The organism is Vibrio sp. OPT24, assembly GCF_015163545.1.
GTDB lineage: Bacteria > Pseudomonadota > Gammaproteobacteria > Enterobacterales > Vibrionaceae > Vibrio > Vibrio cyclitrophicus.
Genome location: NZ_JADDYI010000053.1, coordinates 428849 through 486519, shown reverse-complemented (window position 1 = coordinate 486519; position 57671 = coordinate 428849). Strand labels below are relative to the sequence as shown.

Sequence of the window (57671 nt, the reverse complement as noted above, 5' to 3'; positions counted from 1 at the left end):
TTTGATCGCACTTGCTCGCAAACAAGATAGCCAAGTTGATAACGCTGAAGAAGAACGTTATTTAATTGCCCCTTCTGTAGACTGGCAAGCAACAGACAGCACATTAATCAACTTCAACCTTTATTACCAAAACGATCCTTCAATGGGCATCAACTCTTCAATGCCATTAGATGTTCTGAAAGCAAGCGACCCATCTGTTTCTATGGGTGATAAGAGCTGGAGTAAATTTGAACGTGAAGTGTTGATGGTTGGTTATAAGATTAACCACGACTTCAATAATAATTGGACATTCTTACAGAATGCTCGTTATACCGATGCATCTCTTTACCAAGAGAACACTTACCATGTGAGCTACGATTCAAATACGCCGAATCAACTTAGTCGATACTTGTATTCTACAGATGAAAGCTTTAAAGGCTTTGTCATTGATAACCAACTGAGTGGTCTTATCAAAGCTGGTTCAATAGAACACAATGTGTTAGTTGGTATCGATTATCAAAATATGGATGGAGACGTAAATTACTCGTCTTATAGCGCTAACGGAAGTGGTTTCAATAGCTTCGACCCGTTGAACCCTAACAATGATCTCCTCGATCGTAGCGATGTAACAAAAACGGGTGAGTATCTTGATGACACCACATCAAGCCAACTTGGCTTATACCTTCAAGACCAAGTTCGTTTAGATGCTCTTGTCCTAATTGCAGGTGCTCGTTTTGATCACTACAAGTCAGAAAGCGATTACTATGCACATGAATCTGATCACAAGCAATTTACTTATCGTGTAGGTGGTTTATACGAACTTAATAATGGTCTATCTCCATTTGCGAGTTACGCGACCAGTTTCGAGCCAGCTCCGGGTGTTGATAAGAGTGGCAACGAATTTGATCCTGAAATGGCGCAGCAAGCTGAGATTGGTGTGAAATACCTGTCTGATGATATGTCGAAAGAAGCGACGGTTTCTTTATTCCATATTGTTAAGCAAGATATGTTGATGACAGATCCGACAAACGTCTATGGACCAAGAATTCAAGTGGGTGAAGTGGTATCGCAAGGTGCTGAACTATCAGGCCGTTGGTTTGCTACTGAGAACTTTGATATTGCGGCAGCTTACACTTACGTCGATATGGAAATAACAGAAGACACGAGTAATGGCCTAGAGGGCACTACGCCAATCTATGTACCTGAACATACTGCGAACTTGTGGGCTAACTACAACGTATTTAACGGCATGCTAGCGGGCTCCCGATTCAGTGCTGGTGCTCGTTATGTTGGCGAAATGCAAATGGATGCGAGTAATACTCAAGGTAAAGTACCTGCGTACACAGTGGTTGACCTGTCTGTAGGTTATGACTTAGGTGCAGCGAGTGATACTTTATCAGGCGCTACTGCTAACTTAGCCGTAAATAATATCTTCAATGAAGAATACTATGCCTGTTACGATCAATCGAACTGCTGGTTCGGTGCTGAGCAGTCTGTAGAACTCAGCGTGAACTACGAGTTCTAATTTATTTGAATACATAAATCTAAGCAGCCTGTGTGGGCTGCTTTTGTCGTTAAATAAACAATTAAAAAGTGACAGTGATTATATGAAAGCCAACTATTTTACTTCTCGTGTCCCTAAAGTGAGTTTGTTCATTGTCTCATTGAGCTTGTTGTTATCAGCTCAAGCGATGGCCAACTTTCAAGTTGAAGACAGTGAGGGTGTTAAAACCCTTGAAGCTCAGCCTGTTAGAGTTGCGGCGCTGAACTGGGACATAGCTGAACAAGTGATTGAGCTCGGTGTAATACCAGTAGCAGTACCTGATATTGCAGGTTATACCGATTGGGTTGTTCAACCTGCGATTCCAGAAGGCGTAGCGGACATTGGTACTCGAACTGAGCCCAATTTTTCTGCTTTGAAGAAGCTAAACCCTGATGTGATTCTTATCGCTTCGCCTCAGAAAGATCTTCAGCAACGACTTTCTGAAATTGCGCCCGTGCTTTACTACCAAACATACAGTGACCAGCACAGCAATGCAGCGGCGGCTATCGAGAACTTCAAGAAGATCGGACAGTTGCTTGGTAAAGAAGAACAAGCGAACCAAAAGCTGGCCGTAATGGATGAGCGTATCGCGGTTTTAAAAGCTGAGTTAGACAAAGCGTATCCGGGCGATAAACCGAAAGTCACTTCTTTCCGTTTTGCGAGCACGACTTCTGTATACATTTACGGTGATAACTCTATTCCACAATATGCACTTGAGCAGCTTGGCTTTGACAATGCGATGGATCTTCCTGCAAGTCAGTGGGGTATCAGTCAAAAGCGTATGACCGAGCTTAAGAACGTGAAGAAGGGGATTGCGCTTTACTTTGAACCTTTCCCATATCAAGACAAGCTAGACCGTTCTCCGGTTTGGAAGAGCATGCCCTTTGTTCGTAATGGTCAATTTAGTCCAGTAGCCGCAAGTTGGAGTTACGGCGGTGCAATGTCGATTTTGTATAACACAGAAGCCATGGCGCACTCGTTGTTGACGCTAGCGGAGCAGTAATGAAATCCAGTGGTTTTATGATGGGGGCTGCGCTGCTTTGTGCTGCCCTTATTCATTTGTGGTTAGGGCAGTCGGAATTTGGCCCTATTGGTGAGTTGCTTCAGCAAGCCTCACAGATCAGTGATATCGCAACATTCAACGTAATGGTCGATGATTCATTCGAGCTGATGGCGTTAACCTATGTCAATTTACCTCGCTTGGTGATGGCGATCTTGGTTGGTGGAACACTTGGCACCATAGGTAGTTTGTTCCAGCAGCTGACTCAGAATCGCATGATGTCGCCGTTAACTTTAGGTACATCATCAGGTGCATGGCTTGGTTTGGTTATTCTGAATGTGGTGGCGCCAATGTTAGTTGCTCAATATTCGGTTTGGTTTGCGCTAGTCGGGGCATTGCTTGCTATGGGGCTGATTGTTTCGATTGTCGGAATCAAAAATATGAGCGGCTTGCCAATTGTATTGGCGGGCATGGCGATCAACTTATTGCTAGGGGCATTTGCAACGGCGATTATTCTGCTTAACGACCAGTACGCTCAAAATCTGTTTGTATGGGGGGCGGGCGATCTAGGACAGAACGGTTGGGAACAAATAATTTGGCTGATGCCTAAGTTGCTGCCGATCTTCGCCATCTTCTTGTTGGCGCCAAGAATCCTGACTTTGCTTTCGATCGGGACTGAAGGGGCAGCAGCGCGCGGGCTCAATATTGGCGCAACATTCTTTGTATTGATGGCGGTTGGCGTTTGGTTGGCTTCAGTATCGATTACCTCGGTAGGCGTGATCAGCTTTATCGGCTTGATAGCTCCAAACATTGCTAGGCATTTAGGTTTTCTAAAGGCCAAATCTGAACTCGTCGCCAGCTGTGTATTAGGTGCGCTATTACTCTGTGTCACCGACAGCTTGGCGATATTCTTGGCGCAATGGTCTTTAGATATGATTCCAACAGGGACGGCAACCGCGGTGATTGGTGCTCCAGCGTTGATCATTATTGCTCGCAAGCAAATGTCTGCTCAAGATCAGCTATTTTTCTCGATGCCTAAAGGGCCGAAGTCTATTTCATCTTTGGCTTACTTCTTGTTGGGCTCGATGATCCTCGGGTTGCTGGCGTTGAGTACATTGTCTCAGCCTTCTTCAGATATGGGCTACTTCGTTATCCCCGATGTATTTGAATGGTCGATTCGTTGGCCGAGAATGTTAACGGCGATATTCGCTGGTGGCGGTTTGGCAGTGGCTGGTGTGATTTTACAAAGGTTGGTTTATAACCCACTTGCAAGCCCAGACATTCTTGGCGTATCGGCAGGTGCGGTGTTAGCGCTGATTTTCAGTAGTCTGTTTATGGGATACTCGATTCACTCACTAAGCCCGTGGGTTGCGTTTTTAGGCAGTGCGATTGCACTCTGTTTATTGCTACTCCTCGGTAAGAAGCATCAGTTTGCTCCATCCATTTTAATTCTTACAGGCATTTCTTTGACCGCGGTGCTGGAAGCTTTAGTGCAATTTTCTCTAACGCGAGTAGGTGAGGGGAAATACACCTTATTAGCTTGGTTAGCAGGGTCTACCTATCGTGTTGAACCTGAGTCTGCCACTATAATGGCTGTCGTGATTACGGCTTGCATAGGTGTTGCTCTACTGTTGAGTCGTTGGGTGACCTTAATTGCGACTGGACGTCAGTTCGCGAGTGCCAGAGGGTTGAATATCAACATCGCCTACGTCGTCTTGTTGTGTATTGTTGCGATCTTATGTTCGGTCGTGACAACCACCATGGGGCCTGTCGCGTTTGTCGGCTTGTTAGCTCCGCATATCGCTGCAATGGTAGGGGCTCGTTTGGTTCGAGAGCAGATTATCTTGGCGTTTTTGATTGGCGCAGCAATGATGCTATTTGCCGATTGGCTAGGTCAAGTGGTGGTGTTCCCCGCGCAGCTTGCGGCAGGAACCTTAGTTTCTATTATTGGCGGCAGTTATTTCATCTTCTTGTTACTGAAATCTCGAAGAACATAGGTTCTCCCAAAATTGAGAGTCCTTGATTATCAAAGCTACTGGTATTCAAAGCTACGAATAAAAAGCAGTGAATGGAGCGATCCATCACTGCTTTTTTATTTATGTCGTTTGTGTAAAGGGGCGGTGTTAAGCAACACAGGTCTCGCTTCTTAATGTGCAAGTTTGGCATATGTTAATAAAATGTATAACCTAAAGGTCTGACCACTTATAAGGTAGCCACCATGCCAAACCTCGATCGTATTACTTGTTCTATCGATGAAAACCAAATTGCGACGGTTGTGTTGAATCGACCCGATAAGCTCAATGCTATTGATATGGCGATGTTTGAAGCCGTTAATGACATGATAAGTGAGCTCAAGAAGAACAGAGATATTCGAGCTGTTATTGTTAAAGGCAGTGGTTCCGATTTTTGTTCTGGTTTAGATGTTAAATCGTTATTGAACAGTAAAGTAGGGGCGATGAAGCTTTTGTTCAAATGGTTACCGACATTACCTAATGCTGCGCAGCACTTTTCGCTTGGTTGGCGAGAGATCCCATGTCCTGTCATTTTTGCGATTCATGGTCGTTGTTGGGGAGGCGGCCTTCAATTAGCCAGTGGTGGTGATTTTAGGATGGCCAGTCCAGACGCGACTTTCTCGATACTGGAAGCCAAATGGGGTTTGATTCCTGACATGGGAGGCGCCATCGCATTTCGAGAGTTAATGCGTAAAGATCACACCTTAGAAATGGCGATGACCGCGAAGGTGATCGACTGTGAAACTGCGAAAGAATATGGATTGGTGACCAAGATTGCCGAAGATCCTTACGCTGAAGCTTATGCGTTAGCACTTGAGTGTGCTAATCGATCGCCAGATGTCCTTGCCGCCAATAAGAAGCTCTACAATAAAACGTGGTGGTCTAGCCCTGGTATTGCGCTGTTTTTAGAGACTTGGTATCAAATCAAAGTTGGAGCAAGGAAGAACAGAGCGATTGCCATCCAGCGTGAAACTCATAACGATAAACCACGAAAATATCTTCCCAGAACCTTTAAGTAGGGCTTGTACAGGAATAATCGTTATTACCTTTGTTTATGGGACTTTGCGGTAGCCTTAGAGCAATTTAATGTCTAAGGCTAAATGAGCAATCTGATGAACAAAACTTTTACTTACTCGCTAGCTGCCACCGCAATTTTTACAAGTTTAAATGCTTTCGCAAGTGGTCTGTTTTTACAAGAAGCTGTCGTCGCCAATGCTGGTACTACCGGCGCTGGGGACGGTGTTTATACTCGCTCTGCTGCTGCAATGTGGACGAACCCTGCCACCATGTCTCATATGGGCGAAAGCAAAACGACCATCAACACCATGGCGTTTGATCTTGAGATGCAATATCAAGACAACGATGGTAATCCAGATGGTAAAGCTCATTCCGTAATGCCGTCATTTGGTGCCTTTCACGCTCACCAAGTGACTGACAAATTACACCTTGGTATCGCGCTGGGTGCAGTAGGGGGCTCTAGCCTTGATTACGGCAGTGAGTGGGCGGGAGCTGAACTCTTAGAAGATATCACCCTCACTGCGATGCAAGTAAACCCATCACTAAGCTACCAACTGAATGACCAGTGGTCGGTTGGTGCCGGTATCCAGTTAAGTTGGGCTGCGTTACAACAGTCATCCTCTGTTTTTACAGCAAAGCAAGACACTGACTGGGCTTATGGTTATAACCTAGGTGTAATGTTTACGCCGTCGGATAAACTTAAGTTGGGTGCTAGCTATCGGTCAAAGCTTGAGCACGAGTTTAATAATGAGTTAAGAGGGGTAGAAGATTTTTCTAACTCTCTAGCTATGGATCTTGCTTTACCAGAGATCGTTGATATCAGCGCTAGTTACGCACTTAACCCAAAGCTCGACTTATTGGCTAGTGTGCAATTACATCGTTGGAGTGAGTGGGATACAACAGTTCTTGATTTTGGTGTTGCTGGAAGCCCAATTAGTGGTGTTCCACTTGAACGCGATTGGGACGACGTGTGGAAGTTTGCGGTTGGTGCTGATTATCAGCTTAACTCAGACTGGCGTCTAAAAGCCGGCTTCTCTTACGAAACCTCTCCGCAAGACGACCCAACAATGCAGTATGTTGACCTTCCTGTAGGCGAACAGTATCGCTATTCGGTAGGTGCTTCAACGTATTGGGATGATATCTTGATTGATATGTTCTACGAGTATGCGGATTTAGGTTCAGTTGATATGAATCGAAGTGGACCAAAAGGTAATACTTTGCTAAACGGCTCATTCGACGGTCGCATCCACTTTGTTGGCGTTAGTGCGACCTTCTAATGACAAAATATAATCTATTAATTGTTGCAGCAATGACACTGTGCTCGATGGGTGCTTTTTCTGAAGAGAAGCATCCGGATGATCCAACCAAGATCGTAACTAAAGCCGGCGTTGCATATAACGAAGAGCTTAAGTTTTCGGGTTCTATCGGGCTTGATGAAGCGCGAATGATCAACGCGCGCGTTAATGCAGACGGCGAAGAATGGCGAGTGGGCGGCTCATGGCTATTGCCTTTGGGGATCGTCAATTTCAACTTTAGTCGCTCTGAATACGACAACGATGCTTACAAGAATAACTACAGTATCGGAACATTTGTTCCATTGAGTTATTTCGATATCGAACCCTTTGGTTGGCAAATCTTCCCGATGGCTGGCTACAGCTATAACGATGGTGAAGTGGCGGTATTCGATGATGAGAATGTGGGTTCTGATTATGTATTGATGCCGAGTTCGACTCATGGCGGTTATATTGGTGCATTTGGTCTGAAAACGATAACTGAAGAGTGGTCTATCATGGGCTTTGGTGGTGGCTCTATGGGTTCTGATGATTATTCAGGCTATTGGGCAGGGGTCGGTGCTAGCTACAAATTGAGTGACGCCCAGTCGTTCAATTTCTTCACTATTTTTGCTGAGGATGACTTCGGTGAGAATAACAGTGTTGGTGCGTCTTACACCTATGAGTTTAAATAGCTGTTAGCAGGTAGCAATTCGCAGGTGGACACCTCTCGTAAGAACCATTGACTTAGTCCAGATTAAATTGAACAAAGTCGCTTATTAAAGTTGAGCGACTTTCTTTTATTACCATTTCTCCAATCTTTTTTATCTCTTTTTGATGCTTTCTATACCTCTCTCATATAAGAGTGCCGCTCTCTTAATCTAGATTAAGTTTTACCTGCCATATTCTCTGTACTATCCGCTTGAATCAGTGCCCATGCTTAATGGGTAACTTGCGTAATACGATTTTGAGAGGAAGACACTTGAGCACTTTGTTTACAGAAACCCACATTGGCAAGATGACACTAAAGAATCGCTTCATGAGAAGTGCAACGTGGGAAAATATGGCCACCGAGGATGGGCATATGACAGATAAACTGTACGCTATCTACGAAGAGTTGGCTCAAGGTGAAGTCGGCCTGATCGTGACGGGTTACGCGAACATCGTTGAAGAAGAAAAGCCTAATGCGGGCATGATGGGGATGTATAACGACTCATTCATTGCAGAGTATCAGAAACTGACTCAACTGGTGCACGACAACGACTCTAACATAGTAATGCAATTGGCTTATGGTGGCACCAAAACCACGCATGATCTTGGCGAACGAGTGATCTACGCACCAAGCGAGGTTCCGGAAAAAGGAACTCAAACACTAGGCAAAGCGATGACCAAAGACGAGATCGACTACATTGTTGATGCCTTTGCTCAAGCGTCTTTGAGAGCACAAAAATCAGGCTTTGATGGCGTTGAGATTCATGCTGCACACACCTACCTGATTAACCAGTTCTTAAGCCCTTATTACAACCAACGTGAAGATGAATACGGCGGTAGCTTAGAAAATCGTATGAGATTCTTGCTTGAGATCTACACATCGACTCGTAAGTTGGTAGGTGATGACTTTCCTATCTTAGTTAAGCTTACAGCTTCTGAGTTTTTCGAGGGCGGAGTGACGTTTGATGAAACTCGATCGGTGTGTAAGAAGCTTGAAGAAATTGGTGTTGATGGCATCGTGGTGTCAGGCAACATCCATGGTAAAGCCGACACCATGATTGGCGAATATCACGATGGATTCACTATTCAAGCTGAAGGTTATTTTCACGAATATGGTCATGCTATCAGCCAAGACGTTAATATTCCGGTGATCACTGTGGGTGGATTGACAGATTTCGATGCGATTGAAGCCATCGCTAATAACACGGGTATTGAATACTTCGCGCTTTCAAGACCTCTGCTATCAGAGCCTCATTTAGTTAAGCGTTGGAAGGAAGGGGATAGAAGTCCTGTTGAATGTGAGCGATGCTCTAAGTGTCGTACTAAGCGCGGCAACTTTTGCGTGGTGAATAAAGACAGAAAAGTACAGCTCGCTCGCATGTAATCGCTGATCCTAGACCCAAGCGTAAGCCTAAATTAATAAGCGAGTCTAAGTTTGAGTTTGTGTTAATTACAGGCTCAAACTTGTATTCTAAAAACGATATTTGAAACCTTATTAATCACATTCTTGTGTCAAATGAGTGTGCATTAACGGATACAATACACCTGTAAATTATCTAACCAAGTTATCGATAACCAACTGAGCAAACTTTGAAATTACTTCCTCTCTTAAAGCAACCTCGAATCCACTGACACCTTTTTAGTTTTAGCGGCATTACGATCATTTCAACTGTGACTACACTATTGATGTATCAGGGCACCCATTGCTACTACGTCAGCGAAGCTGTGCACGTTGAATCTGTATGGTCGAGTATATTGATATTTAACTAATAAAGATTAATCAGAGGTAAAAATGCAAAACAAGCATTGGTCCAAATTCGAGTTGCTGCATGAAATCGTAACCAACCCCAATATTCACGTAAAAGGTCAACACAGTTATTACAGTGATTGTTGGGATAATGGCTTCGAACAATCGGTAGTACGCTATTTACATGGTGACGAAGTCAGCCGCCAGTGGGAGCCTCGATGGGAAATCGACGAACTCTATATTGGTGACTATGTTTGCATTGGCGCAGAAGTTGTCATTCTCATGGGCGGAAATCATACTCACAGAGTGGATTGGTTTTCACTGTATCCGTTTATGGACGTGATTGAAGACGCGTATATCGGCAAGGGTGACACTCATATTGAAGATGGTGTTTGGCTAGGCATGCGAGCCATGATAATGCCAGGAGTAACGATTGGTGAAGGCGCTGTGGTTGCTGCAAATAGTGTTGTGACAAAAGACGTCGCTCCCTACTGCATTGTCGGTGGCTCTCCTGCGAAAGTGGTTAAATACCGTTTCGACGAGTCTGTTATTGAAGAACTGATTTCGATGAAAATATACGACTGGCCTGAAGATAAGTTTGAATTATTGAGGAAGCACTTAAGTGGTTCTGATCTACAGGCACTCAAAAATTCGCTAGTTGAGTATGATGCGCAAACCCCGGTAAACGATTAATTGAACTTAGTATTAGGAACACTCAGTTGCTTGTTGAGTGTTCTTTTTGTCCATCTATTCAGCAACTACCATCAATTTCATCACATCTGTGTACTTCATCATTGACCTTACCCTAAGGGTAACCTTTATAGTTACCTTGAAAACCTAAAGGTAAGCTATGACAAACACATTCCGAAAAACTTGGATTATTGTTTTCAGCATCATTGCGATGTTGATGTCTAGCTATGCCTCAAGCTCCTCAGCCTTGATGACTGAAGTAATGATGATGGAAATGGGGTCGAGCAAATCGGCTTGTTACCACAGCGGTACTTCGGTTAATGATTCAATGGCAGGGTGTCATGTGATGAGTGAAAAAGTACACGCTGAAGACTCTAACATGAGTGCCCATGCTTTGATGGCTCAATACGATATGTCTTCAATGAGCGGAGACGGCAGTTCGATGATGGGTAACCATTGTTCGAGTGCCGATTGCTGTGCCTCAATGTGTTCTGCAAGTCCCTATCCAATTCAGGCTGTTCAAGCCGTTGATCAACTTTCCTTTTCATTAGCTCGTTTTCAATCGGTCACGATTGGCCAGAAAGTCGCACGTGCTCAATCTTTGTTACGCCCGCCCACTGCATAAATCTATATCTAAAAATACAGCTCTATCAGTTAGCTAAATCTGATAAGTCATTCTTTTTTATGCGCTAATTAGCGCTAGATATGGACATTCATTGTGAATATGAAACCAACAACCTCTGTGTTTGTCATGAACACGAGCTTAGTGGTTGCTGCTGCCTTGCCTATGGCCTTGTTTTCAAGTGCTACGCTCGCGGCTACCACTGCGTCAGCTTCAAATGCTCAAGATATTTCAGCACATGACCAAGCAAGTTCGACGCAGCAACTCAATACACTGATTGAGATTGCTTTAAGCGAAGATGGAAATCGCAAACAGTACTTTGCTCAGTCTCAAGCGATGCGAGAAACGGGCATTGCCAACGCGACCTTAATGGACCCGAAATTAAAAGTTGGATTTGGCGGTTTGCCTGTCGATAGCTTTCAATTCGACGAAGACCCGATGACTAATATATCGGTAGGGTTGATGCAGCAGTTTGAGCGTGGCGATACGCTTAACCTCCAACAGAAAAAGGCAGGCCAACAGGCTGATGCTTTAGCTTTGCAGGTGCAAGCAAGAGAATTGACGGTTGCGAATAGCATGACGCAGCTTTGGCTTGAATTGGGTTACCAGAAAGTCGCAGAAGGTGTTATGCGTGAAAATCGTCGTTTGTTGCTTGAGCTTGAAAATTATGTACAAACCAATTACTCGATTGGTAAAAGTGAAGCACAAGATCTGCTTAATGCTCAGCTTCAAGTGAGCAAGCTTGATGAGAAACTTCAGGCAAACCAACAGGTTCAACGACGTTTAATCTCTCAGCTTTCTGAATGGTTGGGTTCTGATTGGCTAGGCTCTCAGGTTCTTGATTCTCAGGGCACATTGAATGCAACTAACCAAATCGATTGGTCATTGTTAGAAAGCAAATTAGCGACCAATACCGATTCAACCAAGCACTACCAGCTACTGACTAACCATCCTTTGGTTAAGATCTCCGATGTCAGTATTTCCTCCAATCAAACTCAGGTTGAGTTAGCCGAGCAAGCTTATACCCCGCAGTTTGGGGTAGAAGTGATGTATGCGTACCGCCAAGCCAATAACATGGCGGGTGAACCTGCTTCTGATTTGGTGAGTGCTTATCTGACAGTCGACATTCCGCTGTTTACGGGGAATCGACAAGATAAAAACTTATCGGCTGCTCAGTATCAAGTTGGTGCGGCTAAATCTCAAAAAGACACCTTACTTTCCCAAATGAACGCGCAAGTGAACGCATTGCTGGTGGACAGATCAAATCTTATCCAGCGATTAGATCGCTATCAAACGTCCTTGCTTCCTCAAACCGCAGCCCGAATCAGCGCGGTTGAAAGGGGTTATCAAAACAATACCGCTCAGTTTAACGATGTCATTTTAACAACGACCGATGAGCTGGCGCTTAAGTTAGAGCAACAACGTTTGATCACCGATCTCAATATCGTTAACAGCAAACTGGCGGCGTTAATCAGTGGTTTTGAATACCAAGTAAACCAACCACAACTCAACTCAAGCGCAACTAAACATACAGCCAATCAATAAGGGAATAGACAATGAATACAGTAAAAGTAGCAACAATCGCTTTATTGGTCGGTGGTGCATTGGGGTTTGGTGTGAATCACTTTGTCGTTGGGTCAGCACATAACATGTCAGCAATGGCAACGAGTACAGACGCCGAAGTAAGTAAACAAACCAAGGATGAGCCTCTGTACTGGGTGGCTCCGATGGACCCAAATTATCAGCGAGACAAACCGGGGCAGTCACCAATGGGGATGGATTTAATTCCTGTTTATGCGGATGACTCAAGTGCGGGACCAGACAAGGCGGGAACTGTGTTTATCGACCCGTCGGTAGAAAATAATCTTGGTGTCAAAACAGCAACAGTTAACTTTGAAGCGTTGTCTCCTCGGATTGAAACCGTGGGTTATGTGGCGTTTGATGAAAGTACATTGTGGCAAACCAACGTAAGAGCAGCTGGCTGGGTTGAGAAGCTTTATATCAACGCAGTGGGTGAGAAGGTAAACAAAGGTGATGTGCTTTTCACACTCTATTCTCCAGAGCTTGTTAAAGCACAAGAAGAGTTGATCAGTGCTTATAAAACGGGTCGTAAAGGTTTGATCAAGGGCTCGACTGAACGCTTGATTACCTTGGGTGTTGATAAGACGCAAATCCGCGCTATTACGCGACAAGGCAAAGCTTCGCAAACCATTAAAATTAAAGCGCCAGCCGATGGTGTCATTGCAAGTCTGAATATTCGAGAAGGTGGTTACCTTTCACCAGCACAAGCGGTGATCAGTGCAGGCCCACTAGGGGAAGTATGGGTTGATGCCGAAGTGTTTGAGCGCCAAGCTCACTGGATCTCATCAGGCAGCAATGCGGTGATGACTCTAGATGCGATTCCCGGCAAAGAGTGGTTAGGTAATGTCGATTACGTTTACCCAATCCTTGACCCAAAAACTCGAACCTTGCGCGTTCGTTTGAAGTTCTCCAATCCTAATGGCGAGCTAAAACCGAACATGTTCGCCAATATTGCGTTGAAGCCAATCAGTGATGAATCTGTTCTTACTATCCCAAGATCGTCGGTAATTCATTCTGGTGGTATGACACGAGTAGTGTTGTCCGAAGGTGAGGGCAAATACCGTTCAGCACGCATTGAAGTCGGGCGTGAAGCTGACGAGAAGATCGAGGTGTTGCAAGGGCTTGAACAAGGTGAACATATCGTGACTTCTGCGCACTTCATGTTGGATTCTGAATCTAGCCAATCAGCTGATCTGTCGCGCATCAATGGTGTTGAGGAAGATGCTGAAACTGTATGGGCAAACGGTGAAGTTTCCGATGTTATGCAAGGCAGTCGCATGGTGACGATTAACCATCAGCCTGTTCCAGAATGGGATTGGCCGGGCATGGTGATGAACTTCACCTTTGCGGAAGGCTTGGACATGAGTGACGTGCAGCGTGGTAAGGCAATTGATTTTGAGATGAGAAAGACAGAGTCAGGGCAGTACGAGGTTGTTGATTACAAGGTCAACAAACACAAGATCGCTGGCGAAGTTTGGGTAACAGGTGACATCACTATGTTGATGGCAGATTTTGGCATGATCACCGTAAATCACAAGCCAGTGCCTGACTGGAATTGGAAGGCGGGTGAAATGAACTTCCAAGTAAGTGATGACCTTGATTTATCCGAGTTTACCGAGGGTCAAAGCATTCGGTTTCTAGTGGCGAAGCAAGGTTCTGATTATGTGCTCAAATCTCTTGAACCGACGAATAGCACGGGTGAGGGCGAACTATGATCAATGCAATCATTCGTTGGTCCATCAGTAACCGATTCTTGGTTCTGGTTGCCACGGTCGCCATCGTATTTGGTGGCTTATACAGCGTTAAAAATACGCCCGTCGATGCTATCCCAGATCTTTCTGATGTCCAGGTGATCATCAAAACCAGCTATCCGGGGCAAGCGCCTCAAGTAGTCGAAGATCAGGTGACTTATCCGCTCACAACGGCGATGTTAGCCGTTCCGGGTGCAGAAACGGTTCGTGGCTACTCGTTCTTTGGTGATTCCTATGTCTATATCATCTTCAATGACGATACCGATATGTACTGGGCGCGTTCACGAGTGTTGGAGTACTTAAGCCAAGTTGCACCTAACTTGCCATCGAGTGCGAAGCCAACACTAGGACCAGATGCAACTGGTGTAGGCTGGGTTTACAGCTATGTACTGCAAGACAAAACCGGTAAGCACGACTTAGCAGAACTTCGCAGTTTGCAAGATTGGTTCTTGAAGTATGAGTTGCAAACCGTAGAAGGTGTGTCTGAAGTTGCGACCGTTGGCGGCATGGTGAAGCAGTACCAAGTACAGATTGATCCTGCCAAGTTACGTGCATATGACCTGACGCTTCAGCAAGTCAACAAGGCAATCCAAGATGGTAATCAAGAAACAGGAGCGTCTGTTGTCGAGATTGCGGAAGCCGAGCACATGGTTCGTACAACCGGCTACCTCACAAGTATCGAAGACATTCAATCTTTGCCGTTAAAAGTGACCGACAAAGGTACTCCGCTGCTATTAGGTGACATTGCTGACATTAACCTTGGCCCGCAAATGCGTCGTGGTATCTCTGAACTCAATGGTGAGGGCGAAGCGGTTGGCGGCGTTATCGTGATGCGCTTTGGTGAAAATGCCAGTGAAGTGATCGCCTCGGTTAAATCCAAACTCGCTGAACTGCAAGCGGGCTTACCTGATGGTGTCGAGATTGTCGCGACTTATGACCGTTCAACTTTGATTGATTCAGCCGTTGAAAACCTATGGAAGAAGCTGGCTGAAGAGTTCATCGTGGTTGCGATCGTGTGTGCGCTGTTTCTGTTCCATATCCGTTCGTCGTTGGTTATCGCTCTAAGTCTGCCTGTCGGTATATTGGGTGCATTCATTGTGATGCATTGGCAGGGTATTAACGCCAATATCATGTCTCTTGGAGGGATTGCGATTGCGATTGGCGCCATGGTAGATGGTGCCATAGTAATGATCGAGAACGTTCATAAACACATTGAACGGACTCCGCTCACTGACAAAAACCGTTGGCAGGTAATTGGCAAAGCGGCAGAAGAAGTTGGTGCGCCACTGTTCTTCTCGCTCATCATCATTACCTTGAGTTTTGTGCCTGTGTTCGCGTTAGAAGGCCAAGAGGGCAAGATGTTCTCACCACTTGCATTTACCAAGACGTATGCGATGGCCGCCGCAGCCGGTTTGGCTATCACGCTTGTGCCTGTGTTAATGGGCTACTTTATTCGTGGCAACGTGTTACCTGAAAACAAGAATCCAGTCAACCGCAGTCTAGTGGCGATGTACAAGCCGCTTCTAAACCTCAGCCTAAAATATCCAAAGGTGATGATTGTTATCGCACTTGGCTTAATGGCGTCTGCCTATTACCCAACCAGCAAGCTTGGTAGTGAGTTCATTCCTCCTTTGGACGAAGGGGATTTGATGTACATGCCAACCACGTATCCGGGTATCTCAATAGGTAAGGCTCGTGAGTTGTTGCAACAAACCAACAAGCTCATCAAAACCATTCCAGAAGTCGAAACCACATGGGGCAAAATTGGTCGAGCAGAGACGGCAACCGATCCTGCACCGTTAACCATGATTGAAACCGTGATTCAGCTTAAACCGCGAGATGAGTGGCGTGACGGTGTCACTACGGAGTCGTTGCGTAAAGAGTTTGATGATCTGATTCAATTCCCCGGTTTGACCAACGCTTGGGTCATGCCAATCAAAACGCGTATCGACATGTTAGCGACCGGTATTAAAACGCCAATTGGTATCAAAATCGCAGGCCCAGATCTGAGCGTGATTGAGGATATTGGCTCTCAACTTGAACCTATCTTGAATGGTGTCAATGGCACGGCCTCTGTATACGCAGAGCGTGTTGCGGGTGGTCGTTATGTCACGATAGACATCAAACGCCGTTCTGCTGCGCGATATGGTTTGAGCATTAAAGAAGTGCAACAGGTTATCTCGACGGCGGTTGGTGGAATGAATGTGGGTGAAACTGTTGAGGGGTTAGAGCGTTACCCAATCAATGTCCGCTATCCACAAAGCTATCGTGATTCTGTCGTCAAGCTGCAGAACTTACCGTTAGTAACACCAAATGGAGCTCGCATCGCTCTATCGGACGTAGCAGATATTCGTTATGAAGATGGCCCTCCGATGATTAAAACGGAGAACGCACGTCCTAATGGTTGGGTATTCGTTGACATCGAAGGGCGTGACCTTGGCTCTTACGTGGCAGAGGCGCAGCAAGTCGTTGCCGAACAAGTTGTATTACCTGCGGGTTACTCGCTCGCTTGGTCTGGTCAATACGAATACATGGAGCGCGCGAAGGAGCGTTTGAGTGTCGTTGTGCCAATCACCATCGCCATCATCATGTTGTTGCTCTACCTAAGCTTCCGCCGTGTCGGTGAAGTGATGATGATCATGGCAACACTTCCTTTGGCTATGGTGGGCGGACTGTGGTTGATGCATTTCCTAAATTACAACTTCTCGATTGCGGTGGGTGTTGGCTTTATTGCACTTGCAGGCGTTGCGGTCGAGATAGGCGTGATCATGTTGGTTTATCTCAACCAAGCGTGGCACTACAAAAAGCTCGATGCAGAACAAAACCAACAAACGCTTCAACAAGCTGATCTAACCGATGCCATTAGAGAAGGCGCAGGACTGCGTGTGCGCCCTGTGATGATGACGGTTCTTACGGTGATCATTGGTCTCATTCCAATTATGTATGGCGAGGGTACTGGTTCGGAAGTGATGCAACGAATTGCCGCGCCGATGATAGGCGGAATGGCTTCTGCGCTGTTGCTTACCCTACTGGTGTTGCCTGCAATCTTTAAGCTCTGGAAACAGCGTGAGATTACGCACAGCCAAAGCGAGACAAACAAATAAATAACTGAATTAATCTAAGGAACGATCATGAAAAAGACACTAATTGCTATAGCTCTAACACTGACTACAGCAACCGCGTTTGCTGCAATGGACCATTCAGCTGGTGACCAATCAAATATGGATCAATCAGGTATGGATCATTCGATGATGAAGAGCGGAGAAATGGATCATTCAAAAATGGATCACAGTATGATGACGAGTGGAAAGATGGACCATTCAAAGATGATGAATATGGATGGAATGATGGACATGGAAGGTATGTCAGAAGTTGGGATGCCAGCTAAAGGCGCGAAGCCCGATAAAGTGGTTCATGTGCTGCTAAGTGATGATATGAAAATCACATTTAAAAACAAGGTCGATATAGAGCCAAATGACGTAGTGCAGTTTGTTGTGATGAATACCGGCAAGATTGATCACGAATTCTCGATTGGCTCTGCTTCAGAGCAATTGGAGCATCGTGAAATGATGAAAAATATGGGGAATCACGCCCATGATTCGGGTAGCACAGTTACAGTTGAGCCGGGTAAAGCGAAGCAGATGCTGTGGCATTTCCACGGTGATAATCAAGTCGAATTTGCCTGCAATATTCCAGGACATGCGGAAGCGGGCATGGCGAAGTCGATAACGCTTTAGGCATTATCTAATAGAGCTAGAAATAGCTGCTAGAAAAGTACTAAAACAGAAAGCTAAAAGATAAGTCTTAGCTCATCACGCTAGTTGAGACTTATCTTTCTTGGCCACTACTGTAATAGGATCGATGTTTCCAGTAAGTGGTGTGCTTCACCACTGAGGTGTGGTAGCTCTGACATGATCTTCTTAAGCTTGTCGTCGATCGATTCCACTTCATTCAAAGAACGAAACGCAAGCACGGCCTGTTCTGGTTCGCTGCTCACATAACCTTTCAACGTATTAAGCTGAATTTTGTTCGCATTTTCGACTTTTGACAGTGCGATATTGATTGCTTCTATGTTTATTGTTAACGCATTGTTTTTAAACATTTTTAATTATTTTTGGTTGTTGCTAATGCGCGCACATTAACACAACTGCTTTTTTGGATATTGACCAAGATTATTAAACCCGCACTTTTATGAAATCTGAGTTTAATTGAGAAGCACTAGCACAATATTGTTTTGGCTATCCATGCAATTGATTCATGAGCTTGTTCCTTAGTGTTAAACATCACAAGAAATCATAATATTTATTTTTACGAGTCCATTTTTTGCGAATGTTAACGCTCTATTATTGAATCTATTTCGCTAGTTTCTTTGGATATATGAAACATCTCTAAGGAATAATGATGCAAAAAGGAACGTTATCTCTCGCGATTATCATGATTTTATCTTCTGGAGCTATTCACGCAGAAGAGCAGATTAGAAATAGTCACTTTAAAGGCAATATGGATGGTTGGTGGAATGCTGGCGCCAACATAGTTACAGAAAGTAATGAAGCGTGTATTGATATAAAAAAACCAGGAAAGAATTCTTGGGATGTCATTTTAGGCCACAGTGGTATTGGTTTAGAGCAAGGTCAGAAATATCAGGTATCGTTCGATGCATATGCGAATATTGATACTGAGATGAAAGCCTTGATTCAACATGAAGGGCCTCCCTATACGCACTATTTTCTAACCGAAGTCGGTGTATCCGAAGACAAGCAAAACTATACGTTTGATTTTTTACAAGAGCTTGATAGTGATGCCGATACAGAGTTCCAGTTTCAGCTGGGCGCTCAGAAGGAAGGTATCATCTGTGTAGACAATGTTTCTGTCGTAGGTAAACCATTTGTCAAAGTGGCGACTAAGATGCCTATTCGAGCCAATCAAGTAGGTTTCTTACCGAAATCCGATAAATATGTCTTTGTTGAAAATACCTCGACGAAACCTTTGAAATGGACATTAGTCTCTCAATCAGGGATCAGCCTTGATCTCGGTAAAACAGAAGTATTCGGTTTGAATAAAGCGTCGGGCGAGCACATTCACCGAGTTAACCTTTCAAAATATACAGACACGATGAAAGGTTTAACGGTCAAGGTCGATGACGATGTCAGCTATCCATTCGATATTCGAAATGATGTTTATAGTAAGTTGAAGCTCGATGCTTTGTCTTACTTCTATCAAAATCGCAGCGGCATTGAAATAAAGCCAGAGTTCGTTCAACGTGAGGATCTTGCGAGGCCCGGTGGCCACATGTCCGATACTGCAACATGTTTTGATAAAGTTGATAGTTGGGGAAATAAATGGCCTGGCTGCGACCTGACTATTGATGCAACAGGTGGTTGGTACGATGCAGGCGATCATGGTAAATACACGGTGAACAGTGGCATCTCAACATGGACACTTCTGAACTTATACGAGCGAAGTCAGTTCCTAGAAAACAAATCACTTCCTTTTTCAGAGAGCAAAGTAAAAATCCCTGAAGCAACCAATGGCGTTAACCCGTTGTTGTCTGAAGCTCGCTGGAACATAGAGTTCATGTTAGCGATGCAAGTTGATTCTGACACGCCTATCGCCGTTCCTGTTGGTAATCAGTCTGCGAGTAAAAACCTCAAACTTACCGAAATTAACGCGAGAGGGTTGGCTTTTCACAAGATCGCGGATGAGTCTTGGACAGGCATGCCATTACCGCCACACAAAGATACTCAGAAACGCTATGTTGGTTATCCGACGACTGCGGCCTCATTGAATTTGGCCGCCATTGGTGCTCAGTGTGCACGTATTTGGAAAGATATCGACAGTGATTTCTCGCAGTTATGTTTGGATTCAGCGACCAAAGCGTGGAACGCCGCAAATCAACATCAAGATATCTATGCTTACGACAACTTCACGGGGTCAGGGCCGTATGATGATATCGAATTGAGTGATGAGCGATACTGGGCTGCGGCCGAGCTCTTTATCACAACCAATGATGAGGCTTATAAAGAGGTATTGGTTGATTCGCGACACTATCTTGAAGTGCCTAAAGGTAATATCAATGCCGATGGTGACATGTATTGGCAGTATATAGCGCCTGCGGGCACCGTGAGTTTAGCCGTGGTACCTAACTCATTGGACAACCAAGTTATTGAACAAGCACGTAAGAACATCATTAAAACGGCAGAATCTTATACTAAGCAAGTTGCCAATGAAGGCTACAACATCCCTTATACAGTCGAAGAGTATTCCTGGGGCTCAAACTCCAACCTTGTAAACCGAAGTATTTTTTTGATTTACGCTCACGATTTTTCTAATGATGTTCGATACATCAAAGCGGCGGCTAGTGCGATGGATTATATCCTCGGAGGTAACCCGATGAATATCTCTTATGTTACTGGTTATGGAACGAAACCTGCTGAGAATCCTCATCATCGATTCTGGGCTTACGCTGCTGATGAAAGTTCACCAAAACCAGCGCCGGGTGCGTTAATTGGAGGCCCAAATTCGGTAAGTTTTAGTGATCCTATTGCCGCTGTGATGAAAGGCAAGTGTGTTGGACAAACGTGTTACAGCGATAATATTGGAGCTTGGACGTTGAACGAGATAACCATCAACTGGAATGCGCCGCTTGTCTGGGTCGCGTCTGCTTTAGATGAAGGAAAGCTTGATTGAGGTAATCAATTAAATTAAGAATATTCAAAGAGTAATATCATTTGGTATTGCTCTTTTTTAATACAAAAAATCACACAGTGAAGTGCGTAGTTTTAATTGTTTTAGGTTTTGAAGCTAAGAGGAGATGGTGGATCTAAAGGGGTACTGTAAATAAAGAGAATTTGAAACTAAACAGAAGTTGGAGCGTGCAGCGGGAATCGAACCCGCATCATCAGCTTGGAAGGCTGAGGTAATAGCCATTATACGATGCACGCACACTGTCTTAAGAGTAAGACTGAGGCATCAAGAAGACTGGAGCGTACAGCGGGAATCGAACCCGCATCATCAGCTTGGAAGGCTGAGGTAATAGCCATTATACGATGTACGCACATCGTCTTAACGAGTTTGATAATGCCACATCTAACTGAAAACGAAACCTTTTTCTTTCATTTTTATTCTAAGTGCTCGCATAACCACCACTCCGCTAGTTTTTCAATCATATCTGGCGTTTTGAGAGTGAATAAAATGTGACTAAACTCTCGTTAAGCAGGAGGCTCTCAAATAACCGTTATCTAGATAACCATTATTTGTAATAGGGAAGCGTTTCATTCGATTCGATAAAGTTACATTGGTGGCCATTTATATCCCAAATAGGTCCAAAGTAAGAGCAAAGTTCGAGGTTACGTGTGTTAACACAAATTGATTCTAAACCGAATTTTCGAGTATTTTAATAACAGTGTGGATGCATAGTTTTAACTTTCGAACGATGCGTTATATTCATTAAACTAATTACAAATAAGTAGAGTTATCGATGCTTCTAAGTCTTTGACGAAAAAAGTAACGAGTTCAGTTGATAATTCACGCAAAAGCCTCGTCATTCCGTCTATCGTTTGGTACATTTGCCGCACATTTTGTCTCCCCTAAAATACCCATGCCTTCTCAGTTCCGAATTAACAAAATTGTTGAAATTGGTGACACTCTTCACCGCAGTGGTTGTGCTCCTTACAAGCTAGAGAAATACACCCAATTCTATGCAAAAAAGCATGGTGTGGATGTGATGATCCAAGCTACGCCAACTGCGATTAACTATCAATTTCCAGACGATAACAACGCCGTTATTCTTAAGCGTCTAAAGCCTGCGTCAATTAACCTGAGTTTGTTGGCAAATACCATCATTCGTATTAACCAACCGAGCAGTGAGCCTGTACCAGAGCCTGTCGGGTACTCTAAGTTTGTGACGGCACTTGCCAATATGGGTATTCCGCCTGCGTATTTGATGCTGGTGGGCAGTACGTTGGAAGCGGTTGGCTTTTCTGCGTTATTGGGTTTGATGGTTTGGGTCTGTCAGCAATTTCTTCATTCACGTCGCGCTATCGCGGTTGAATTCATCTCGGCACTGCTAACGGGTATCTTTGTGGCGTTTCTGGCAAGTACAGGGTTGCCGATTCCGGTGTGGGCGTTGTGTATCGCCTCGATCGTCTTGTTCGTCCCCGGATTATCGATAGCTAACGCATTAGAATGTTTGGCGTTTAACGATCTCGTCTCGGGTACCAGTTTATTAGGGCAGAGTGCCTTAACACTGATAAAGCTGTTTGTTGGGATAATCATGGGGCTCAATATTGGTGAAGCGATATGGGGACAAGCGGTCTCCATCGACTATACCAATGCGGTACCAATGTGGATGCATATATCTGGCTTGGTGCTGATCTCTGTATCTATCGGTGTGATGTTCAATGCGCGCCCTAAAGACATCTTGCTTGGCTTACCAGTTGCGGTTCTTGGTATGTGGGGCCCGTTCTATCTAGGTTTTGATAGTGGTTGGGTTGTCGGTACTTGGGTAACCACAGTTCTTATCACTTTATACGGGACTTGGATTGCTAAAAAAATGGAGCTCACGGGGTCTATTTACATCGTGCAAGGCATTATCATTTTGGTTCCGGGTAGCCGCGTGCTGGTGAGTGCCAGCCAATCGGTGTTCGAGCAGTCTATCTTGCCGATCCCGAGTATTGGTTTATCGGCGCTGTTTATGTTCTCCGCGATTGTGGCAGGGCAAATCACCGCGTATTCGATCTACTCACCAAAAGTAGAGCGTTAATCCGTTCCGGTTCTCCAGTCTTTAAACAAACACAGCTTAACGGCTGTGTTTGTTCGTTTTAGGTGCTGTTCTTTTCTACGTTAAATTACGCTGCCGAAAATTGGTTCGATTTGTGCTCGCTAAGCCTGACAAGAGTCATTAAAATGGGGACAAATTCTATTTAAATGAAGTATTAACGTATGTCTTTACCTCCTTGTCCGCAATGCCAATCTGAATATGTCTACCCAGACCAAAACAACCTAATCTGCCCTGAGTGTGCCTATGAGTGGAACCCAGAAGAAGAGCGTTTAGAAAGAGAAGCCGCGCGTGTAAAGGACGTGAATGGTGTTGTATTAGACACTGGCGATAAAGTTACCTTCATTAAAGATCTAAAAATTAAAGGCAGTTCTTCTGTACTGAAAATAGGCACTAAAGCGGTAATCAGACGAATTAGTGAAGGCAAAGATCATCAGTTAGATTGCAAGCTGGATGGTGGCGGTGAAATGCTCGTTACGGCGAAATACGTTAAGAAACAATAGCGGCCAATGGTATTGGTCTATCATTACCGTTCAATAATTCTGACTGGGACATTGTCGTAAATCTTCAATGAATTTACGTCGCTTCTTGGCATATTGGTTCGCAGTTTAAACAATATTAATTGCCTGAGAATTAAGATGATTAGAGAGTACAACCCAGCCGATATTGAAGCCGTTTTAAATCTTTGGTTAACCGCCTCGATAAAAGCCCATGACTTTGTGACTCCTGAGTTTTGGGAGTCGCAAGTGGCTAATATGCGCGACCTATATATTCCTGCATCACAGAGCTATGTGTATCAAGTCAATGGTCAGGTTCGCGGCTTCTATTCACTTTACGAAGGGATACTAGCGGCGATCTTTGTCCGCCCTGAGCATCAAGGGAGTGGCATCGGGAAACAGCTCATGCAACATGCCAAGCTTGAATGTCCGAACTTGTTATTGAATGTGTACAAAGAGAATCAAGCGACCATTGAGTTCTACCTTTCTCAAGGTTTTAAGATCGTAAGTGAACAAGCCGATGAGCACACAGGGCATCAAGAGTACACCATGTATTGTAGGGCTTAGTCAGACGATTAGTTGGCGGGAATAGGATTTATATGGAGATATTTTGAAGTATTCGATAAGACCCGCTCAGTCATCAGATTATGAATTTCTGTTCGATCTAAAAAAAGCCGCGGAGTTTGAGCCAATCAAGGCTGTATTTGGTTGGGATGAGCAAGTTCAACGAGATATACACGCCGAAGAGTGGGCTGAAGAACGGCCCGAGATCATTGAACATCAAGGCAAAGCGATTGGCAGTGTGTTACTTCAAGACAAAGACGATCACTTCTATTTTTGCCGATTCTTTTTGTTACCTGAGTATCATGGAAAGGGCATTGGTAGCCAAGTTTTAACGGATTGCTTAGCTCAAGCAGCCAAACTCAATAAGCCTGTGGCGTTGTGTTATTTACAAGGTAATCGAGTTGGGGAGTTGTACTTGAGGTTTGGCTTTGAAATCACCTCGCAAAACGACCAGTTTGTCTATATGTGGCGTAAATAGATATTCTTTAAACGGATAACATTTAAACGACTGGCATAAAAATGCATTCATAGACATGGGAGGTGTATCAACAAACGCCTCTTAGTTAACAATGAACAACTTGAAGAGATCTTCCTTGAAAGTGACTCTATTGGGTAAATCAAAGTGGAGAGTTTTTATGTTAGTTATTGATAAATAAAACAATGTTAACAATATCACTCTTTTATAAATTTGTGGTTGGAGTCTTTGTTTTTAATGATAGTGTCTGCGCATGATTTCATTGATAATAATAAAGGCTTTATATGAAACGTTTTTTAATTGCTGCATTGGCTATCGGGATTACTGGTTGTAAAACACTTCCAAATACAGCTACAGATACATTGTCAGAACCACAGGGAAATGGTGCACTCGCTATTGCAACGATTATCTCTAAGCACGACTCGACATACCCATGTGAAACCTTCGTATTTGATTTAAAAGAAAAAATTGATGGGAACTTGGTTGGTTCTGAACCACAAACCCTACGTATGTTTGTATATGAAGACGCTAAATACGCACTGTTTGATGGTATCAAACCGGGAAATTACATCTTAACGCAGTTCCGATGCAATATGCGTCGTGGCCTTGCTGTCAATGGTGGTAAATCATTTCTTAGCGTTGACTTAGGTATTGAGCATACCATTAAGGAGAACGCTGTAACGGTCTCTCCACTGTTTGTTTATGCGACTCAACAGAAAGACCGTTTTTTCAATGTGCAAGTTGACTTGTGGGAACAGAAAGATGTTGAACCTTTTCAGGAATTGTTGACGAACGAAGTGAGCAATAAATGGGAAGTCAGTGATTTTGAAGGCTAGCTGACTGGATGATTCGTTGATTAGATGACTATGGCACCTTTACGTTATTGCCATAGTCATTGATTCTTGAACGAAAAATGTTATTCAATCGGCAGAGACAATACACCGCCATTAAGGTTTACCTTACTAAGCCACTCAGTTGGAATCGCGCCATCTTCTTCGTAGAAACACGCCGCTAATACCGCGCCAATCACAATTGCACGCCCGCAACTGTCACCGCCACATAAGATGTTGTCGCGAATGCCTTGTTTATAATTCTGAGCACCCGCAATGATGCGAATCAGCAGTGGGAACGCGGCACTCAGTTCACAATGCAGTCCAAACTTCTTCGCGGCATCTGTTATTGAAAGCTCAGGTTCAGCCAGTGCTTCATCGATTTGATCGTGTATAAACTTGCTGCAGGTTTGTCTTACCATTTCTACCGATTGTAGTGGTGAATTACCTTGTATCGCAGCTTGAATCAGTAGGGTGATGGCTTGTGCCCACTCTACCGCTTTATCGTTATTGTTGGTGACTCGCACTGCGCTATCGACCATCGCTGGTAAAGTGTGAGAAGTGTAAGTACACGCCACCAAAGGAATTAGCTTTGAAACAGCAGGTAGCTGGGTGTCATCTGAGCCACAAGCAGTGATTGGGGCATCAGCTAGCTCTAATTGATGTATGTTCAGCAAGCTCATACGAGTGGCTTTATCAATGTAGCCTTGCCAGCTGCCACCAAAATCAAACCAGAAGCGGAAGTGTTTAATGTAACTCGCTTCATTGTACTGTTGATTGTCGACTAGGCTGTCGACCATCGCCAATAACTGAGCACCGTATTGCGATTGATCGCCTGCGGTTTTTCCTTGGTGCGCGAAATATCCTTTGTCTTGATAATCGAACTGGTTTGGCGAACGAAATTCTGGCTCAAAGCCAGCTACCTGTAAGATCCTCTCTTGGTCATACAGCCAATGCAGCCCCATTGAAGCAGCGTCTCCAACCAATGCGCCCACAACGGCGCAAAAAGCTCTTTGTTTATGATTGTCCATGCTGAGTGAAGTCCTTGAGAAGAATCAATGAAATTGGGTACTGAAAGTATAGTGTTTAAATGAGGGGTTTGCTGTGTTTCGATAGATAGTTTTTAGCGAATTAATCCTGATTGGTCAATGAGTTAAACCAATCAGGTTAAGTTGATGAATATTATCAATTAGGTGTTGATGTTGGCCATCGATCTGACGCTCGAATTCACGCGAAAATAAACATTAATTTTAACGGTTAAGGTAAACACTCGAACGTTGTTCGATGACTTTGAAAATACGTGAAAGCGTGAAACATAGTGCGAAGTAAACCGCGCCTACAATCAGCCAGATCTCGAAGATCAAACCGGAAGAGTTCGCCATTTCGGTGCCAACAAACGTCATCTCTTGAATAGAAATCAGTGACACAATTGAGGTGTCTTTTACTAGCGAAATTGCCTGACCTGCCAAAGGTGGCGTAATCGCCGTTAATACCTGAGGGCCAACTACAAATCGATATTTAGAGAATGCCGACAACCCGAGTGAATCAGCCGCTTCCCATTGCCCTTTAGGAATGCTTTCTAAACCAGCTCGAATCACTTCAGCGATATAAGCTGAAGAGAGCAGGCCAATACAGATAACACCAGAGGCTAAGTTTTCCCAAAGGTTTGCGGGCCCAAATAGGAAATCTTGAACAGCGTTAATTTCTCCATTGTGTTCACGTAAAATGCTTTCTAAACCAAGTAGAGGGATCAGCTGGTTAGAGACAAAGAAGTAAAAGATAAACACAAATACCAATGGCGGAATATTTCGAACCAATTGAATGAAAATCAACGCAGGTGTTTTGAAGAAAGCGATCTTAGAGTGTCTTGCTATCCCTAACAAGGTACCGAAAGAGAGCGCTAACACCATGCTCCACAAGCTCAAACGCAATGTTGCGACCAAGCCTTGGAAGAAGTAAGGAATACTGCCTTGAGAAGGTGGAATAAAAATTAATGTGAACGCGTCTTCCCATCGCCACTGATAGTTGATACCGACAGAAGAACGATAATAAAGCCAACCTGCGAACGCACAAATGATGGCAAACAACACTCCATCTAATAGATTGAGGCGTTGATACCAAGGCTTCGTGTGAAGGTTGGGCTTGGGCGTTGATAATGCGCTAGTACTACTCACGTCATTCCTGTTTAAACATTAATTATTATTGGGTTGTTGCTTGGATCTAAAACGAATCAAATAAAGCTACTTAAAAAGGCTACTTAAGTTTTCGATGAGAAGGCAGTGCAAACAGCGCACTGCCTTTATTTAGATTCGACAGATTAGCTCATATTAAAAAATGAGCTCAGTTTCATATTACTGACCTTGAGCAATCTGATCTTGCCAATCTAGAGTAGAGAACCAGTACTCGTAACGGTCTTTCAACCAACCGTCTTCAGTACGTGCTTTGATCCACGCGTTGAAGAACTCAGTTTTGTCTGTTTCACCTAGGCGCACAGCAAATGCTTCATTACCTTTTGATATGCGTTCTTCAAATGGGATGAATAGAGTGTCTGCGTTTTTGATTGTTTCGTGCTCAGGTTTCGGGCTAGATGCGATAACCGCGTGTGCATTGCCGTTTAGCACTTCTTGGAACGCTTGAGCATCGTCATCGAACTGAAGTACTTTCGCTTTCGGGAAAGTTTCACGAGCCACTTGAACCGTGAATGCGCCGCGACGTGCTGCAATTTTCACACGACGAGAATCGAAATCAGAGATCTGTGTAAAGCCTTCAGCTAGTTCCTTGTTTGCTGCTAATTGAACACCTGAATGAGAGTAAGGTTCAGTAAACAGCACACTCTTAGAGCGTGCTTCAGTGATCGATAAACCACCGATGATCACGTCAAACTTGTTCGACAGTAGAGAAGGAATAATCCCATCCCACGCCGTCGGTACGAACTCAACTTTCCAGCCTGAATCTTCAGCGAGGCGTTTTGCCACATCGATTTCAAAGCCAACAAGGTCGCCCTGTTTGTTACGCATTGCCCAAGGTACAAAAGTCGACATACCAACACGTAGAGAGCCACGTTCGTTGATTTTATCTAGGTTTGGCGTTTCAGAAGCAAGTGCAGGCAAACTTACGGCAAGCGCAAGTAGAGCTGTAATTGCGGTTTTAAATAGCTTCATGCTGATAAATCCTTATTGTGTTCGCCAGTTAGCTCCGAGCTTATGCTCAAGCCAAGCTGCAACGGCAGAAAGTGAAAGTGTAAGAGCAAGATAGATGATCGCCACAGAGAACCAAATCTCAAATGGCATCGCGGTTTCAGAAACGATGTTTCTGGCTTCGGTTGTTAGGTCGAAAATTGCCATGACACTCACAATCGAAGAATTTTTAATAAGAGATATGACTTCATTTGTCAAAGGTGGCAAGGTGCGTTGAATTACCTGAGGAAGAATCACATCCCAATAAGTATAGGTCTTTGATAAGCCCAAAGATTGAGCGGCTTCAAATTGTCCTTTTGCAATACCGTTCAGACCAGCCCTAAATATCTCAGCGGTATATGCACCTTGGAAAAGTGCTAAGGCTAAAACGGCTGTGCTAAAACGATCCAGCCCTAATACGGGGCCAAACACAAAATAGAGCAAATAAATTTGTACCAATAGTGGGGTATTGCGAATCAACTCGACATAACTGGTGGCTAAAGTGCGTCCAACTACGGAATTTGAATTTCGTAGCAAAGCTGTAGTTAAACCAATAACTAGCGTAGCGACCAAAGAAATCAAAGAGATATTGATGGTAACGAGTAGCCCCTCCATCAATTCTGCAGGCCACCATTCGCCGTCTTCATAAAAGGCAATGTAGTCGGGCACGCGTTCCCACTGCCAGCTGTATCCCATGGCTTGTGCGCCAGAATCGAGGATCCAGATAACAGCTGCCGCGAGTACAACAATTTGTACTAACGCAGATAGGGCAGGCTTCACTATTTTAAGCAGCATCAGTAAGTCAGAATCTGATTTAGGAACGCTTGAGTACGCTCGTGTTGAGGATTCTCGAACAGGCATTGTGGTGTATTGGATTCCACGATTTGTCCTTCATCCATAAATATGACACGGTCGGCAACACGCTTTGCAAAGCCCATTTCATGTGTCACACACACCATGGTAATCCCTTCACTGGCAAGCTCAACCATCACATCAAGCACTTCATTGATCATTTCCGGATCAAGCGCAGATGTTGGTTCATCAAACAATAGAAGTTCAGGCTTCATACAAAGAGAGCGAGCAATCGCAACACGTTGTTGTTGGCCACCAGAAAGCTGAGCTGGGTACTTATTCGCTTGCTCTGCAATGTGTACACATTCGAGATAATGCATCGCCGTTTTCTCTGCTGCTTCTTTGCTTTTCTTGAGCGTACGAATCGGAGACAGAGTCAGGTTTTCAAGCACAGTAAGATGGGGGAATAAATGGAAGTGCTGAAACACCATTCCAACCTGGCCAGGAGTGTTGAAATTACACGGGAGCGCTTGTTCTAGCACGGAAAGCTCGCCACTCTCGAAGGGTTCTAGCTGATTGATACAGCGGATCAAGGTTGATTTACCCGAACCAGACGGTCCGCAAATCACCACTATTTCTCCCTGCTCAATCTTTAAATCGATATCCTTTAGGGCATGAAAACCACCATACCACTTGTTAAGTGACTTAAACTTAACCATTTCCTTGAGATTGTTCAAATCGTTGTTCATACCTAGTAAAGAGACAGGTTTACCTTAACAATATAGAAATGTGATTGCACATAAAATTAAGAGCTTATGAGAATTTAATAACATCATGTAGGGCAAACAAAAAAACAGCGCCCAAATTGAGCACTGTTTTTTGATGTACGAGATAATAAAGAAATTAGTTCAGTGTGACGGCACAAATCATGTTTTGTGATTTATCACACTGACCGCATCAGCTTTGATTTATCGTTTACCCTATCTTTCTTATAGTTTTAGCAATTCTTATTGAATTGCAGACTCTAAGATTTCACGTGTTTTTGCTGGCGTGATCGCTTTGTTCTCGCCCAGCTCTAGGTAACCGTGAGATTCAAGTTGAGCGACAACTTTATCGACTGCTGCTGTTTTATTTGTTTCATAGCCATCGAACTGAGTTGGTACATCTAGGCTGTGGTAGAACGCTTCGATTGCATCGATAGTGCGTTCTGCTAGATCAGCTCCTGCTTCTAGGCCAAATACGTTACGACCCATTTGCTCTAGCTTGCCGCGCTTCGCTTCGATTTGGTTGCGAAGTAATGAAGGTTGAACGATCGCAAGAGAGCGAGCGTGGTCGACGTGCCATAGTGCTGTGAACTCATGACCAATCATGTGCGTTGCCCAATCTTGAGGAACACCTGTACCAATTAAGCCATTGAGCGCTTGGTTTGCTGTCCACATTAGGTTTGCACGCCATGCGTCGTTGTCACGCTCGTCATATTGCTTGCCAAGCACAAGTAGGTTTTTCAGCAGTGTTTCTGCGTAACCATCTTGAACCATCGCGTTTGTTGGCATTGTGATGTACTGCTCACATACGTGTACCCAAGCATCAACCAAACCGTTAATCAGTTGGCGTTCTGGAAGAGACTTCATTACATCTGGGTCCATAACCGCAAACTTAGGTTGAACAGCAGGGTTCATGAAGGCCAGTTTTTCTTGTGTCTCTTTACGAGTGATTACCGCACCCATGTTAGATTCAGAACCTGTCGCAGGAAGCGTAAGTACTGCGCCAATTGGTGTCGCTTCTGTTACCTGGTGTTTACCCGCTAAGATGTCCCAACCGTCGCCGTCGTATTTAGCCGCTGCAGCAACGTATTTAGAACCGTCGATTACTGAACCACCACCAACAGCGATAATGAACTCTACGTTTTCTTCTTTAGCAAGATTGACTGCTTTGTCTAATGTTTCTTTTGTTGGGTTCGCTTCAACGCCAGAGAACTCAATCCAAGCGTGATCTTTAAGTGAAGCGACTACTTGATCGTAAACGCCGTTGCTTTTGATTGAACCGCCACCGTAGATGACAAGTACTTTCTTTGAAGTATCAACCGCTTGGCTGATAGCGTTGATTTGGCCTTGACCGAAGTGGATAACAGTAGGATTAACATAAGTGAATTGCATTCTAAGTTCCTTGTGTAAAGCTGAATTTATTATTTTGGTTCATTGCTCAATTTCTATATTTGCATATTAGTACAGTAAATCAGGGTAATGAAGAGCTGATTCTCCAAATAAATTGCCTATTTCTACAAAATTGATATTCTAATCTACTCTAGTTTACATATTCTTAGCACTTGGAATGGAAAGTCGCCACTTATGAAAACACTCGCGCATTTATTACAGTCTTATGTAGAACACAAAGGTTGGGATGATCTTGAAGGAATCAGAGAAACTGAAATTGGCGGTGTATGGCTGTACAGGAGCAGTGTCGGGAATCTGCGTCAACCCTTCACTTACCAATCAGGTATTATCATGCTCGGACAAGGTAAAAAGAACATCTATATTGGTGACAGGCCTGTCACATATGCTGCGGGCGACTATCTAGTTGTCGGTGTGCCAATGCCATTGGAGTGCGAAGCCTTGCCTGTTAATGGTGAGCCATTGCTTGGTTTGTCGATCAGTATCGACTCTCAGCGCTTGCATAGCTTAGTCAAAAAGCTCGAAGACCAAGGCTTCCTAGAGAGCTACTGCAACAAGCACAAACAGAATTCGAGTGGCTTAGAATCGACGCCAATGGAAGAGCAGATGCTAGAGAGCTTTACTCGGTTGGTCAAAATGCTGCATTGCGACATCGAAGCCAACATATTGGGTGATGCCATGGTGACGGAAATTGTCTACCGCGCATTAACCGGTACAGAAGGGCGTGTGCTGTTTGACTTAGCTCATCATGACGGCCATTACGCACGTGTCGCTAAAGCGCTGTCTAAAGTGCATGAAGAGTATGACCAAACCATCACTGTTCAATCGCTTGCCGACGAAGCCAACATGAGTGTGTCTGCCTTCCATAATGCTTTTCGTAATGTCACCTTTGAGTCACCACTTCAATATTTGAAAAAGGTAAGACTCAACAAAGCCAAAGAACTGATTCAGCTAGAAGGCCTTCGTATCAGCGATGCTGCACGTCGAGTCGGTTATTCGAGCCCATCCCAATTCAGCCGTGAATTTAAGCGTCACTTCAATACCACGCCAAGAGCGGTGTAGTTTTTCTTTCTAGAAAGCGTTACTACTTGGTTCACAACCACTTTTCTCATGTATTTCCCCTGAGTCTCACATTTGTTTAATTATATGAGTAAATGTATCTAATTATGGATATTGTCATCTTGTTGGTATTGGATTATCGAATATATTATTAATGTATTTACATAACAGTAGCCCTGTAAATAATTAGTTAACTAGCCTAAGAGTTTATGCACGTATATAAGATAGTTAGCGTGATAATTAATCTGATAAGAGCATTTTAGGACTATTAGTGTGAACAACTTATCAAATATAATCTAAATTGCGAAAAATATCCCTCGTTCTTTCTGAGATTGTATTCATGATTATTGAATGATTAGAAAATAAAGATAATCTAGCACTCGATAAAGCCCCTTATCATGGATAATTAGTCGTTTGATGACTAATTATTCTGTAACTTGCTGATTTATAGTCAACTGAGAGTCTGATGGATATCACGTTTACCCTCTAATAATTCACTTAACATGGCGCTACTTTAATCATTCTTTCTAATACGATTGTTCACTATAAATACGTATTCCTATATTATTTAAAGGATAATTCCTATGAGTAGCGATATCATTAAAATTTCAAGAAATACTGAAAACGCACCAACAAATTCTGTATCTACACAAACGGTCGCTTTTTCTCATTATAATAACTTTTCAGCTCAATTACCTGTTGACCCTAAAACAGGTGAAGTTGTGATTGGTGATATTAAAGACCAAGCAGCACAATGCTTAAATAATATTAAAGCCATTGTTGAAAGCATCGACCATGTTATGGATGATGTAGTGAAGGTTAATGTTTTCGTTAAGAATATTTCTGATATCGATGCTATCGATGAAGTTTACAAAAGCTTCTTTAACAACAGCATGCCTACACGTACCGTTGTCGGTGTAACTGCACTGCAAAACAGCGATGCACTAGTTCAAATGGATGCTTTGATTTCAAACGGTGAAGGCACTAAACCACAAGCACCTTGCGCACTAGTTAAGGTATCAAGAAATACAGATAATGCACCTCAGAGTGCTGTATCGACGCAGACAGCGGCTTTTTCTCACTACAACAACCTTTCGGCTCAATTGCCTATCGATGTAAATACAGGTGAGTTGGTTGATGGTGGTATCGAAGCGCAAACGTCACAATGTCTATCAAACATTAAAGCGATTCTAGAAAGCATCGGTCATGTCATGAGTGATGTGGTTAAAACGACTATATACGTAAAAAATATCGCAGATACGGAAGTGGTAAATGAAGTTTGTGCTAAATTCTTCCCAAGCTATGTTCCTGCTCGTACCGTTGTTAATGCAGCAGAATTACCAATGGGCGCTTTAATTCAAATTGATACATCCGTTTCACATGGCGATGGCACACCGCCACAACTGCCAGAAGACACTTGCTTACTGGTTATTGAAGCTAATAATACAGTTGATGCGCCATTCATGCCTTATTCTCACACCGTTGCTTTCTCTCACTACAATCATATTTCTGGTCAACTACCACTAGATCCGAAAACCAATGAAATAGTTTCAGGTGGCATAAAAGAGCAAGTTGAACAATGCCTTAAGAATATTAAGGCGATCATTGAAAGTGTTGACCATAGGATGGACGATACGGTGAAAATTAATATTCAGCTTAAAGATGTTTCAGATATTGATGTGGTAGACGAGATCTACACTACGTTCTTTAATGCTGACTTACCGGCAAGAACAGTGGTAGGGGTTTCAAAGATTCCTATGAATGCTTTAGTGCAAATAGATGCAGTCGTTTCTAACTGTGAAGGTACACCTCCACAAGACGTCCTCGCTTAGATCCATTGAACCCCTTCGATAAAAGCATTTAAATTCAGGCTCTAGTTCCTAACAAGGAACCAGAGCCGATTCTCTGATTAGTGGCCCCATTCCAAGAAATATCCCCTTCATTAAGCCTCTTAACACAAGTTACTCGAAGTAATACAACTAAGCTTATCCCAGAGATATGGTGTTTATAGAGTTGAAGTGTTTTAATATGAAAAACAGATGCTTAACGTAAGAAATTCAGTTTATGCAATTTAGAGTTATTTTAATGTTGTGCCTAGCTATTATGGGGTGTTCATCCAAGCAAGAGTTGGCACCTGACCCAACAACCATCACACTTTTTTATGGCGATAAATCGATCTCCGCGGGTGTGTTAGAAGACAAAACATTTAATTCTATACTTGCAGATAGAGTTGAAAGCGTGACTTTTTCAGGCTCAATATCAAAGCAAGACTCTGAGTTCTTGATTAATATGTTAGTGATTAGAGAAACGAAAGAGCCACGTTCAACACGGCAATTGAATACCACGCTCCTTATGAAACCGGGAGGATTAGTGGATGTTGGCGGTGTAAATAACGATGTGTTCAAGGTAATCCTCGAGTAACAAAAAAAGTGTTCAATTAATCTGATTTTTTGCTTTACCTCAACCTAACTTCAAGTCTTAAGCTTCTCTTAGCCATTTAAAAGGAGCTTATTATGCAAAATAATTACGTAAAAGAACTTGCCGTTAAGACTTACCAAGAAGAAATAGCTAGAGAGAGTATGAAAGCTAAAGTCCAGTCATTTCACGCACCGAGTTTTTTCGGTGGTGTGTTGTTTTCGGTTATTTTAGTTGGACTGTTTTGATAAGTTAATCCTTATAATCTTTGATTCAGTATTAACTCTCATCATTCCAACTCACCTGAACTCTCACGGCATAATCTCTTAGGTTCGATTGTGATTTTAGTATCAGTGTTTAAAATGGCTTGTTAGATAAGCGATAGAGTATTGATTATGGATGTATTTTTACACTTACTTCACCCAAGCGATGTCAGTGCTTTATTGGAGTTTGAAGTCGAAAATAGAGAGTGGTTTGAGCAATTTGTTCCAGCACGGGAAGACCGTTTCTATTCCAATGCGGGTGCTGCCGAGCAAGTCATGAGCTTTCTAACTGAATACGATAATGGCGAGATGATTCCTATGTTGGTCAAAGACGCTAATGGCACTATATGTGGGCGAATCAACGTTCGTGATATCGACCAGAACGCTGAAAGTGGAGAACTAGGTTATCGAGTGGGGCACGCATTTGGTTCTAAAGGTATTGCGTCTAACGCGGTGAGGAAGTTACTTATCTACTTGGCCGAGCAATCCTCCCTTAAATATGTTGATGCCTATGCGCTAGTAGGTAATGTCGGTTCGAATAAAATTTTATCCAAGGCCGGTTTTGACTTAGTTGCGCATGTAGAGAATTACGTAGTATTTAAAGGGCAAAACCAAGACGCCAATCATTATCGTAAGGCTATATCTTCTTCAGTGAATGTTTGATATTTATTATTTGTTCTATCATCAAAGAGATAATAAATTTAGACAAGATGCGCTCACATCAATTGTTGTGCGAATCAATACAAAGATCATCGTAGATAAACCAGACGAGCATGCTGTTAAGTTTTGGAAAGGGGTTATTAGTGACTACACCTCAGGTAACTACGTAGAAGATCAATATCAGGGCGAAAAATAGGGCTTGGTGACAAGACAGGGCTTTAGTCACGATGCTAGTACAGAGTAAAACTTTATACATTAGAAGCTGGCAGTGTCCTTCTAGCCAGCTTCGAGCCTTTTTATTTCAAGGTTTAATGTTACGGCCACTTATAGATTTACGGTTACTTCTGAGATTTGTTACGTTCGATTACGCTAATAGCGATCGCTAAAAACAGGATGTCTTTCACTAGGAAGAAATTAGTAACTAAGATGCCATCCGATACTTTCCAAGTATTTGGCGTTGTAATTAGGAAGCTCAGTGTTACGGCAAAGATAGCCGCTGCTGCGATGCCAGAATAAAAGGCCACTCTAGAGTTAATGAATCCTACGATTAACCCAACAGCCACGATAATTTCTGCACCACCAACCATATTTGAAACCGCTTGTACTGAGAATAGGCTGTAGAGCCAGTTCAGCGCAGGGTGATTAGCGATAAGGGGTTCAATGAGCATAGCTTCGGTTGGGGTAAATTTGTAGATACCAATCCAAGTTAACACCAATGCGACACCAATCACGCCAAGGTTATATCCCCAATTACTCTGTTTTAAATCATAGGTTTGAACATGCATAAAAATACTCCATTTAATAAAATCCTTGAATATGACCGTACAAGTAAAAATTTAATTTCGCTGTGATGATGATAATTAGTGAATTTATCTAGGTAGCTTATACATGTCCCTTTATCGTCTCGATTATTATGGAAAGAAAGTGATGTTGTGCGTAACGTAATTCAGTCAGTGATTGTTTATCTGGCTGATTTCACTAACTTTTATGTATTTAATGAAGTATGGAATTCATGGTTCCCTGAAGGTTGTGCACCAAGCCGTGCATGTGCAAAAGCAGAACTCGCAAATCCTGAGCTATTGGTTGAAAAGTCGTTCATGGCTGCTGCGGGTGAAAAGTTTCAATAAGCGGAATTCGTTAATACAAGTAACAAACCGATAAAACAAAGCCACTCAGGTGAATCACTTGAGTGGCTTTTTCGTTTTAAACGCTACCCGAAACTAAATCGGACTAGGCATTAAGCGAGACCTTGATCTCTGGCCATCTGTTTCGCGATCTTCGGTGCGTGCCATAAGCATGGCAGTAAGATAAACGATACCGGAACGGCTGTGATCACAATGAACGACTGTAGAGCGGAGATACCGCCAGAACCCATTGAGATAAGCGCAATTGCTACTGCACCCATGATGATACCCCAGAAGGTACGTACGGCTGCATTTGGTTCTGTAGTGCCTGTCATTACCACACTGATGGTGTAAGTCATCGAGTCACCTGTTGTCACGATGAACGTGGTCGTCAGGATAAGGAACAGAATCGCAATCAAAGTAGGGAACGGCAGTTGAGCGGTAATTGCCAGTAGCACAGCAGGAAGGTTGAAGCCTTCGAACGCGCTAGAAATTACGCCTGGGTTCTCTAATTCAAACGCTAGACCACTACCACCAACGATACTGAACCAAAAACACGTTACTAGCGGTGCAACGATGCTGATAGAAACGATCATTTGGCGAATCGTACGGCCACGTGAGATACGAGCAATGAAAATTGCCATCATCGGACCATAGCCTAAGAACCAACCCCAGAAGAATACCGTCCAGCCACCTAACCACGCTGTATCTTGGCGGTAGAGTGCCATTGGGATGAAGTTATCCACCATTTCGCCCATACCTTGTAGATAGCCATCAATGATAAAGCTCGTTGGGCCTACTAGCAGAATGTAGCCGATTAGGCACACTGATAAGATGATGTTGTAACGGCTAACCAGTTGGATGCCTTTGTTCACGCCGCTCAAAGCAGAAAGCGTGTACATTGCGATAGCAAAGATAATAACGATACTTTGAGTTGCAAAGCTGTCGGAAATGCCAAACAGTTCGCTCAGGGCGTAACTGATTTGTAGGCCAAGGAAACCAATAGGGCCGATAGTACCTGCGGCTACAGCCACAATGCTGCATGCGTCGACTACGTTACCAACCCAGCTGTTAATCGCTTTGTCGCCAAGGACAGGGTAAAGAAGAGTACGGGGCTTAAGAGGGAGGCCTTTATCGTAATGCAGATGCATTAGTACGATAGAAGATAAGCCACCTAAGATGGCCCATGCAAGGAAACCCCAGTGCATGAAAGATTGTGATAGAGCGTTGAACGCCATCGCTTGAGGATCAGCATTGCCATAAAGTGGCGGTGCTGAAACAAAGTGAGCAATTGGCTCTGCGGCTGCCCAGAACACACCACCGCCGGCTAGCAGCGTACATAAGACGATAGACATCCATTTAAAAGTGGTCATTTCAGGCAAGGCAAGCGTTCCTAAACGAACGTGGCCTGTACGTCCTAGTGCTAGCACTAAGCCGATAATGAAATTGAGAAGTAGAAGGACTTGCCAGAAAGCACCGAACCACTTGGTAGAGTAGTTGAAGCCGATGTTAACAAGTTCGGACAACACGGAGGTGTTGGTGAAGGCGAGTACGACAAAGAGGGTTAAAAAACTGCCACTAAGCCAGAAGACTGGGTTTCCGAGTTCCAGTTTTTCACCCAAAGATTGAGCTTTATTGAAATCGATAGAAGTAGATTCTGCGTTGATGTTTTCGTTGGCGACTTGCGTCAAGTTGGACATTATTTCTCCGCTAAATTTGGCTCTTTTAAGCCTATGTATTTCTCTCACACTTGCATAGTAATGTGAGGTTCGTCAAAAAAGCCGCAGATACTAACACATTTGTTACCAAAAAGTGGGCGAATTCATAAAAGAAGCTTGAATCGACTGTAAATCTCTACTTTTTGGCTAGTTTTAACGCGAGTTTTGTCTTGAATCCAGATCACATTCCCGATTTTAGATACGTTATTTTTAGCTTTCCGAAATAAATTAATATTAGTTGTTGGTGCAAAATAAGTGTCGAGTCATTGCATGCATACAGCAAATTAATGCGAGTCATTTTATAAATAAAGAATATTTTAGGTGTTTAATTTACGTTGTTACCTACAGTTGTTTTGCGAAGAGATTTAAGTGGTAAGTAAAGCCCCATTTAAATTAAACATCTTGAAACAACAACTTAAGGGATAGCTAACATGCACCTAAACCAAGGAAGAGTGGCCAAGACGGTTTTTACACTCAGTACTCTCACCGCGTCATGCTTGATGGCGTTCAACAGTTATGCGGCTGTTGATTGTTCAACGTTAGAAACGTGGGACTCTGCCACGGTATACACCGGTGGTGATCAGGTTTCACATGACGGCAGCGCGTACTCAGCAAATTACTGGAATCAAAACAACAACCCAAGCCAATTTGAAGGTGACTATGCACAGTGGAAAAAGCTAGATGTGTGTAGCGGGGATGGAGGCGGTGGTACACCAAATGAAGCACCAACGGCTTCGTTAACAGCACCAACGGCATCAGATGTAATTGTTGAAGGCGACAATGTCGTATTAAGCGCAACAGCACTCGATGCTGATGGCAGTGTTGCTTCCGTGGAATTCTTTGTCGATGGTGCTTCGGTCGCGGTTGTGACATCGGCACCATTCGAAGCAGCTTGGTCTGCAACGTCTGGCAACCATCAAGTTTCAGTTGTTGCAACGGACAATGAAGGCGCAGCGAGTGTTGCAAGCGCGGTTTCTGTATCTGTTGATTCAGCACAGCCAGGGAATGAAGCGCCGACAGTTTCGGTTGCGCTTTCAGCAGCTTCGGTCGATGTTGGTGGTGTAGTAACGCTTACCGCAACAGCAGCAGACAGCGATGGCACGGTTGACAAAGTAGATTTCTATGTGGCAGGCGCTCTTATTGGCACAGCTGCAACTAACCCTTACACGCTTGATTACACAACCACTCAAGCGGGTTCTTTAGCGGTTTACGTAAAAGCGACTGACAATCAAGGCGCAACGACAGATTCAGCGCTGGCTTCTTTGACGGTGAATGGCACACCAACGGTGAGCACTTGTCGACCTGATGGCTTATATCAAACCCAAGGTGTCGATGTTCCTTACTGTACTATTTACGATGATGAAGGCCGTGAGAAAATGGGCGCGGATCACCCACGTCGTGTGATTGGTTACTTCACCAGCTGGCGTGCAGGGGACGACCCACAAGCTGCTTACCTAGTAAATGACATCCCTTGGGAACAACTCACACACATTAACTACGCTTTCGTGAGCATTGGCTCAGATGGCAAAGTAAACGTGGGTGATGTGAACGATCCGAACAACGCAGCGGTTGGTAAAGAGTGGCCGGGCGTTGAAGTTGATCCTAACTTAGGCTTCAAAGGCCACTTCGGTGCATTAGCGACCGCTAAGAAAAAACACGATGTTAAGACTTTAATCTCAATCGGTGGCTGGGCGGAAACGGGTGGTCACTTCGCCACTGACGGTAGCCGAGTGGCTGATGGTGGTTTCTACACCATGACGACAAATGCTGACGGCTCTATCAACCATCAAGGTATAGAAACATTCGCAACTTCAGCGGTTGAAATGCTTCGTAAGTACCAGTTCGATGGTCTGGATATCGATTACGAATACCCAACTTCTATGGCGGGTGCCGGTAATCCGTACGACAAAGACTTCATGGAGCCGCGTCGTCAATACCTGTGGGCTTCGTACCAAGTGTTGATGAAAGTGTTGCGTGAGAAGCTTGATGTGGCGTCTGCTGAAGATGGCAATCACTACATGTTAACGATCGCGGCTCCTTCTTCTGGTTACCTGCTGCGCGGTATGGAAACATTCGATGTAACCAAATACCTCGATTACGTAAACATCATGTCTTATGACCTTCACGGTGCGTGGAACGATCACGTAGGTCATAACGCTGCGTTGTTTGATACAGGTAAAGACTCAGAGTTAGCACAGTGGAACGTTTACGGTACTGCGGCTTACGGTGGTATCGGTTACCTGAACACCGATTGGGCTTACCATTACTTCCGTGGCTCTATGCCAGCAGGTCGTATTAACATCGGTGTGCCTTATTACACTCGTGGCTGGCAAGGTGTGACAGGTGGCGAAAATGGTCTTTGGGGTCGAGCTGCCCTACCAAACCAAGCTGAATGTTCAGCAGGCACCGGTGAAGGTGAGAAGAACAACTGTGGTCATGGCGCTATTGGTATCGATAACATGTGGCACGATACCGATCCGAAAGGCAACGAAATGGGCGCGGGCTCTAACCCAATGTGGCACGCTAAGAACCTAGAGAAAGGTATTTGGGGTTCTTACGCTGAGGCTTACAAGCTTGATCCTGTAAATGATCCGTCGGATGTTTTAGCAGGTACTTACACGCGTAACTATGACAGCGTGGCGGTTGCTCCTTGGTTGTGGAATGCAGAGAAGGGCGTATTCCTTTCAACGGAAGATAAACAGTCTATTGATGTGAAAGCAGACTACGTTATCGACAAAGAGATCGGCGGTATCATGTTCTGGGAACTAGCAGGTGATTATAACTGTTATGTACTCGATGCGAGTGGCAACCGAACTTCAATCGATACGACAGAACAAGCGTGTAACAGCGGTAACGGTGAGTTCCACATGGGTAATACAATGACGAAAGCTATCTACGATAAGTTTAAGTCTGCGACTCCATACGGAAACAAAGTGGCGACTGGTGCTATCCCGACAGAAGCGTTAGATATTACGGTTTCAGTTGGTGGCTTCAAAGTCGGTGACCAAAACTACCCAATCAATCCTAAGATCACGTTTACAAACAACACAGGGCAAGCACTTCCTGGCGGTACCGAGTTTCAATTCGATATTCCAGTATCGGCGCCTGACAATGCAAAAGATCAATCTGGTGGTGGTTTAACTGTGATTGCTTCGGGTCATACTCGTGCGGATAACATTGGTGGATTAGATGGAACCATGCATCGAGTAGCGTTTACTTTGCCGACTTGGGAAGAACTTCCTGCAGGTGGTGTGTATGAGCTAGATATGGTGTATTACCTGCCAATCTCGGGCCCTGCTAACTATGCTGTGAGCGTGAACGGAGTCGATTATGCCTTTAGCTTTGAGCAACCAGACTTACCACTCGGTGATATTAGTTCTGGTGGAGGCAACCCTGGTGATGGCGGCACTAGTCCTGGTACTTGTGATACGGCAGGTATAGTCGTTTATCCTGATTTACCTCAGAACGATTGGGCGGGTAACTCAAGCCATGCAAATACAGGTGACCAAGTGGTGTACAACGGTAGTATTTACCAAGCAAATTGGTGGACAAGTTCTGAACCGGGTAGCGATGGCAGTTGGACTAAAGTTTGTTCGTAAGACAATGGTAAGAACGCAATAATTGATAATTGATAATTGATAATTGATAATTGATAATTGATAATAGATATGAATGTATTATCCCAAATTATCAATGTATTAGCTTATTCTAAAAGTAAAATTAAAACGCCGCACTGAATCCAGTTCGGCGTTTTTGCTATAAGTCACAGATTGCGTATAGAAAGCCTTAAAAATAGCGACGTTCGTTCAGTAAAACTGACAAATATGATATAAAACAGTCTGCTTATATGGAAATTAGTAACGTTACCTAAAATTAGAAAATTATGGGGTAATCTTTGACAGTCAGACGTAAATACATTCTTAGTTTTTCAATTGTTCTGGCTGTTGTTTCTTTGATTCTTTCAGCTCTGCAATTTAACCGAACTAACGAATCACTATCAGAATCCAACCAATTTTTCTTTCGTACAATTGTGAACGCGAGTTACGATATTGTAGACACCACAGTTAACGAAGCAATAAAGACCTATCTAACGGGTGTGACCGACACGGTGACATCTCACATGCTGCTTGTCAGCCCTGAGCAACAAGTCCAAGAAGTAAAAAAAATTGCTAATGAATTGACCATCGGAGAGTCGGGTTACATTTATTTGATGTCACCACAAGGTATCCACCTATACCATCCATTCCTTGAAGGTAAAAGTCGTGCACATTTAACGCATATTCGACAGCAACTGAGCGTAGAGTCAGGAATGTCACAGTATTACCACGCCAATCCACACGAGGTAAACCCACGCGCGAAAGTGGCATACTCCGTTAGGCTACCTGGAGGTAATGTCTTAGTTGCAACGACTTATAAAGATGAGTTGATGTATTTGGTTGATCTTGAAGCGCTAAAAGACAAGCTAAGAAAATACTCTTACGGTGATAGTGGTTACGTTTATATTGTTGATTTAGAGGGTGAATTAGTTCTCCAACCTAGCTTTGAGCATGAGCAGTTAAAGGCGTTAATCAATTACTCTTCAGAGTTGCTTATTGATAAAGTAATGATTAATCCAGAGGGGCATTTCAGTTACTCAATATCTAGAGACAACGGTACAACCAGTAAGAATATTTTCTATAAGTTTTACCCGTATTTGAATTGGGTTATTTCAGCTGGTGTCCTGGAGCAAGAGCTAAACAAAAATCATAGGTTACTGCTTGTCAGCTTAATGGCACTTGTGGTCAGTTTGCTCAGTATTATCGCGGTTTTAGTGCTTTATTTACGCCATCGCCATTTACAGATCTTAAATGTCGCGAGCCTTGACTACCTGACAGGAATTCACAGCCGGGGCAGCTTTATTGAACAGGTAAAGCTAAAAATAACAGATTGTTCGCCTTACCCTTTGCAAGGTGTCGGGGTTATCCTGTTGGATATTGACTATTTTAAGTTGGTTAATGACCAATATGGGCATGCAGAAGGCGATAAAGTGATCTGCGCAGTTGCCCAAACCTTAAAGTATTTTGTAAATAATGAACGCCTGATTGCTCGATATGGCGGCGAAGAGTTTATTTTGGTGACCTTTGACTGCGATGAGCGTCAGTTATATGAACTGTCTGAAGCAATTAGACATAGCGTAGAGCAAACCCAAGGCTTGGTGTCGCCAGTGACGATCAGTGCCGGGTGTTGTTATGCTCAAGTGCTATTTCATATCGAAGGTACGATAGATAAAGCCGACCAAGCACTTTATCAAGCGAAGGAGAGCGGTCGTAATAATTGTCAGGTATATCGAGAAAACGAATACCGCATCGCTTATTCATGAAGCTTTAGAGAACGAAAGACATAAAAAAGCCCAAACTGTGCTTCTGCCTTTTTTAGTACGAGAAGAACGGTTTGGGCTTTTTCAGAATTACTTGAAAGTGTTAGTCGCTAATCTAAGCTTTCGCTGCTTTCATCGCTTCCGTTTTTTTTTCCTTTTGCATTTTTGCAAGGAAGTAGATGTTTACACAAGCGATGAAGCCATTGGTTGCAACAACCGGCCATGCATCAATCATAACGCCGTATGCTGTAAAGAGAGTACAGCCAATAAAGTTAAGGACACGCAGACGAACGATGTCTTTCATTGTTAATGAAATTGCGACCATAATAGACGCAGCGTAACCTAAAATTTCAACCATATTGAATTCCATTGTTTGACCCTCTTAAATTTGCCGATACTTTGTCGGTACCAATTCTTCTCTTCATGAGATGATTGAGGAAGCTCCGTGCCTCGAATGGTCTGGTTATGTTTAACGGGGTAGACTATACCAAGTCCTTTTTTGTGATTAAACCCCCAAAACTGGCAGAAGTGAAGGTTAGCGATTACGCAAACGTTTAATGCACTATCTCTTAATATAATTACTGTTTATGTTGGAGCTTGAATTGATATTTACTCTTATATAGGTAAGGAAGCCACGAATGATAAAACGATCTATTTGTGCAATAAAGGGCATAAAGAAAGCAGCATTGTTGGCTTTGATTACAATTGGGCTTGTAGCTTGTACAACGCAAGAAATACCACCCACTCATAGCTATGGTGTGGTCACGAGTGGAGACTTCGATTTCATGAAACATGGTGTCGTAACGTACTCATGGCATCCTGAATCAGAGAAAGTCTACCTGTCTAAGAAATACGACAAGACGATGGTTACCGACCTAGTACGTGATGTAATTCGAGATCAATTAGCAGCGAAAGGCTATCAGTTGAGGCAAGATGGCGGTGTTGGCGACGTTGTTGTCGGTTTTGGTTTAGCTGAGGAGTCAGTACTTAATGACGACTCTATTTTCAATGCTATTAAGCTCTCAACGGGGGTACCATTTTATGACGGCGATGGAAAACTAGCAGAGAAAGGATCTCTCTATGTTGTCTTTTTCGTCCCTAACTCTGAAGTTGTACAATGGCAGGCGTTGGCTCAATCTGGAATTCAATCTGACTTAGAGCTAAATGAAAGTAAACAGCGTATAACAGGCTTTATTGAGATGCTATTTAGACACATGCCACAACGTTCAAACTAAACATTAAATACATTCACTGAGTCAATATTACTTGTTTAAAAAATGGACAGATCGCAGATTATACTTTTTTATTTGTAACTAAAGGTACATTTGCGTAAAGCAACGTAAAGTTCGCGCTTCTTTTGCTAGCATTTGTCTATACTGGTCAAAACGTTAACTTAGGTTTGATTCAATGAAACTGTTTTCCAAATACTCTCTTCCTCTATTAAGTATATTCATTGTAAGTAACGCAGCGATGGTTAGTAATGCAGCTGTGGCAGCACCTTCTATAGTACCAAGCCCACCTAGTTTAGGTGCAAAAGGGTATGTGTTAATTGATTTTAATTCTGGTGATGTGCTGGTAGAAAAAAATGCGCACACTAAGTTAAATCCAGCGAGCTTGACCAAACTGATGACCAGTTATGTGGCTGGACAAGAGATGAAACGAGGTAACATCTCTGCTGACGATCAAGTACGAATCAGCGAAAACGCGTGGGCGAAGAACTTCCCGGACTCTTCAAAAATGTTCATTGAAGTGAACACCGATGTCGCAATGATGGACTTATACCGTGGTTTGATTATTCAATCGGGCAACGATGCTAGTGTTGCAATCGCAGAACATGTAGCAGGTTCACAAGACGCTTTTGTTGATCTAATGAACTCTTGGGCTACGTCTTTAAAGCTAGAAAATACCCACTTTGCTAATGCACATGGTTTAGACGCAGACGATCTTTACTCAACGCCTTACGATATCGCGCTTTTAGGCCGCGCTATTATACGGGATCTGCCAGATGTGTATGGCTTATATAGCGAGCGCTCGTTCAGTTATAACGGCATTACACAGCATAACCGGAATGGTTTGCTTCGTGATAGAAGCTTAACTGTTGATGGCATGAAAACGGGCTATACGTCTGGTGCTGGCTATAGTTTAGCAAGTTCTGCTACGCAAGGTGAGATGAGACTGATCGCTGTCGTGATGGGCGCATCAAGTGTTAAGAGTCGTGAGTCAGACAGCAAACAGTTATTGAGCTATGGCTTTCGTTTCTTCGACACGCTAAATCCGCATAAAGGTGGCGATCAAGTTGCTGAAGAGAAAGTGTGGTTTGGTGAGCAAGACACATTGAAGCTAGGTGTTGCAGAAGATACATTTATTACTTTGCCTAAGTCAGACAGTAAAAAACTGACTGCATCTATCGAGCTCAACTCTGAACTGAAAGCTCCAATTACAGAAGGCCAAACCTTGGGTGTAGTTCATTACACCGTTGATGGTGAAGATGTGCAAACTCAACCGTTGATCGCACTTGAAGCGGTTGAACAAGGCGGTATCTTCAAGCGAATTATGGATTACATTAAGCTGTTTTTTGCGGGTTTGTTCTAGGTAGAACAAATGGCAATCCGTTCGTGATGAAAGCTGAAATGTTTTGGGCGTTGTGAGTGAATCACAGGGCCCATTGTTGTTTATACACCGATGAAAGCACCGTCTTCGCTATCTTTATTAGCCGTGGCGGTCGGTTTCGATTACTATACGCAAAATTTAGCAATGTAGTCACTTATGACCATAGAGATAAAGAACGTAACTGAACCCGAAGTCACATGTGCCAATTGTCAGGCATGCTGTTGTCGCTTAGAGGTTATGATTATCACAGATACGGGCGTTCCTGAAGAGCATATTGCTTATGACGAATGGGGCGGTGAAACCATGCTGAGATTAGACGATGGCTGGTGTTCTGCAGTAGATAGAGAAACTCTGATGTGTACTATTTACGAAAATAGGCCTTGGATCTGTCGCGAATTCGAAATGGGCTCATACGAATGTGTGGAGCAACGCACAGATGTGATGGGCTAGACGCCTACAGTGTTAAAGTTAGCCGTGCAAGTACGTTACTAAGCTGCGATAAGCACATTAAAAAATCAAATTTCAGGGTTTTATATCTTAAGCAGATGTAGAACCCTGAATTGTTTTAACGGCACAAAGGGTAAGAGTAACAATTGGTCATCTAGAATTCTGACGGTACTTCAAACTCCATCCATTCTCCGGTTGTTGGGTGAATCAACTTTAGGTAGCCAGCGTGTAAGTGTAAGCGCTCGCGTTTGTATCCGTATAAGTCATCACCGCGAATCGGTAAACCAAGGCCTAATGGATGAGCACAATGCACCCTAAGCTGATGGGTACGCCCTGTCTTGGGGTATAGGTGAACCTTAGTTTTACCATTGTTGCTACTGACCGCTTCCCAATAGGTTTCTGCATTTCGGCCATGCTTATGGCAAACCAGCTGTCTTGGTCTGTCTGTAATGTCACCACGCAACGGCAGGCTGATATCGCCAGATTTACCGTCTATTTCACCCTCTAAAAGAGCTGTGTATCGTTTCACTACGGTTCTATCGATAAATTGCTTCTGGATGTGTTTATTGGATTCGGCTGTAAGCGCCAAAATTAATAAGCCAGAGGTCGACATGTCCAGTCTATGGATGATCAAAGGGCCTGTCGCATTTGGGTAACGCGCCTTGATGCGTGTATAAATTGAGTCTTCGATAAACTTTCCAGGAACCGAGAGAAATTCGTCAGGTTTATTTACCACCACGATCTCTTTGTCTTCATAAACAATATCGAAAGATTTGCCGATTGCAGGGTTAACGATCAAAGGGTTATCTTCCAATTCAATACCGATAAGTTGATGGTCTAGAATCTCGAAGCTTTTGCTTTGGCAAACAGGGTATAGATTACCGTGTTGGCGAATTTGAGATTTTGGTGGTTGCCCCCACCAAAACTCAGACAACGCCAAAGGTTTTAGACCGCATTCAAACGCAAAGTTGAGCAACTTAGGTAGACAACAATCTCCCGAGCCCTCAAGAGCATCTTTACCGTCTAATAATTCTAGCAAGCTCTTGGATTGCTTGGCTTGATTGATAAAGTGATAGTGCGATAAACGTTGAGTTTCCAATTGTGCCGAGATGACTTGGTAACCTTGCTTACGATTTTTCAGTTCACTTTCTATCGCATCAACTTGCGATTGTCGTTCTGCAATCTTCTGTTTCCATTCTATACGAAGTCCTTTTAAGTCTCGCTTTTCTTGGCTACTTTGGTTACCTAATTGCTTGAGTAGGTTCGATGCTAACTCTTGATTCCCTAATGCCTTTTCGTGATTGGCTTGCTCTCTGAGTTCGTTGCGCTGAGCTTTATTTGCGGCCATGGCTAACTGAAAGGACTCGATAGCTTGTGCTGATTCGACTTTTAACTCTTCAAGCTCTACCAATAATGTGTCCAGGTTGTGCGACTGTTGTAGCTTCTTAATGTCATTCTCTAGTTGCAACTGCAGAGCGAGGTTTGCACTATTTTGAGATTGAAACTTTTCTGAATCGAAGGCTGGTGGAACAAAGTTAATGTTGTTTAACTGATAGATCAAAGCCGGATCTAACTGCAAGCCTGAAAACGCAGAAAGGTAGCCCAACTCTTGCGTGGTTGGATTCTGAACAAGCAGCACTGCGTAGAGATTACCTTGCGAGGTTTCATTGACACCACAGTCCGTAAGCGACTGTTGAAGCTGCAGCATAGCTAATTCACACGTAGGGTGCGGGGTATAGTAATACGGAAACGTAAAGCGAGTCGGTAGCGCTAAATCTACATTCGAATTTACTAGGTGCAGAGGTGTGTATTGAGTGAGGTTTGCTGACATTAAGATCAAACTCTATGGCTGTTCAGTTAGAGTTCGATATTGTGGTCGAAATGAAGACAAATGAGAAGCCAAAGCCGAAGATAAATCGGCTTTGGCTTCATTAGTTTTTGTGTTTACCCTAAGGAGGCATACAATGAGTTAAACTCGATCAGTTCGAGTGTTCTAACTCCACTTGTTCTGCTTTTTGGTAAGCTGGGTGGCTAGTTAAAAGCTCACCGTATTTAGCGATATTCGGGTAGAGCGCCGTTGCTCCAAAGTTCCCTACGATTTCAACGATGAACGACATCATGAAATCAGCACCAGTGAGTGTTTCTGCAACTAGGTAGGTTTTACCTTCCAGTGCATTATTCACATAGGTTAGGATTTTTTGGCTTTCAGCATCTGCGTAACCGCTTAGGAAGTTGGTCTCGGCGCCGTCTTTCATCACAAAGATCTTAAGTAACATTGGTAAAATGCCTGAGCTTTCAGCGAAGTGAAGCCACTGCGAGTACTCTACGTATTCTGCTGTACCGCGTATTGGTGCGAACTTACCCTGGCCGTATTTGTCGATTAGGTATTCGGTGATAGCGCCAGATTCAGTGATCACGACGCCATCGTCTTCAATGACTGGAGATTTACCCAACGGATGAACTGACTTCAATTCTGGTGGTGCTAGAAACGTGACACTGTCTCGTTGGTATGGTTTGATTTGGTAATCAACACCAAGCTCTTCCAATAACCAGATGATACGCTTCGAACGTGATTTGTTTAGGTGATGTAAAGTAATCATTATTCTGCCTATTTTGCTGCTTCAGCTGATTGAGTTATTTAGGTTCGTTCGTTTTGATAACAAGCTTGCCGAAGTTCTGACCTTCTAATAAGCCCATGAAAGCTTGTGGTGCTTCGTCTAAGCCTTCAATTAGGTGTTCACGGTACTGCATTTTTCCTTGTGACAACCATTCTGTCATTTGTACGGCGAACTCGTTGTAACGATGCGCGTAGTCATCAAAGATAATGAAGCCTTGCATCTTAATACGCTTAACCAGTAGGGTACCAACAAGACTAGACATGCGATCTGGGCCTTCAGGAAGCGAAGTCGCGTTGTATTGAGAAATAAGACCACAAACAGGAATACGAGCACCGGTGTTAAGTAATGGCATTACTGCATCGAAAACTTTGCCGCCTACGTTTTCAAAATATACATCGATCCCGTTGTCACACGCTTTAGCCAACTGATCAGCGAAGTCGTCGGCTTTGTGGTCGATACATTCATCAAAGCCAAGAACCTCTTTAGCGTACTGACACTTCTCTTGACCACCAGCAACACCGACAACACGACAGCCTTTTAGCTTACCGATTTGTCCAACGGTTGCGCCTACTGGACCCGTTGCTGCAGCTACAACCAGCGTATCGCCTTTCTTCGGTTGGCCAATATCTAATAAACCCATGTAAGCCGTAAAACCAGGCATGCCCATGATGCCAAGCGCGTAAGAAGGGTGCGTTGGCTCTTTACCTAGTTTGATTAGGCCTTCACCGTTAGAAACCCCGAGATCTTGCCAACCGGTATAAGCCAATACCCATTCGCCGATTTCAAAATCGCTGTTATTCGACTCTTCAACCTGACACACGGTTGCACCGACCATCACGTCGTCAATTGCAACTGGATCAGCGTAAGATTTAGCGTCGCTCATTCGGCCACGCATGTATGGGTCTAGAGAAAGGTACACTGAGCGAAGTAACATTTCGCCATCTTTAATTGCTGGTGCGGCTACTGTCTCTAAGCGAAAGTTTTCTTGAGTAGGTGCGCCAACTGGGCGAGAAGCCAATACGATGCGGCGATTGTCTTGTTGAGTCATTGGATGTCCTTAATTTTGATTATGTTCATTTAGAATTAGACCAGTCGTCTAGTCTTGTCGTCTAAAAATCCCGCCATCACCAAATTGATAAGAGGGCGGGTAATTTTTTATCAATAGCGATTAATACTGTGTATTTTTGTGTGATAACACACCTAGTGACCTGCATTTAGGTCTCAGTATTTAGTCGTTACCTTGTAAAACTTGCTTGGTCAGTCTCAGTGCCGATTCTAAGCTATGTGAGCTTTGACTTAACTTGCTTAGCAAACTTGCACCCAACCACATCGAGTAAAGGTTTTGAGCGGCATCTTGGCTGTTATTAACTTTAATAGAGCCGTCTTCAACACCACCAACAACGCAATTCTCAATCGTATGGGTGACTTTTCCAGCTCCTTTATGTAGAGCTTGGCGCATAGGATCAGAAAGATCAGACACTTCTGCACTGAGTTTAACCACTAAGCACTTATGAGCGTTGCAGGTACCATTTTCAATTTTTGTCCACAGCGAAAAGTAACTGATGATTCGTTGAAAATGATTACCTTCGCCATGCACTAAGATCGATTCAATTTTAGTTATGTAATTTTCAAAATAGTGTTGAATCAATGCTTCGCCAAACTGCTCTTTCGATTTAAAGTAGTGGTAAAACGAACCTTTCGGAACATCCGCTTCTTTGAGCAATTGCGATAAACCAACGCCATTAAAGCCGTTGTTCACTATTAATTGATATCCCACATTCAAAATATGCAGGCGAGTATCGTTCGTTTTTTCGTTCATGGACGTTACTATAATTTAAATTAGACCAGTCGTCTAGTGGTTGGTTTTTTCTGCATTGTGAAATCTTCATAACGTCTAAGGTAGCGTGCTCTTGAAGATTTTAACTTGTCGATTCAAGCGTGCACTATACGGTAAGCGGATAAATACAAAAAAGCCCCGACATATCTAGCATGTTGGGGCTTAAATCAACGAGATTGTTGCTTGATTACTATTCGGTTATTTAATGGCAATTAGCTCAACATCAAAAATTAAAGTCGATGAAGGTGGGATAGGACCTGAGCCGCCTTTCCCGTAAGCTAATTTACTCGGGATAAATAGACGAACTTTTTGACCTTCAACCATGTAAGTCAAACCTTCTTGCCAACCTTTGATTACTTGCTTAAGAGCAAATGAAATAGGCTCGCCACGCTCAACAGAACTGTCGAAGACAGTGCCATCTATAAGTGTTCCGTGGTAATGAACCGTTACTTTACTGTTCTTAGTTGGATGCTCAGTACCAGTGCCTTCTTCAAGTACAAGATATTGAAGACCGCTTTCAGTTGTAACCACACCGTCTTTGGCGCCGTTTTCGATGAGGAACTGTTGACCTTGCTTGATATTTTCTTCGCCAGATTTATGGTTCATCCAAGTGCGGTAGATCATGAAGCCAGCCAAAATAAAGACAATGACCGGGATGATAAATTTAGACATAGTAAAACCTATTTATAGTTAATGCTGAGTTTCGTAGTTAATGCAGAGGGTGTTAATTAATTGACTACCGCTGTGACTATGGTTGAGTCAAAAGGAAGTTAATCGTTTTTGCGATCCCAGTAACATCTTGGTGACCGGCAGTCAGTACTTGATATTTGCCGTTGATGATAAACGTTGGTACTGAGTTGATTTGACCTTTTACTGAGACTTCTTCTGCTTTCTTAACGTATTCAAAAAGCGCAACCTGTTGCTCTTTATTCAGCTGGTATGGACTAACCAAACCACGAGAAGTAAATGCTGTTTCTAAAGCTTGTTGGCGTTGTTCAGGAGTCGCATCTGCACCCATTTGAACCGCACCGAATAGATCATCCATGAAAGCGTGGTCAGGCGTTGCGTCAAGCTGCATTACCGCTGTGTAGTAGATCATCGCGCTGATTTGAGCACTTTCGTTGAAAGTCACATGAACTTTGCCAATCTTTTGGTCTGTCAGTGATTCAATCTCTGGAATTGCACTTTCCATTTGACGGCAATGACCACAATTAAGAGAGAAGATTTCAGTGATCGGAGATAAGTTAAATTCAGTCAGAGCCGCTGGAAGTGCTTCGTATTGAACACCTTGTTGTGGCTCATCTGTTTCACTACAGCCCGCGATAACAAGCACGGCAGCGAGTGCTGTAATGAATTTAGTAAGTGGTTTAAACATAATGTTTGCTCTAGCGTTGAGAAGTCGTGAGATTCTAACTATTTAGTAAGAATTGGAAAACAATTATAAGGTAAATAAATGCAAACAGTTCGAACTAGCGGGTGATGACAGGCTAGTTGACGGTTAACTGTGATCAAAAGCACTTTTTTTGGATGTGTTTTTTTCGTCTAAAGTTTTTGTCTAAAGTTTTTTTCTTGGTGCCGATATAGACATTAGTGAATGGTTTATCTGCATGAGTGGTTGGTGAAGTAATGAGATATTTAGCGATAATGTTAAGCATAGCTTTGGCAGGGTGTGAAACGACGTTACCAACGGGTATGTTAGGTGGCGATCTGCTAGAAACCGCGCCACAAACTGATTACGACTTGATGCATCCTGAATGGGGTGTGGTTCAAACGACATCTTTAGCGAGTAATCGTGGTTATGCGATCCAAAACAACGCTCGTCAACAAACCACTATCACAACCAACTATGGTCGCGGCGTATCAACCAATGATCCGCTAGAAGTTTTCCTTAGACAAAACCGTATCGATTTTGAAGTTCTGCCGGGTAACCATGTGATGGTAAAGCTTGAACAGCATGTGAACTTTAAAACAGGCTCAGCATTTCCTGAACCTGCTTACAACCAATGGTTAGACACATTAGGTAGCTACCTTTCTCAACGCCAAGATATCGATGTTGTGATTGAAGGGCACACCGATAACACGGGCACAGATCGAATCAATGATCCTCTGTCAGAGCAGCGCGCAAAAGAAGTGAAAGCTCGATTGGAAAGTCACTACGTTTCAAGCCGCTCAATCTATACCCGTGGCTTTGGCGAGTATGTACCAGCATGTACTAATGCTTCAGCACAAGGCAAAGCGTGTAACCGCCGTGTCGAGTTAATGTTGATTGTGGCAAAGTAATCTTTTGAGCTGTCGCTACTCAATTGGTTTGATTTGTCTCGACTAGGCTTAAATAACAGAAATAAAAAATCCTTCACATTCGAGGGATTTTTTGTATCTGACTTTCGCTATGCTTGTGAGCTTATGCGAATTGTTTTTCTAAGTAAGAGACGATGTCTGAAGACTCGTACATCCACTCAGTTTTGCCGTCTTTCTCAATACGTAGGCAAGGCACTTTCACTCGACCGCCGCCAGCTTCTAGCTCTGCACGGTGTTGTTCATTGTTTTTTGCATCGCGAAGTTCAAACTGAACCGATTGACGTTTCATCGCGCGGCGCACTTTTACGCAAAATGGGCACGCTTCGAACTGGTATAACGTGTGCGTTTTTGCTTGCTCATTCACTTTGCTTTGCTCTTCTTGAGAACGTTTCACACCACGAGGGCTGAAAACAAAATTCAATAGCAAGATGACACGACCTAAAAACCAACGGATAAACTTCATAACTCTCTCTACATATTTAAAATTAGCGTTACAATTTGCAGCATTATATACACAAGTTTTGTCAGATGCTCGCAACAAACCGCTAATATCTATTTTGTCCGTTCGATCGTGTGAGACTTAGCCACATTTAGTCCTAAACGCTTAGAAAGCCGAGTTAGGTTTGCACGGTCTGTTTTTAGAACTCGTCCCGCTTGTGCCCAGTTAAAATTGGCATCTTCTAACACTTCAGTAATGATGCTGCGTTGGAAATCGTCTGTTGCACCACGTAAACCGGCTGAAAGATCGATGGTTGGTGTTGATAAAGGCGTATTCTTTACTTGTGTTGTCGCGATAGGCTGATCTTGGTCTAGAGGCCCACAGTCTTCTTTTGTAATCGTAACTAGGTTTTTATTTGTGCTGCGCGCCAGTGCTTTAAGTGCTGAACGGCTGATAACGTGTTCAAGCTCACGAACGTTACCTGGCCAACCGTAACGGTTTAGGAATACCAGAACATCAGAACGGAACTTAACTTGGTTGATACCAAGCTTACGACGCGCTTGTTCTAAGAAAAAACCCGCTAGCAAGCTGATGTCGTCATCACGATCTTTTAGAGCAGGCACCGCGATAGGGTACACGCTCAAACGATGGTATAAATCGGCTCTGAATCGGCCGTCTTCAACTTCTTGCTTTAAGTCTCGGTTGGTTGCAGCCAGAACACGAACATCGATGGTTTGGATGTTGTCTTGGCCAACAGGTTGGATCTCGTTGTTTTGCAGTGCTCGCAGCAGCTTGCTTTGCGCGGCCAATGGTAATTCACCAATTTCATCAAGAAACAGGGTGCCGCCATCTGCTAAAGCAAATTTGCCCAAACGGTTTTTATCTGCGCCGGTAAAGGCGCCACGAACGTGACCAAACAATTCACTCTCAACCAAGTTTTCAGGGATCGCAGCACAGTTAACATAAACTAGTGGTTTACGTTTGCGCTGTGATTGATGGTGCAGGGTGCGAGCTACTAATTCTTTACCCACCCCCGTATCACCGTGAATCAGGATGTTGAATTCAGACGGTGCAACAACTGCGATGTCGTTCTTAAGCGCGACCATGGTGTCACTGTTACCAATTAACTCGCCGCCATCACGTTCCCATGACTCGACATTCAACTCTTCCAGTAACTGTTTTGACTGTTTCGCTTGATGTTCAAGTTGCGAGAAGGTTAGTGCCATTTGCATGGATGACGCCGCAATAGCAGCCAGTACTTCGAGGTTGCGAGCAGGGATGTTAGCGAAGACATCAGGTTTTAGGCTGTCTAGAGTTAGAACCCCTAATAACTTGTCGCCAAATAGCAAAGGTAGGCCCATGCAAGCGTGCATTGGCAGATCGCCATCATGGTCTATCAGCAGACCATCGAAAGGATCGGGTAGGGAACTGTCGGCATCGAAACGAACAGGAGAGCGAGACGCGCAGATTTCTTCAAAACGCGGATGTTCTGAAATGATAAAGCGACGACCGAATGTATCTCGACTAAGCCCTTGCATTGCAATAGGGACTAAAGTGTCGCCTTGAAGGCTTAAAAGCGCGACACAATCACACGTTATGGTTTTACGAATGGCATCGATAAGGCGATTAAAACGATCTTGATCGTTCACACCACTCGCGAGGCCAATGGTCATTTCCATGAGGGTAGATGCGGAGATATCTTGCATAAAAAACTCTAACTGTGTGTGTTTATCTACATAATAGAGTCTTATAGACTTAAAAAAAAGGTCTTTTTGACATTTTTATAAGATGAATTTTGAGAATGAAACCAGTAATGACGGGGATTGATAAACTTGGCACTGATTGTGCAATGACAGTCGTGGAATACGTATTATAACGCTGATTGAAAAGACTATTCTTGATCTCAATCAATCAGGCTGCATTAATCGGGTTCCTCGATTTTTTGAAACAAAAGTGAGTCAAAATAACTCGGTTTCTAAAAATAACTAACGTTTCAGAAAATCGATAAGTCATTCTTAAATTTTCAGTAGTCAAAATGACATATAGGTCATAAGGCTCAGTGTTCGGAGTAAATTCATGCTTAACAATGCACATATCGAAATCATCAAATCTACTATTCCTCTACTTGAGAGTGCAGGCCCTGCTTTAACTCAGCATTTTTATCAACGTATGTTCACGCATAACCCTGAGTTGAAAGATATCTTCAATATGACTCACCAAAGAACAGGTCGCCAAGGCGTAGCACTGTTTGAAGCTATCGCGGCTTATGCAAAGAACATTGAAAACCTAGCAGCGCTTACAACAGCGGTTGAACGTATTGCGCAGAAGCACACCAGTTTTAACATTCAACCAGAGCATTACCAAATTGTTGGTTTACACCTGATTGAAACATTACGTGAATTAGCTGCTGACGCATTTACTCCAGAAGTTGAAGAAGCATGGACAGCCGCTTACCTATTCTTAGCGCAAGTATTCATCGATCGTGAAGCTGAACTTTACTTGCAGCGTAAGCAAGCTGTAGGTGGCTGGGAAGCAGCACGTGCGTTTGTGATTGCAGATAAGATTGAAGAATCAGCACTTGTAACAAGCTTTATCCTTCAGCCAAAAGATGGCGGTGAAGTTTTAGACTACACACCAGGTCAATACATCGGTATCGAAGTGAAACCTGAAGGTTCTCAATACAGCGAGATTCGTCAATACTCACTGTCTGATAGGCCAAACGGAAAATACTACCGTATCTCTGTGAAGCGTGAAGGCCAAGGTCTAGAAACGCAAGGTGTGGTGTCCAACCACCTACACGACACGGTTGCTGTTGGTGATGAAGTTAGCCTTTACGCGCCAGCTGGTGACTTCATTTATCAAGAACGCAGCAAACCGGTAACGCTTATCTCTGCAGGTGTTGGTGTTACGCCAATGCAGTCCATGCTTGAGTTCCTAAACACTAAAGAGAAAAACGAGCCAGTACTCTACCTTCACGCTTGTGAGAATGTAGATCAGCACTCGTTCACTACTCGCGTAAAAGACATTGTTGCCGACAAAGGTTGGGAAGCGAAAACGTGGTACATGAACAAAGACGAGTCTGCATGTGAAAACACACATCAAGGTCAAATGGATCTAGCATCTATCTCTGACACTAAAGGCTTTGAAGAGAGCGATTTCTACATCTGTGGCCCTGTTGGCTTCATGAAGAATATCGTAGAACAGTTAGATGCACTTAAAGTAGACCGCTCTCGCGTCCACTACGAAGTTTTTGGCCCTCACGCTAACTTCTAATCGTTCTCGCCTGATCTACTAACACTCGCCTGAACTATTAACACCTTGCCTATTCAAAGGCCTCACATTGTGAGGCCTTTTTTACATGTATGTACTTTTCTTATTTTACATTTTCTGTATCGCTAAATTACGCCGTCTACTTAGCTTAAATCCCCCCGTTAAAAAAGCGGTCGTTAATCGAACGCCTATTTCCGACCCTGTTATAACCTCTCACATAAATATTTTTCTCTCTCAGGGATAACTAGAAAACTTGCATTATCGTATGAAACGAATTTATTTCATTTGATAACGTGGTTCTATATGTTCTGAACGTGTAATTAACGTTTGCTAAAAGTGTTAATTTTGCTGA

The 57671-nt window shown here is 43.5% G+C and carries 50 protein-coding genes, 2 tRNA genes and 1 pseudogene (1 of these 53 cut by a window edge); 33 read left to right on the top strand and 20 right to left on the bottom strand.

Annotated features, from left to right (window positions below; all coding sequences use genetic code 11):
- The 13 genes from IQO02_RS15890 to copI form a co-directional block, all read left to right on the top strand.
- Positions 1–1504, top strand: the 3' portion of a protein-coding gene (locus tag IQO02_RS15890; protein WP_016793428.1) for a TonB-dependent siderophore receptor. 620 nt of this gene lie to the left of the window's left edge; the window shows 1504 of its 2124 coding nt (coding positions 621–2124); its start codon lies beyond the left edge, outside the window; the stop codon is at positions 1502–1504.
- An 82-nt stretch (positions 1505–1586) separates the two neighbouring features.
- Positions 1587–2525 carry an iron-siderophore ABC transporter substrate-binding protein gene (locus tag IQO02_RS15885; protein WP_016799594.1) on the top strand — a complete coding sequence of 313 codons (939 nt, stop codon included), beginning with the start codon at positions 1587–1589 and terminating at the stop codon, positions 2523–2525.
- Complete coding sequence (gene fhuB / locus IQO02_RS15880) at positions 2525–4519, top strand: Fe(3+)-hydroxamate ABC transporter permease FhuB (RefSeq protein WP_016799593.1); 1995 nt, start codon at positions 2525–2527, stop codon at positions 4517–4519. Before IQO02_RS15885 ends, fhuB begins: the two co-directional genes overlap by 1 nt.
- Before the next feature lie 221 nt (positions 4520–4740).
- Entirely contained in the window at positions 4741–5553 is an 813-nt protein-coding gene (locus tag IQO02_RS15875) for a crotonase/enoyl-CoA hydratase family protein (RefSeq protein WP_016792684.1), read from the top strand.
- Between the two features lie 93 nt (positions 5554–5646).
- Positions 5647–6828 carry an OmpP1/FadL family transporter gene (locus IQO02_RS15870; protein ID WP_016792685.1) on the top strand — a complete coding sequence of 394 codons (1182 nt, stop codon included), beginning with the start codon at positions 5647–5649 and terminating at the stop codon, positions 6826–6828.
- On the top strand, positions 6828–7517 hold the full coding sequence (locus IQO02_RS15865; RefSeq protein ID WP_010430354.1) for a hypothetical protein: 690 nt from the start codon (positions 6828–6830) through the stop codon (positions 7515–7517). Before IQO02_RS15870 ends, IQO02_RS15865 begins: the two co-directional genes overlap by 1 nt.
- Positions 7518–7804: 287 nt before the next feature.
- Complete coding sequence (locus tag IQO02_RS15860) at positions 7805–8917, top strand: NADH:flavin oxidoreductase (protein WP_022571036.1); 1113 nt, start codon at positions 7805–7807, stop codon at positions 8915–8917.
- Between the two features lie 408 nt (positions 8918–9325).
- Entirely contained in the window at positions 9326–9973 is a 648-nt protein-coding gene (locus tag IQO02_RS15855) for a CatB-related O-acetyltransferase (RefSeq protein WP_016785339.1), read from the top strand.
- Between the two features lie 157 nt (positions 9974–10130).
- Positions 10131–10595, top strand: coding sequence for a hypothetical protein (locus tag IQO02_RS15850; protein ID WP_016799591.1), 465 nt, complete (start codon positions 10131–10133; stop codon positions 10593–10595).
- 99 nt (positions 10596–10694) lie between these two features.
- Positions 10695–12137, top strand: coding sequence for a TolC family protein (locus IQO02_RS15845; protein WP_016790290.1), 1443 nt, complete (start codon positions 10695–10697; stop codon positions 12135–12137).
- Positions 12138–12148: 11 nt separating this feature from the next.
- Positions 12149–13888 (top strand): efflux RND transporter periplasmic adaptor subunit, encoded by a 1740-nt coding sequence (locus IQO02_RS15840; protein ID WP_016790291.1) that lies wholly within the window; start codon positions 12149–12151, stop codon positions 13886–13888.
- A complete protein-coding gene (locus IQO02_RS15835) occupies positions 13885–17028 on the top strand; it encodes an efflux RND transporter permease subunit (protein WP_016790292.1) in 3144 nt (1047 codons plus the stop codon). Before IQO02_RS15840 ends, IQO02_RS15835 begins: the two co-directional genes overlap by 4 nt.
- 27 nt (positions 17029–17055) lie before the next feature.
- Positions 17056–17661 (top strand): copper-resistant cuproprotein CopI, encoded by a 606-nt coding sequence (copI, locus tag IQO02_RS15830; protein ID WP_016790293.1) that lies wholly within the window; start codon positions 17056–17058, stop codon positions 17659–17661.
- A gap of 107 nt (positions 17662–17768) precedes the next feature.
- Here copI and IQO02_RS15825 read toward each other — a convergent pair whose 3' ends face one another.
- The gene (locus IQO02_RS15825) at positions 17769–18026 is read right to left on the bottom strand and encodes a hypothetical protein (RefSeq protein ID WP_010430319.1); all 258 of its coding nucleotides are present in this window, start codon (positions 18024–18026) and stop codon (positions 17769–17771) included.
- Positions 18027–18325: 299 nt separating this feature from the next.
- Between IQO02_RS15825 and IQO02_RS15820 the strand changes: the two genes are divergently transcribed.
- Positions 18326–20611 (top strand): glycoside hydrolase family 9 protein, encoded by a 2286-nt coding sequence (locus IQO02_RS15820; protein WP_016790294.1) that lies wholly within the window; start codon positions 18326–18328, stop codon positions 20609–20611.
- A 179-nt stretch (positions 20612–20790) separates the two neighbouring features.
- On the opposite strand, the gene IQO02_RS15815 is transcribed toward IQO02_RS15820, so the two are convergent.
- Both IQO02_RS15815 and IQO02_RS15810 read right to left on the bottom strand, forming a co-directional pair.
- Positions 20791–20865, bottom strand: a tRNA-Gly gene (locus tag IQO02_RS15815).
- Positions 20866–20903: 38 nt separating this feature from the next.
- Positions 20904–20978 (bottom strand) — tRNA-Gly (locus tag IQO02_RS15810).
- Positions 20979–21521: 543 nt separating this feature from the next.
- Here IQO02_RS15810 and IQO02_RS15805 point away from each other — a divergent pair.
- From IQO02_RS15805 to IQO02_RS15785, 5 genes are all read left to right on the top strand, one after another.
- Complete coding sequence (locus IQO02_RS15805; RefSeq protein ID WP_016788615.1) at positions 21522–22685, top strand: threonine/serine exporter family protein; 1164 nt, start codon at positions 21522–21524, stop codon at positions 22683–22685.
- 179 nt (positions 22686–22864) lie between these two features.
- Positions 22865–23203, top strand: a complete 339-nt coding sequence (locus IQO02_RS15800; RefSeq protein ID WP_010430297.1) for a zinc ribbon domain-containing protein YjdM — start codon at positions 22865–22867, stop codon at positions 23201–23203.
- Positions 23204–23338: 135 nt separating this feature from the next.
- Positions 23339–23764, top strand: a complete 426-nt coding sequence (locus IQO02_RS15795; protein WP_010430294.1) for an N-acetyltransferase — start codon at positions 23339–23341, stop codon at positions 23762–23764.
- Positions 23765–23807: 43 nt separating this feature from the next.
- On the top strand, positions 23808–24239 hold the full coding sequence (locus IQO02_RS15790; protein WP_010430290.1) for a GNAT family N-acetyltransferase: 432 nt from the start codon (positions 23808–23810) through the stop codon (positions 24237–24239).
- Positions 24240–24520: 281 nt separating this feature from the next.
- A complete protein-coding gene (locus tag IQO02_RS15785) occupies positions 24521–25072 on the top strand; it encodes a hypothetical protein (protein WP_010430287.1) in 552 nt (183 codons plus the stop codon).
- Positions 25073–25152: 80 nt separating this feature from the next.
- Here the strand turns inward: IQO02_RS15785 and IQO02_RS15780 are convergent, their stop codons facing one another.
- The 6 genes from IQO02_RS15780 to IQO02_RS15755 form a co-directional block, all read right to left on the bottom strand.
- Positions 25153–26097, bottom strand: coding sequence for an ADP-ribosylglycohydrolase family protein (locus tag IQO02_RS15780; RefSeq protein ID WP_016789070.1), 945 nt, complete (start codon positions 26095–26097; stop codon positions 25153–25155).
- 219 nt (positions 26098–26316) lie between these two features.
- Positions 26317–27240, bottom strand: coding sequence for an amino acid ABC transporter permease (locus IQO02_RS15775; RefSeq protein WP_016788613.1), 924 nt, complete (start codon positions 27238–27240; stop codon positions 26317–26319).
- A 177-nt stretch (positions 27241–27417) separates the two neighbouring features.
- Positions 27418–28227, bottom strand: coding sequence for a transporter substrate-binding domain-containing protein (locus IQO02_RS15770; RefSeq protein ID WP_171342228.1), 810 nt, complete (start codon positions 28225–28227; stop codon positions 27418–27420).
- A 12-nt stretch (positions 28228–28239) separates the two neighbouring features.
- Positions 28240–29037 carry an amino acid ABC transporter permease gene (locus tag IQO02_RS15765; RefSeq protein WP_010430277.1) on the bottom strand — a complete coding sequence of 266 codons (798 nt, stop codon included), beginning with the start codon at positions 29035–29037 and terminating at the stop codon, positions 28240–28242.
- Positions 29037–29783: an amino acid ABC transporter ATP-binding protein gene (locus tag IQO02_RS15760; RefSeq protein WP_016788612.1), complete on the bottom strand. Its 747-nt coding sequence runs from the start codon at positions 29781–29783 to the stop codon at positions 29037–29039. The genes IQO02_RS15765 and IQO02_RS15760 overlap by 1 nt, the downstream gene beginning before the upstream one ends.
- 258 nt (positions 29784–30041) lie before the next feature.
- Positions 30042–31190 carry an iron-containing alcohol dehydrogenase gene (locus IQO02_RS15755; protein WP_010430270.1) on the bottom strand — a complete coding sequence of 383 codons (1149 nt, stop codon included), beginning with the start codon at positions 31188–31190 and terminating at the stop codon, positions 30042–30044.
- A gap of 192 nt (positions 31191–31382) precedes the next feature.
- Between IQO02_RS15755 and IQO02_RS15750 the strand changes: the two genes are divergently transcribed.
- From IQO02_RS15750 to IQO02_RS22475, 6 genes are all read left to right on the top strand, one after another.
- The gene (locus tag IQO02_RS15750) at positions 31383–32267 is read left to right on the top strand and encodes an AraC family transcriptional regulator (protein ID WP_010430267.1); all 885 of its coding nucleotides are present in this window, start codon (positions 31383–31385) and stop codon (positions 32265–32267) included.
- A gap of 581 nt (positions 32268–32848) precedes the next feature.
- Positions 32849–34096, top strand: coding sequence for a RidA family protein (locus IQO02_RS15745; protein WP_016785330.1), 1248 nt, complete (start codon positions 32849–32851; stop codon positions 34094–34096).
- A 232-nt stretch (positions 34097–34328) separates the two neighbouring features.
- Complete coding sequence (locus IQO02_RS15740) at positions 34329–34685, top strand: hypothetical protein (RefSeq protein ID WP_010430262.1); 357 nt, start codon at positions 34329–34331, stop codon at positions 34683–34685.
- 92 nt (positions 34686–34777) lie between these two features.
- Positions 34778–34927: a hypothetical protein gene (locus tag IQO02_RS15735; RefSeq protein ID WP_010430259.1), complete on the top strand. Its 150-nt coding sequence runs from the start codon at positions 34778–34780 to the stop codon at positions 34925–34927.
- 147 nt (positions 34928–35074) lie between these two features.
- Positions 35075–35605 carry a GNAT family N-acetyltransferase gene (locus IQO02_RS15730; protein ID WP_016768139.1) on the top strand — a complete coding sequence of 177 codons (531 nt, stop codon included), beginning with the start codon at positions 35075–35077 and terminating at the stop codon, positions 35603–35605.
- A complete protein-coding gene (locus IQO02_RS22475; RefSeq protein ID WP_102337015.1) occupies positions 35598–35798 on the top strand; it encodes a hypothetical protein in 201 nt (66 codons plus the stop codon). The genes IQO02_RS15730 and IQO02_RS22475 overlap by 8 nt, the downstream gene beginning before the upstream one ends.
- A gap of 142 nt (positions 35799–35940) precedes the next feature.
- On the opposite strand, the gene IQO02_RS15720 is transcribed toward IQO02_RS22475, so the two are convergent.
- Positions 35941–36387 carry a DUF417 family protein gene (locus IQO02_RS15720; RefSeq protein WP_010430252.1) on the bottom strand — a complete coding sequence of 149 codons (447 nt, stop codon included), beginning with the start codon at positions 36385–36387 and terminating at the stop codon, positions 35941–35943.
- 159 nt (positions 36388–36546) lie between these two features.
- On the opposite strand from IQO02_RS15720, the pseudogene IQO02_RS15715 reads away from it, so the two are divergent.
- Positions 36547–36729: pseudogene (locus tag IQO02_RS15715) on the top strand (Rid family hydrolase); the annotation flags it as partial.
- A 110-nt stretch (positions 36730–36839) separates the two neighbouring features.
- On the opposite strand, the gene IQO02_RS15710 reads toward IQO02_RS15715, so the two are convergent.
- On the bottom strand, positions 36840–38426 hold the full coding sequence (locus IQO02_RS15710) for a BCCT family transporter (protein ID WP_016785965.1): 1587 nt from the start codon (positions 38424–38426) through the stop codon (positions 36840–36842).
- A gap of 449 nt (positions 38427–38875) precedes the next feature.
- Here IQO02_RS15710 and IQO02_RS15705 point away from each other — a divergent pair, with 449 nt between their 5' ends.
- Together IQO02_RS15705 and IQO02_RS15700 are read left to right on the top strand one after the other, a co-directional pair.
- Complete coding sequence (locus tag IQO02_RS15705; protein WP_016788609.1) at positions 38876–42043, top strand: chitinase C-terminal domain-containing protein; 3168 nt, start codon at positions 38876–38878, stop codon at positions 42041–42043.
- A 296-nt stretch (positions 42044–42339) separates the two neighbouring features.
- On the top strand, positions 42340–43803 hold the full coding sequence (locus IQO02_RS15700; RefSeq protein WP_010430229.1) for a sensor domain-containing diguanylate cyclase: 1464 nt from the start codon (positions 42340–42342) through the stop codon (positions 43801–43803).
- Between the two features lie 112 nt (positions 43804–43915).
- Here the strand turns inward: IQO02_RS15700 and IQO02_RS15695 are convergent, their stop codons facing one another.
- Positions 43916–44170 (bottom strand): YgjV family protein, encoded by a 255-nt coding sequence (locus IQO02_RS15695; RefSeq protein WP_010430226.1) that lies wholly within the window; start codon positions 44168–44170, stop codon positions 43916–43918.
- A 268-nt stretch (positions 44171–44438) separates the two neighbouring features.
- Here IQO02_RS15695 and IQO02_RS15690 point away from each other — a divergent pair, with 268 nt between their 5' ends.
- The 3 genes from IQO02_RS15690 to IQO02_RS15680 all read left to right on the top strand — a co-directional run bounded on the left by IQO02_RS15690 (position 44439) and on the right by IQO02_RS15680 (position 46860).
- On the top strand, positions 44439–45035 hold the full coding sequence (locus IQO02_RS15690) for a DUF4136 domain-containing protein (protein ID WP_010430224.1): 597 nt from the start codon (positions 44439–44441) through the stop codon (positions 45033–45035).
- Between the two features lie 172 nt (positions 45036–45207).
- Complete coding sequence (locus IQO02_RS15685) at positions 45208–46392, top strand: D-alanyl-D-alanine carboxypeptidase family protein (RefSeq protein WP_010430221.1); 1185 nt, start codon at positions 45208–45210, stop codon at positions 46390–46392.
- 174 nt (positions 46393–46566) lie between these two features.
- Positions 46567–46860, top strand: coding sequence for a YkgJ family cysteine cluster protein (locus IQO02_RS15680; RefSeq protein WP_017076090.1), 294 nt, complete (start codon positions 46567–46569; stop codon positions 46858–46860).
- A 151-nt stretch (positions 46861–47011) separates the two neighbouring features.
- Here the strand turns inward: IQO02_RS15680 and IQO02_RS15675 are convergent, their stop codons facing one another.
- From IQO02_RS15675 to IQO02_RS15650, 6 genes are all read right to left on the bottom strand, one after another.
- Positions 47012–48688, bottom strand: a complete 1677-nt coding sequence (locus IQO02_RS15675) for an RluA family pseudouridine synthase (protein WP_010430211.1) — start codon at positions 48686–48688, stop codon at positions 47012–47014.
- A 148-nt stretch (positions 48689–48836) separates the two neighbouring features.
- Entirely contained in the window at positions 48837–49457 is a 621-nt protein-coding gene (locus IQO02_RS15670; protein WP_010430209.1) for a glutathione S-transferase family protein, read from the bottom strand.
- Positions 49458–49491: 34 nt separating this feature from the next.
- Positions 49492–50523 (bottom strand): NADP-dependent oxidoreductase, encoded by a 1032-nt coding sequence (locus tag IQO02_RS15665; RefSeq protein WP_010430208.1) that lies wholly within the window; start codon positions 50521–50523, stop codon positions 49492–49494.
- A 180-nt stretch (positions 50524–50703) separates the two neighbouring features.
- On the bottom strand, positions 50704–51294 hold the full coding sequence (locus tag IQO02_RS15660; RefSeq protein WP_010430206.1) for a TetR/AcrR family transcriptional regulator: 591 nt from the start codon (positions 51292–51294) through the stop codon (positions 50704–50706).
- A gap of 216 nt (positions 51295–51510) precedes the next feature.
- Complete coding sequence (locus tag IQO02_RS15655; RefSeq protein WP_016768133.1) at positions 51511–51984, bottom strand: FKBP-type peptidyl-prolyl cis-trans isomerase; 474 nt, start codon at positions 51982–51984, stop codon at positions 51511–51513.
- Positions 51985–52060: 76 nt separating this feature from the next.
- On the bottom strand, positions 52061–52687 hold the full coding sequence (locus tag IQO02_RS15650) for a thioredoxin domain-containing protein (protein ID WP_016785322.1): 627 nt from the start codon (positions 52685–52687) through the stop codon (positions 52061–52063).
- A gap of 269 nt (positions 52688–52956) precedes the next feature.
- Here IQO02_RS15650 and IQO02_RS15645 point away from each other — a divergent pair, with 269 nt between their 5' ends.
- Complete coding sequence (locus tag IQO02_RS15645) at positions 52957–53592, top strand: OmpA family protein (RefSeq protein ID WP_016768131.1); 636 nt, start codon at positions 52957–52959, stop codon at positions 53590–53592.
- Between the two features lie 121 nt (positions 53593–53713).
- On the opposite strand, the gene IQO02_RS15640 is transcribed toward IQO02_RS15645, so the two are convergent.
- Both IQO02_RS15640 and norR read right to left on the bottom strand, forming a co-directional pair.
- Positions 53714–54073: a glutaredoxin family protein gene (locus IQO02_RS15640; RefSeq protein WP_010430193.1), complete on the bottom strand. Its 360-nt coding sequence runs from the start codon at positions 54071–54073 to the stop codon at positions 53714–53716.
- Positions 54074–54162: 89 nt separating this feature from the next.
- Positions 54163–55755 carry a nitric oxide reductase transcriptional regulator NorR gene (norR, locus tag IQO02_RS15635; protein WP_016790299.1) on the bottom strand — a complete coding sequence of 531 codons (1593 nt, stop codon included), beginning with the start codon at positions 55753–55755 and terminating at the stop codon, positions 54163–54165.
- 370 nt (positions 55756–56125) lie between these two features.
- Here norR and hmpA point away from each other — a divergent pair, with 370 nt between their 5' ends.
- A complete protein-coding gene (hmpA, locus tag IQO02_RS15630; protein ID WP_065099900.1) occupies positions 56126–57322 on the top strand; it encodes an NO-inducible flavohemoprotein in 1197 nt (398 codons plus the stop codon).
- The last annotated feature ends 349 nt before the right edge of the window (positions 57323–57671 follow it).

What these genes read in the sequence shown, in the direction of transcription:
- IQO02_RS15885 (WP_016799594.1), top strand. Translation starts at nt 1,587, where the DNA reads ATGAAAGCCAACTATTTTACTTCTCGTGTCCCTAAAGTGAGTTTGTTC.
- fhuB (WP_016799593.1), top strand. Translation starts at nt 2,525, where the DNA reads ATGAAATCCAGTGGTTTTATGATGGGGGCTGCGCTGCTTTGTGCTGCC.
- IQO02_RS15875 (WP_016792684.1), top strand. Translation starts at nt 4,741, where the DNA reads ATGCCAAACCTCGATCGTATTACTTGTTCTATCGATGAAAACCAAATT.
- IQO02_RS15870 (WP_016792685.1), top strand. Translation starts at nt 5,647, where the DNA reads ATGAACAAAACTTTTACTTACTCGCTAGCTGCCACCGCAATTTTTACA.
- IQO02_RS15865 (WP_010430354.1), top strand. Translation starts at nt 6,828, where the DNA reads ATGACAAAATATAATCTATTAATTGTTGCAGCAATGACACTGTGCTCG.
- IQO02_RS15855 (WP_016785339.1), top strand. Translation starts at nt 9,326, where the DNA reads ATGCAAAACAAGCATTGGTCCAAATTCGAGTTGCTGCATGAAATCGTA.
- IQO02_RS15850 (WP_016799591.1), top strand. Translation starts at nt 10,131, where the DNA reads ATGACAAACACATTCCGAAAAACTTGGATTATTGTTTTCAGCATCATT.
- IQO02_RS15845 (WP_016790290.1), top strand. Translation starts at nt 10,695, where the DNA reads ATGAAACCAACAACCTCTGTGTTTGTCATGAACACGAGCTTAGTGGTT.
- IQO02_RS15840 (WP_016790291.1), top strand. Translation starts at nt 12,149, where the DNA reads ATGAATACAGTAAAAGTAGCAACAATCGCTTTATTGGTCGGTGGTGCA.
- IQO02_RS15835 (WP_016790292.1), top strand. Translation starts at nt 13,885, where the DNA reads ATGATCAATGCAATCATTCGTTGGTCCATCAGTAACCGATTCTTGGTT.
- copI (WP_016790293.1), top strand. Translation starts at nt 17,056, where the DNA reads ATGAAAAAGACACTAATTGCTATAGCTCTAACACTGACTACAGCAACC.
- IQO02_RS15825 (WP_010430319.1), bottom strand. Translation starts at nt 18,026, where the DNA reads ATGTTTAAAAACAATGCGTTAACAATAAACATAGAAGCAATCAATATC.
- IQO02_RS15820 (WP_016790294.1), top strand. Translation starts at nt 18,326, where the DNA reads ATGCAAAAAGGAACGTTATCTCTCGCGATTATCATGATTTTATCTTCT.
- IQO02_RS15805 (WP_016788615.1), top strand. Translation starts at nt 21,522, where the DNA reads ATGCCTTCTCAGTTCCGAATTAACAAAATTGTTGAAATTGGTGACACT.
- IQO02_RS15800 (WP_010430297.1), top strand. Translation starts at nt 22,865, where the DNA reads ATGTCTTTACCTCCTTGTCCGCAATGCCAATCTGAATATGTCTACCCA.
- IQO02_RS15795 (WP_010430294.1), top strand. Translation starts at nt 23,339, where the DNA reads ATGATTAGAGAGTACAACCCAGCCGATATTGAAGCCGTTTTAAATCTT.
- IQO02_RS15785 (WP_010430287.1), top strand. Translation starts at nt 24,521, where the DNA reads ATGAAACGTTTTTTAATTGCTGCATTGGCTATCGGGATTACTGGTTGT.
- IQO02_RS15780 (WP_016789070.1), bottom strand. Translation starts at nt 26,097, where the DNA reads ATGGACAATCATAAACAAAGAGCTTTTTGCGCCGTTGTGGGCGCATTG.
- IQO02_RS15770 (WP_171342228.1), bottom strand. Translation starts at nt 28,227, where the DNA reads ATGAAGCTATTTAAAACCGCAATTACAGCTCTACTTGCGCTTGCCGTA.
- IQO02_RS15765 (WP_010430277.1), bottom strand. Translation starts at nt 29,037, where the DNA reads ATGCTGCTTAAAATAGTGAAGCCTGCCCTATCTGCGTTAGTACAAATT.
- IQO02_RS15760 (WP_016788612.1), bottom strand. Translation starts at nt 29,783, where the DNA reads ATGAACAACGATTTGAACAATCTCAAGGAAATGGTTAAGTTTAAGTCA.
- IQO02_RS15755 (WP_010430270.1), bottom strand. Translation starts at nt 31,190, where the DNA reads ATGCAATTCACTTATGTTAATCCTACTGTTATCCACTTCGGTCAAGGC.
- IQO02_RS15750 (WP_010430267.1), top strand. Translation starts at nt 31,383, where the DNA reads ATGAAAACACTCGCGCATTTATTACAGTCTTATGTAGAACACAAAGGT.
- IQO02_RS15745 (WP_016785330.1), top strand. Translation starts at nt 32,849, where the DNA reads ATGAGTAGCGATATCATTAAAATTTCAAGAAATACTGAAAACGCACCA.
- IQO02_RS15740 (WP_010430262.1), top strand. Translation starts at nt 34,329, where the DNA reads ATGCAATTTAGAGTTATTTTAATGTTGTGCCTAGCTATTATGGGGTGT.
- IQO02_RS15735 (WP_010430259.1), top strand. Translation starts at nt 34,778, where the DNA reads ATGCAAAATAATTACGTAAAAGAACTTGCCGTTAAGACTTACCAAGAA.
- IQO02_RS15730 (WP_016768139.1), top strand. Translation starts at nt 35,075, where the DNA reads ATGGATGTATTTTTACACTTACTTCACCCAAGCGATGTCAGTGCTTTA.
- IQO02_RS22475 (WP_102337015.1), top strand. Translation starts at nt 35,598, where the DNA reads ATGTTTGATATTTATTATTTGTTCTATCATCAAAGAGATAATAAATTT.
- IQO02_RS15720 (WP_010430252.1), bottom strand. Translation starts at nt 36,387, where the DNA reads ATGCATGTTCAAACCTATGATTTAAAACAGAGTAATTGGGGATATAAC.
- IQO02_RS15710 (WP_016785965.1), bottom strand. Translation starts at nt 38,426, where the DNA reads ATGTCCAACTTGACGCAAGTCGCCAACGAAAACATCAACGCAGAATCT.
- IQO02_RS15705 (WP_016788609.1), top strand. Translation starts at nt 38,876, where the DNA reads ATGCACCTAAACCAAGGAAGAGTGGCCAAGACGGTTTTTACACTCAGT.
- IQO02_RS15695 (WP_010430226.1), bottom strand. Translation starts at nt 44,170, where the DNA reads ATGGAATTCAATATGGTTGAAATTTTAGGTTACGCTGCGTCTATTATG.
- IQO02_RS15690 (WP_010430224.1), top strand. Translation starts at nt 44,439, where the DNA reads ATGATAAAACGATCTATTTGTGCAATAAAGGGCATAAAGAAAGCAGCA.
- IQO02_RS15685 (WP_010430221.1), top strand. Translation starts at nt 45,208, where the DNA reads ATGAAACTGTTTTCCAAATACTCTCTTCCTCTATTAAGTATATTCATT.
- IQO02_RS15680 (WP_017076090.1), top strand. Translation starts at nt 46,567, where the DNA reads ATGACCATAGAGATAAAGAACGTAACTGAACCCGAAGTCACATGTGCC.
- IQO02_RS15675 (WP_010430211.1), bottom strand. Translation starts at nt 48,688, where the DNA reads ATGTCAGCAAACCTCACTCAATACACACCTCTGCACCTAGTAAATTCG.
- IQO02_RS15670 (WP_010430209.1), bottom strand. Translation starts at nt 49,457, where the DNA reads ATGATTACTTTACATCACCTAAACAAATCACGTTCGAAGCGTATCATC.
- IQO02_RS15665 (WP_010430208.1), bottom strand. Translation starts at nt 50,523, where the DNA reads ATGACTCAACAAGACAATCGCCGCATCGTATTGGCTTCTCGCCCAGTT.
- IQO02_RS15660 (WP_010430206.1), bottom strand. Translation starts at nt 51,294, where the DNA reads ATGAACGAAAAAACGAACGATACTCGCCTGCATATTTTGAATGTGGGA.
- IQO02_RS15655 (WP_016768133.1), bottom strand. Translation starts at nt 51,984, where the DNA reads ATGTCTAAATTTATCATCCCGGTCATTGTCTTTATTTTGGCTGGCTTC.
- IQO02_RS15650 (WP_016785322.1), bottom strand. Translation starts at nt 52,687, where the DNA reads ATGTTTAAACCACTTACTAAATTCATTACAGCACTCGCTGCCGTGCTT.
- IQO02_RS15645 (WP_016768131.1), top strand. Translation starts at nt 52,957, where the DNA reads ATGTTAAGCATAGCTTTGGCAGGGTGTGAAACGACGTTACCAACGGGT.
- IQO02_RS15640 (WP_010430193.1), bottom strand. Translation starts at nt 54,073, where the DNA reads ATGAAGTTTATCCGTTGGTTTTTAGGTCGTGTCATCTTGCTATTGAAT.
- norR (WP_016790299.1), bottom strand. Translation starts at nt 55,755, where the DNA reads ATGCAAGATATCTCCGCATCTACCCTCATGGAAATGACCATTGGCCTC.
- hmpA (WP_065099900.1), top strand. Translation starts at nt 56,126, where the DNA reads ATGCTTAACAATGCACATATCGAAATCATCAAATCTACTATTCCTCTA.